Here is a 57,671-nt window from a genome sequence, read left to right as displayed (position 1 = left end):
GCCCTGCATCGCTCGTGTACAACTGGATGGCGGAATTCGAACGGTTCGCACCCGAGCTCCGGGTGTGCGCCGTTGCGGGAACGAAGCGGGAGCGGGCGCGCCTGAGAAACGATGCGAGCAGCTACGACGTACTCGTCACCTCCTACGATCTGCTCCGCATCGATTCGGACGATTACGAACGCTGCGAGTTCTTCTGCTGCGCGCTCGACGAAGCGCACTACATCAAAAACCACGCCACGCTCACGACGCGCAGCGTCAAGCGGATCAAAGCACGGAATCGCTTCGCACTGACGGGCACCCCCATGGAAAACAGGCTGAGCGAGCTGTGGAGCATCTTCGATTTCCTCATGCCGGGCCTCTTGGGTTCCTACATGCGCTTCCGCGAGAGGTTCGAGCTGTCCATCATGGGCGGCGACGAAGATGCCGCGCGCAGGCTGCAGGCACTCGTCGGTCCGTTCATGCTGCGCAGGCTCAAGGAAAACGTGCTTGCCGATTTGCCCGACAAGCTCGAATCGGTGGTGTATGCGCAACTCGAAGGCGAGCAACGGCGTCTCTACGTCGCAAGCGAACAGCATCTGCGCGATTCGCTGACCGAGCAGCGCAAGAACCGCAAGGATAAGAGCTTCAACGAGAAGAAGGTCGAGGTGCTCGCCGAACTGACGAAGCTGCGCCAACTGTGCTGCGACCCGCATCTGCTGTACGAGAACTACGAAGGCGGGGCCGCCAAGCTCGACACGCTTGCCGAACTCATCGATTCCGCGATCGATGCAGGCGAAAAGGTGCTCGTCTTCTCGCAGTTCACCAGTTTTCTCGCGCTCGTTGCGCAGCGGCTCGACAATCAGGGCGTCCCCTACTACACCCTCACGGGGGCAACTGCGAAGAAAAAGCGCCTCGAGCTCGTGAACGCATTCAACGAGGACGATACCCCGGCGTTCCTCATGTCGCTCAAAGCAGGGGGGACGGGCCTCAACCTCACAGGGGCATCCGTCGTCATCCATACCGATCCCTGGTGGAATTCGGCTGCGCAAACCCAAGCAACCGATCGCGCCCATCGAATCGGCCAGACAAAGATGGTCAGCGTGTACAAGATCATCGCAAAGGATACTATCGAAGAGCGCATAGTCAGGCTCCAGGAGGCGAAAAGCGAACTTGCCGATCAGATCATCAGAGCAGACGAAACCGTTTCGCTCGAGAACCTCTCCAGGGAAGACCTGATCGAGTTGCTGCAATCGAAGTGACAGGATCGGCGCAGCCCGCACGGCGCGCTCGCAAACCCCAAATCCGCTCGGCCCGCCCGCAAGCCGCTTCGTTCGCGCACCGCGGCTACGCCAGAAACCGCTTTTCGAAATCATCGGCCGTAACCGGCTTCGATACGAGAAACCCCTGAATGCAGTCGGCGCCGATGGTGCGCACGGTGTCGAGCTCGGGAGCCTCTTCGACGCCTTCAACCGTCACTTCGATGCCCACGCTGTGGCACAGATCGATGACGGCATCGATGAACGAGCGGTTGAACGCCTCCGCATCGATGTTCTTGATGAAGGCGCGATCGATCTTCACGATGTCTGCAGGAGATTGCGAAAGCATTCCAAGCGACGAATACCCCGTTCCGAAATCATCCATGGCAAGACGGATTCCAAGATCGCGCAACCGGCTGAAGACCGTCTTGAGCGCATCGAGATCCGTCACAAAGTAGCTTTCCGTCATCTCGAGAACAAGCTGGGACGGATCGACTCCCGTCCGAGCAAGCGCATCCTGAACGAAACCGATGAAATCGGGCTCGAAGAGCTGCAGATACGAGATGTTGACGTTCATGACGAAACCAGGATGAGAGCCACTCCATTCGGCGCATCGGACAAGCGCCTGATCAAGAACCCACCGGCCTACCTGGCTGATGAGCCCGTATGACTCCAAAACGGGAACGAACTCGTCGGGGCCCACCGGACCGAGATCCCCCGCATCCCACCGAAGCAGCGCCTCGGCGCCTCCGATGCGCATCGTATCCGCGTTGACGAGCGGCTGGTAATGAACCGAAAAGCCGCGCATGCCGTTGAGGACGGAAGCTTGCAGCCGATCGCTGAGTTCAAGCCGTCTCAGCTTAGACTCGGTCATGTCGGGAGAGAAGAACGTCATGGTGTTCTTTCCCCGATGCTTGCTTTCCTCAAGCGCGCTTTTGGCGTTTTTGGTCAGATCGGACCCGTTCGATGCGCCTTCGCCCGCCATCGCGATACCGCCCGAAACCGTGCAGAAGTAGACGATGCCGTCGATATTCTGCTGGCGGTTGGCAAAAGCGTGGATAGCGCGATACAGATCCTTCATATCAGATTTGTCGGCCCCATCTAAAACGATGGCGAACTCATCGCCGTCGAAGCGAAAGATCGAAGCGTCGTCGGGCAGCATGCGCTGGATGCTCTGCGCGAAAACGCGAAGGACAACGTTGCCGAAAGCATGATCGTTCAAAGAATTGACGCGCGAGAAGTCATCGAGGCCGAGCAGCAGAACACCGCCTTCCGCACGGTCGTTCAAAAGCATCCTATCGAGAACCTGCAAGCATTTATCGTGCATGAACAAACCCGTTGTCGGATCGATCTTGCCCTTGCGCTCAAGGTTCGTAACGACGCCGGCGAACATCTTCGGAAGACCGTCTTCGTCCCTGCGCATAAGCCCGCGGCACACGACCCAGACGTACTCCCCCTTGCGGTTTTTTACCTGGTATTCGATATCGTGGACATCGGTCACGCCGGCAAGCATGGCATCGATGGATTCATCGAAGCTCTGCCGATCCCGCTCGGCGATGAGCGGGCGCCACAACGGGATGAGGCCTTCGAACAAACAGTCGGGCAGATCGAAATCCGCATACATGTTATCCGAGATGAGCGCCCGATCGGTCTTCATGTCGATAACGTACAGGTAGTCGTCGGTGCTGAACGCCACGGCGTCGTAAAACAAGCGCGGATCAAGGTCGAACGACTGTAGCGCTTCTTTCGTGTTCACCCGGTTCGCACCCCGTCCGATGATCTTTTTAGTAATGTTTTGATAACTCTATTGTACCGAGCTCCAACCGTCAAGATTCCCTCAGGGGTAAGATCGGATAATGTTGCAGATTTGTATCCGAAAGGACGCAGGCAGCGCTGGGGGAAGCGGCTTTCGCGCAAATGCTATACGCGTTCGGCGAACTTGTATCCCACGCGCCATACGGTAAGCAGGTACTTGGGCTGCGAAGGGTTGTCCTCGATCTTCTCTCGGATCTTGCGGATGAACACCGTGATGCTGCTCTCATCGACATCGCTTTCCCCTCCCCAGATATGCTCGTATATCTGGGCGCGGGTAAACACCTGGCCGGGGCTTGCAGCCAGAAGCGCGAGGATTTCGAACTCCTTCGCAGTCAAATCGACCTTCTGGCCGCGCAGCCGCACCTCGTACTGATTGAAGCACACCTCGATGTCGCCGGTGGCATTGCTCCCTTCGCGCGTGATGGCCTTTGCGAAAGCGAGATCCGATTTGTGGCGCCGCAGATGCGCCTCCATGCGCAGCAGAAGCTCGTCGGAACTGAACGGCTTCACCACGTAGTCGTCGCCGCCCGCCTTGAAGCCGATGCTCTTGTCGACGATATCCCCTTTTGCGGAAAGGAAGATGATGGGGATGCGCCGACCGTCTTCGCGCATCTTCCGGCACACGTCGAACCCGTTCGTTCCCGGCATCATCACATCGAGCAAAAGAAGATCGGGCTTCTCCGTCGCAAGAACCTTGAGCCCCTCATCTCCCCCGTAGGCCGAGCAGAACGCATATCCTGCATCCTCGGCCAAACGCCTGACGAGCACATGAAGGCTCTCGTCGTCATCGATGAGCATCACCTTTGCCGGATCCATTATTCTCCATCTCCCTCATCATCGGAAGCACTGCGTTTCGCCGGTATGCGCACGGTGAAAACGCTGCCTTTGCCGAGCACGCTCTCCACCGATATGCTGCCGTTGTGCATTTCGGTGTACTCCTTGGCCAACGCCAGCCCGAGACCCGTGCCGCTGTACTTGCGCGAGGCCGAGGAGTCGACTTGCACGAATCGCTCGAACACGCGCTGCTGGTCTTTTTTCGCAATGCCGATGCCCGTGTCGGCAACCCTGAGCCACACTTCCCCGCATTCGGGATGATAGCTGATGGCCAACCGCACAGAGCCGCCTTCCGGCGTGAACTTCACCGCATTGCCCGCAAGGTTTTCGAGTACATGGCGAAGCTTCTCGAAATCCGCTTCCACAAGCGGCACGTCGGCATCGATTTCACACGTGAACTCGATGCCGTTTTGCTTGGCCAGCGGTTGCACGACCGACTGCACCAGCCCGGCGATATCCCCCAAATCAACCGTTTCCACATTCATCTCTATCCTGCCCGCATCCAAACGGCTCATTTCCAAAATGTCGTTGATCATGAACAAGAGCGCCCGGCTGTTAGCCTCGATCTCGCGGCGCGTTTCGGCTTCCTTCTCGTTTTTCGGATCGCTCTCTTTGTTCAGCATTTCCGCGAACGCGATGATGGAGGTGAGCGGGGTGCGCAGCTCATGGCTCATTATCGCCAAAAAATCCGATTTGTACCGATTCTCGTCGCGCAGGCGATCGTTAGCATCTTCGAGTTGCGCACGCTGACGCTCGAGAACGTCGTTTGCGCGAGCAAGCTGCGCTGTACGGTCTTCGACCTGCGTTTCGAGATTGCCGTAAATCGCCGAAAGCTCCTCTGCCATCTGGTTGAAATCAGCCGTCAGCGTGTTCATCTCGCGCGACGATTCGGTGTAGGCAAGTTCGACGTCAAGGTTTCCCGTTTGAATCTGTTCCACGCCGGCCTGGATTTTATTCAGCGGCCGCGTGACGAGATACCCGAGCGCAACATACACGACGACGAGGCAGAACGCGAGCATACCGCCGAAGAAGATGACATCTTGCACGATAGCGGATTGCTCGTTTTCCCGATACACGTCAAGCGGCATGATGATGCTGATGGCACCGCCGTTATCCCCGATCGACCAGCCTTCCTTCGGAAATCCGGTCACATCGATCTCGCCTTTGGGCTCACCATGGCAATCGAGGCAGTTCTCTTCGATCGTCATGGGAGCCAGATAGCGAAACACCTCTTCGCCTTCGTATTCGGTTACCTCGTAGTATTCGGCAAGGCCTTCTTCTTTGAACGCGTTGAGCGCGGCCGCCTCGAATTCGTCGGGCGCATCGGCGGCATTGCGCGGATCGAAGTTCACGAAACGCGTTTCGTACTCCGATTGCGACGTGAACAAAAGCCCAATGCTGCGACCCACGATCGCACAGTGGAGTCCCTGGTAAATTCCGTCTTCCGTGTAGGATATCTGCTCGAGGCGATCCTGGTTCGAGGCCATGAATTCCCACATGGCATCCATTTGCTGAGCGAGCACTTCGCCCTTTTCCCGCAGCTCGTTTTCCATCTGCGCACGCTTGTTCACCGACGTCCACGCAAGGTTTGCAAGCAGAGACGCCGCGATCAGCGCCGATATCAGCACGACGAACTTCGTTTTCAGCGTGACGTTGCCCATGATCCCCCACTACAGTTCGGCAAACAGCTCCCCGATAACCTCGGCATCGCGTTCGCACACCAGGGCGGCAAGCGACGCGAACGAGGGATAGAAAGAGCTTATACCATCAACCTCGTTCATGCGATCGGAAAATTCGCGAATCCAGACGAGCAGATGGCTTTGCAGGAAGTCGGCCTGAGACGAAAGAAGCTCCTTGCATCGATCGACGTCCCCTTCCTCGAAAGCCTGCACCGTACGCTCGGACAGGGCAGCCATGAAGCTCAACTCGGTTGCCAGATGATCATCCGGCTCATGCGGGTAACCAGCCGCACGAAATCCTTGGGAGCGGTACGCCTCGCGAACGGCAAGGGTGCTTTCCTGAAACAGGAGCCCCTCTTTTGAAACGAAAACCGACTCCCACGGAGGAACGGGAGGCGTGTTCGGACCGATGAACAATCGGGTGTATTCGCCGCACAGCTCATCGAGCGTCCCCCGAGCCCGGGCGGCATCGCTTATCAATCCCCAAAGCTCAACGCCGCAATCGCCATCCCCGTCAAGCAGCGAGCACGCCTCCTTTAAGACAACGTTATCCGAAACGGCATCGAGAAGGGTTCCGTCCGGCTCGAAAACGAACGCCCTCGATAGGCAATGGTATAGAAAAACCCTGTTTGCAAGCAGTATTCTTACATCGGAGTCAAGCGTTGAAACAGATTCTTCCGTGTCGGGCGCGCAGCATGACGATCCTTTATCGTTTGCCATTTTCCCTCCTCACGAAAGCCGCGGCTGCTTTCCCAGCCGCGGCTATGGTTGCTCGGCTACAGTATGACCGCCACCGGATCGGCCTCGAGTGCAGCGCCTTTCGGCATTATCGCCAAAGAGGGATGCGTCTTGTCCGAATCGGGAAGAACGGCGATTTCATCAACCGCATCGGGATGAGCGGCACGCAACTCGTCGATCGGCCCAAACTCAAGCGCGCGCATCGGGCATGCTGCAACGCAGGCGGGTTGCTCCCCATTGGATCGAAGCTCGATGCAGGCATTGCATTTATGGGTCAGCTGCACGTCCTCAAGATACTGAGGAACGCCATACGGACACGCGTTTACGCAGTATTGGCAGCCAATGCACTTGCTGTCATCATGCTGAACGGTTCCGTCCTCTTCATCAACGTACATAGCTTGATTCGGGCAAACCGCAACGCACTCAGGCGCCTCGCAATGGTTGCAGGTGGAGGCGTAGTGGTAGAGCATCGCATCCGGGTACGTTCCCACCTGATACGAGTCAACGCGGCGAAACAGAATGCCGACGGCAAGATCGTTTTTGTCTTTGCACGCAACTTGGCAGGTACGGCATCCGACGCATCTGCGATTGTCGAAATAGAAACCCTGACGAGTCATATGTTCCCCCTATTCCGCATCGATGATACGCTGAGGCCATAGGGCGTCGGGCTCAAGCGGATCACCGTCGTATTTCTCAAAATTCACGTTGTAATTGTTGTATCCGGAAACAAAGCTATCGCTCGAAATGCCGCCCGACAATACGTTTTCCGCACCGCCATGGTCTATCCCCGTCTCCTCGTCCACATCAACCCAGGATCCATGGGGCAGCGCTATAACCCCGGGCATTATCGTCTCCAAAACACTCGCTCTGCGCAAAACCTTGCCGAAATCATTCCAAATCAAAACCGTATCACCGGTCTCGATGCCTTTCTCGGCAGCGTCGGATGAGTTGATGAACACGGGGTTTTCGAATGCCTCGCGCAACCATGGCACATTGTTGAGGGTCGTGTGCGCACGGCGAAGGTAATGAGGAGTGAAAAACAGGTACGGGAGGTCGCCCTTAACCTGATTGTCCCAGTCGCTGAACGTGGTTTCGTACCCCTGCACGGGAACCCGATATGTCGGATAGGGCTTCGCATCAGTATTGCCCCGCGAAGCGGCAACGATGTTGGCAAGCTTCGACTGGCTGTATATCTCGAACTTCCCGCTTGCCGAAGGACGAGGATTGTTTTCGGGGTCATCGATGAAGTCCTTGTACGCGATGTAGTAGTGTTTGTCGTTTTCCGCGCGTTCAACCTGATAGATTCCCTTTTCCATCAACTCGCCGATACCGATTTTCCCCTCTTGGGGCTCTCCCTCGACACCCCACTCATCGATATCGTCTTGGGTGATGGTTGCAAGCTTGGAGCTGGTGATGCCGTCGTCCTCCGTTGTTACGGAAGTTGCGATCGCGTTGAAATACTGCTGCTTGTCGTCTAAGGGGATTACCTGCTTGGGATCGAGTCCCATTCTCTCCGCGATTCCGCATGCTATATCGTAATCGGTCCGAGATTCGAAAAGCGGTTCGGTAATTTGCGAAGGGTATATCTGGTACTCGCGACTCGATAGGTTCAGATAGCAGAACGCGGATGTCTTCTCCCACTGCGTGCAGGCAGGCAGAATAATGTCGCAGTATTTCGCCGACGTTGTCAGGGTATACGCTTGGCAGTATGCGAAATCGACCTTCCTGAACGCTTTGATTCCAGCCATGATGTCAAGGCTGCTCTGCAGGAAATTCGATACGTCATCGACCATGATCACATGGATATCGACCTCCCGCTCAACCGCCTCGGGAAACGGGGCAAAGTCGATGCCGGCGCCTATGTCGACGAACTTGCCATCCAGAACGGCCTTCCAGCGCTCAGGATCGGGGACCTGGTAGTTCAGCTCTCCAAAAGCGATATCGAGTCCCGATCCCCCAACCGTTACAAGGGAGGGCCCGCCAGCGCCGGCAGTCGAGTGAAAAGCCGATCCGCACGAATGACCTGATTTTCCCATATGACCGCCCATGGCGCCAATGGTCATGAGCATTTGAGGAAAGTCTTCCGCCCCCTTGTTTCTCGCTGCGGCAAAGCTATGCAGAATAGCTACCTTATTCTTCTTGCCGATGGTCTCGGCAAACCAGACGATGTCTTCAACCGGCGTACCGCAAATGGTTGTCGCCCACTCAGGAGTTTTGGGAACCCCATCGTAATTGCCCAAAACGTAGTCGTGAAAGTTCTCGTCCGTCGTAGCGTCGGCAGGCATGGTATCGCTGGTAAATCCAACCGTGTACTTCGAGAGAAAATCCCAGTCGATAAGCTCTTTTTGCTCATCTTCGGCGATCATCGTATAGGCAACCGACAACAGGAATGCTATATCGGTTCCCGGCCGCACGCGAATCCACTTCGCCTCGAACAGCGAAGCCGATGGGTTGTAGCTCGGGCCAACGTAAACGAAATCGGTTCCCGCTTCCTTAGCTCGCCAAAAATAGCTGCAATGATTGCCGGCAGAGGCCCATGCGGGATTGCATCCGTAGAAAACGATCGTGTCCGAATTGACGAGATCGAGGCGATCGTTTGCACTTTCGCACCAATAGGTGCCAGGCCCCACCCCTACGTACGGCAACCCGATGCTTCGGTAATAGAAGTTAAACGTGCCGTACGACGATGAGTTGACGCACCGCACGGCTCCCCCGAGTGCCGCAGCAATCCTCAGACCGTATCCCAACGGCCATCCGACGTAATAGACCCCCGTCGGGCCGTAGTTCTCGTATGCCTTCTTCAGTTCAGCAGCTACGTAATCAAGCGCTTCATCCCACGAAATGCGCTCCCACTCATCGCAACCGCGGAGCTCTTTTTGACCGCCGCCAGGCTCCCAATGCTTTCTCTTGAGAGGGTATTTGATACGATCGGCTCCAAAAACTTGCTGCCGCTGGCTTCTCCCTCTGAGGCACCCGCGTATCTGAGGATGCTCCAACGTGTCCTCGTGCGTATCATCCGTCTTCTGGCGCACGACAATGCCGTCTTTGACCAAAACCTTGTTGAGGCATCGGCCGCCGCAATTATGCCAGCAGGCTGCCGTCTTCCATTCTCCGGTCACGATGTCTCGCGCGACCGCCTCAGCTTCTTCAACGGGTTCGACTTTATTCGGAGAGCATCCCGCCAATCCCCCCGAAACAGCCAAAGCCGCCGTGGCCGCCGCGCTTGCCTTCAGGAAACTCCTTCGGCTCAACTCCGACGATTGCCGAACCTTTTCAAGATAGCTCGTCATTGGTCCTCCTTACCATGCGTGTCTTCCCCCTAGGAGCGGCGCATTCCTGCGCCTACAATGAGATTACGAGCTGCAAAGATTAATGGCTATTTTTTCGTCATTGAGAATTCCTTAATTATACCTTTCCAAATTCTTACCGATATAGATGCACGACAACCCACGCGATCGGGATGCGGGTCGTCATTTGCAAGCGACAGGGACATGCCGACGACGATTCAGCAGCGAAGCAAGGTTAGCGAAAAACCGATCAGCCCCTGATCTGCTCGCTTTTTGCCAGATTCATACATGAAAAAGGACCCGGGAGGCCTTTTCTGCACGCTTCTGCTCGCAAGCTGCGCCGTTTGCCCAGCTTGCAGATCGCGGGCTGGCTTCGCGGGGCATTCAAGGGGATTCGTTTGTATGAATCTGGCAAAAAGCGAGCAAATCCGGGGCGTTCGGGCGCCGAGGGTCGGCGCCAGCCCGTTCAGAGTCTCGAATCTCCAGAGCCTCGAATCGCCGCTTCGTCAGACGCTTTGCAAAAGAATCGCCAGCGACTGCCCAGTTGCAGGGCCTTGGCGGCAAAAAGGCCGGCGGCGCTATGCCGTCGGCCTTCTCGAAACAAGATCGAACTCGTGCTTTATGCAAGCAGAGCCAGCAGCGGAACCAGCAGAAGCGCCACGATGTTGAACACTTTGATCATGGAGTTCAGCGCGGGGCCCGCGGTATCCTTGTAAGGATCGCCGACGGTGTCGCCGGTAACGGCAGCCTGATGGGCGAACGAGCCCTTGCCGCCGTACTTGCCCTCTTCGATGAGCTTCTTGGCGTTATCCCACGCACCGCCGCCGCTCGTCATGGAAATGGCGACGAACAGGCCGGTGATGATGGTGCCCACGAGCGCACCGCCCAGAACAAGCGTGGTGAACTCGAACGCCTGGGGGTAGCCGATCGCGTTCAGGATGAAACCGACGACGATGATGAGGATCGGGGTGCCGATCGGGATCATAGCCGGAAGAACCATCTCGCGCAGAGCCGCCTTGGTCACGAGGTCGACGCACTTCGCGTAGTCGGGCTTGCCCGTACCCTCCATGATGCCGGGGATCTCCTTGAACTGACGACGTACCTCTTCGACGACGTCGCCTGCAGCCTTGCCAACGCTCGTCATCGCGCGCGAGGCGAACAGATACGGCAGAAGACCGCCGATGAACAGGCCGATAAGGACGAACGGGTTCGCCAAGTCGAACGAGAACACAGCGCCGGTCTCCTCGGTCACCGTGTGGGTGAAGTCGGCGAACAGCACGACGGCGGCGAGAGCCGCAGACGCGATTGCGTAACCCTTGGTGACGGCCTTCGTGGTGTTGCCGACCGCATCGAGCGCGTCGGTGTTCTCGCGCACGCTCTCAGGCAAACCGCTCATCTCGGCGATGCCGCCCGCGTTGTCGGTCACAGGGCCGAAGGAGTCGATGGCAACGACGATGCCGGCCATCGAGAGCATGGAAAGAGCAGCAACGGCGATGCCGAAGATGCCGCCCAGGAAGAAGCTCGCGAGCGTGGCGATGACGATCACGAGGATCGGGAGGCCGGTTGCCTCCATGCCCACGGCCAAGCCCTGGATAACGTTGGTGCCGTGGCCCGAAACGCTGGCCTCGGCGATGGATTCGACCGGTTTCTTCTCAGATGAGGTGTAGTGATCGGTGATGTAAACCATGGCCGCTGTCAGAACGACGCCGATCACGGCACAGATCCAGATGGACAGAGGCGTGATGCCGACCGGAGCGAGCGAGGTGTTCACCACGGTGACATCGCTGAGCATCCACTGGCAAATCGGGAAGAACGCGACAATCGCGATGATCGCCGAAATCCAGAGGCCCTTGTAAAGCGCGCCCATAATGGTGCCGCCCTGGCTCATCTTCACGAACAGCGTGCCGATGATCGACGCGATGATCGACGCGACGCCGATGATCACGGGGAACCCGAGGGAAACGGCAATGTTGCCATCGCCGAACGCAAGGTTGCCGATGAGCATGGCTGCCACGGTGGTCACAACATAGGTCTCGAACAGGTCGGCGGCCATGCCGGCGCAGTCGCCCACGTTGTCGCCCACGTTGTCGGCGATGACGGCGGGGTTGCGCGGATCGTCCTCGGGGATGCCCGCTTCAACCTTGCCGACAAGGTCGGCTCCAACGTCGGCCGCCTTCGTGAAAATGCCGCCGCCGAGACGGGCGAACACCGAAATGAGCGAACCGCCGAAGCCCAAGCCCACGAGCGCGGAGAACGGAGCGATGCCCGCGAACACGAGAAACGACATGACGGACACCGAAAGGATGCCCAATCCGATCACGAACATACCGGTGACGGTGCCCGATTGAAACGCCACGCGCAGGGCATGGCCCAGCCCGGTACGTGCCGCTTCAGCCGTGCGCACGTTCGCAGCAACCGAAATGCGCATGCCGATGAAGCCGGCGGCGGCCGATGCGACGCCTCCGACGATAAAGCCGATCGCCGTCCAGATTCCGAAGCCCGATACGCCCAAGAAACCGGGCACGAGCAGCACGACGGCCACGACGACGCCTACGATGGCGACGGTGCGGTACTGGCGTCCAAGATACGCCATGGCGCCTTCCTGGATAGCCGATGCGATGCCTTGCATCGTTTCGTTGCCTGCTGGCAACTTGTTGATCCGAGAGATCAAGACACCTGCGTAGATGGCTGCGATAACGCCCGCTACCAGGCCCAAGATCAGGGGTAGTTCTGCCATTGGGTCCCTCTTTCCTTCCTTGTTTGGTGCATGGTCATTTTACGTACGTGCATACTATACAAGAAAAGAGGCTTGATTATCGTCCAAGCCTCTTTTCCTTTGTACCCTCGCCCCAAGGCTTACGCCTCGGAGTAAACCTCCTTGAGCTTCAGAAGGTGTTCGTAGCGATCGAGCGCAGCCTGCTCGTTGCGCTCGAAGAGCTCGGTCGCGCGCTCGGGGAACTCGCGCGTCAAGCGGCTGTAGCGAGCCTCGTTCATCAGGAACTCCTGATAACCGCCCGCAGGTTCCTTGGAATCGAGCACGAACTTCTTGCCCGCCGGCGCTTCGGGATTGAAGCGGAAGAGGTTCCAGTAGCCGCAATCGACTGCCTTCTTCATCTCGTCCTGGCAGTTCGCCATGCCGCCCTTGATCGAATGCATCTCGCAGGGCGAGTACCCGATGATGAGCGACGGTCCGGGATAGGCCTCCGCTTCCGCGATGGCCTTGATGGTCTGCGCCGGCTTGGCGCCCATGGCAACCTGGGCCACGTACACGTAGCCGTACGCCATGGCGATCTCGGTGAGGCTCTTCTTCTTGATGTCCTTGCCGGAGGCGGCGAACTGGGCAACCTGGCCGATATTGGAAGCTTTCGATGCCTGTCCGCCCGTATTGGAGTAGACCTCGGTATCGAACACGAACACATTGACGTCCTTGCCCGAAGCGAGCACGTGGTCGAGTCCGCCGTAGCCGATGTCGTAGGCCCAACCGTCGCCGCCGAAGATCCAGACGGATTTCTTGGTCAGGTATTCCCTGTTCTCAAGCACGGCAGCTGCAATATCGCGCACCGCAGCGTCATCGGATGCGGCCAGTCTCTCGAGCTCGGCGATGTACGCCTGCGAAGCCTCTTTGCTCTCCTCCGCGGCGCCCATGGAATCGATCCAAGCCCGCGCGGCAGCTTTCGCCGCTTCGTCGGCACCCGATGCCAGAAGCTTCTCGCTATCGGCAACCAGCTTGTCGCGCACGGCCTCGTGTCCGAGCAGCATGCCCAAACCATGCTCGGCGTTATCCTCAAACAGCGAGTTCGACCACGCGGGACCATGGCCGTCTTTGTTGATCGCGTACGGCGACGTTGCCGCAGGACCACCCCAGATCGACGAGCAGCCCGTAGCGTTCGCCACATACATGCGATCGCCGAACAGCTGCGTGACGAGCTTGGCGTAAGCGGTTTCGGCGCAGCCGGCGCAGGCGCCCGAGAACTCGAGCAGCGGCTGCTTGAACTGGCTGCCCTTGACACTGACGTCTTCCAGCTCGGGCTTGTCGGAAACCTGCGTCACGCAGTACGCGAACACGTCTTGCTGGGCAAGCTCGTCTTCCTGCGCAACCATGGCAAGCGAATCGGTCGGGCACACGTTCACGCACACGCCGCAGCCCATGCAGTCAAGCGGCGAAATAGCCAGCGTGTACTGGAATCCGTCGTTGCCCTTGCCCTTCATCGGAACGAGCTTGATGGCAGAGGGTGCAGCCGCGGCTTCGCCCTCGGTCAATGCAAACGGGCGGATGGTGGCATGCGGACACACGAACGCGCACTGGTTGCACTGGATGCAGGTTGCTGCATCCCACTCGGGAACGCTCACGGCAACGCCGCGCTTCTCGTAAGCCGCGGCACCCTGCTCGAACTGGCCGTCGGCATGCGCGACGAACGCGGAGACGGGCAGGCGATCGCCGTCCATGCGGCCCACCGGCTCCATGATCTCGACGACCTGCTTGACAAGCTCGGGACGGCCCGCAAGCTCGGAGGCCTCGGCCCCGTCGGTCGCCTCGGCCCAGCTTGCCGGAACCTCGACCTGCACGAAGGCGGTAGCGCCGGCCTCGATGGCGCGATGGTTCATGTCGACGACTTCCTGACCCTTTTTGAGATAGGATTTGGTCGCAGCGTCTTTCATGTACTGCAGAGCCTCGGCCTGGGGAATCACGTTCGCAAGCGCGAAGAACGCCGATTGCAGGATGGTGTTCGTGCGCTTGCCCATGCCGATTTCCTGGGCGAGGTCGATGGCGTTGATGGTGTAGAGCTTGATGTCGTTTTCGGCAATGTAGCGCTTTGCCTCGGCGTTCAGATGATGCTCGAGCTCTTCGGGCGACCACTGGCAGTTGATCATGAACGTACCGCCCGGCTTGACGTCGTTGACCATGCGGAAGCCCTTGGTCACGTACGACGGGTTATGACAGGCGACGAAGTCCGCCTTGTTGATGTAGTAAGTGCTGCGAATGGGAGAATCCCCGAAGCGGAGGTGGCTGATCGTCACGCCGCCGGTCTTCTTCGAATCGTACTGGAAGTAGGCCTGCACGTATTTATCGGTATGATCGCCGATGATCTTGATCGAGTTCTTGTTCGCGCCCACGGTGCCGTCGCCGCCGAGGCCCCAGAACTTGCACTCGATGGTTCCCTCTGCAGCCGTATTGGGGCTCGCCGGATCTTCGGGAAGGGAGAGGTTCGTCACATCGTCCACGATGCCGACCGTGAACTCGCGCGCCGGAGCATCCTTCTCGAGCTCCGTGTAAACCGCGAACACCGACGAAGGAGGAGTGTCCTTCGAAGCAAGGCCGTAGCGCCCGCCGACCACGATGAGGTCGGTGCGTCCCTCGTGCACGAGGGCATTGACGACATCCATGTAGAGCGGCTCGCCCACAGCGCCCGGCTCCTTGGTGCGGTCCATGACCGCGATCTTCTTAACGGTCGCGGGAAGCGCGGCCATGAATTTCTCGGTCACGAACGGGCGGTACAGGCGAACCTTCACAAGACCGACCTTCTCGCCGTGAGCGTTCAGGTAATCGACGACCTCTTCGACGACGTCGCAGAACGAGCCCATGGCAACGATCACGCGATCGGCGTCGGGAGCGCCGTAGTAGTTGAACAGTTCGTAGTTGGTGCCGAGCTTCGCGTTCACCTGATGCATGTAGTCTTCGACAACCGCAGGCAACGCCGCATAGTGGCTGTTGCACGCTTCGCGATGCTGGAAGAACACATCGCCGTTCTCATGCGAGCCGCGCATGGCAGGACGCTCGGGATTGAGGGCATGCTCGCGGAATTCGCGCACCGCATCCATATCGCACATATCGGCAAGATCGTTGTAATCCCACACGGCGATCTTCTGCACCTCGTGAGAGGTACGGAAACCGTCGAAGAAGTTGATGAATGGAACGCGACCTTTGATGGCGGCAAGGTGCGCTACGGCAGACAGGTCCATGACCTCCTGCACGTTGCTTTCGGCGAGCATGGCGAAACCGGTCTGACGGCATGCCATGACGTCGGAATGATCGCCGAAGATGCTGAGCGCCTGCGTTGCAACCGTACGCGCACTCACATGGAACACGCTCGGCAGCATTTCGGCTGCCATCTTGTACATATTGGGGATCATAAGAAGCAGACCCTGGGAAGCAGTGTAGGTAGTCGTCAGCGCACCGGCAGCAAGCGAACCGTGAACTGCACCTGCGGCACCGCCCTCCGACTGCATCTCGCATACCTTTACCGTGGTGCCGAAGATGTTCTTCTGGCCGGCAGCGGCCCACTGATCCACCAGGTCGGCCATAGGGCTCGACGGAGTGATGGGGTAAATGCCCGCTACCTCGGTAAACGCATAGGAGACGTACGCCGCAGCATTATTGCCGTCCATGGATTTGAGTTCTCTCGTCATACACCTCTCCTTTTGAAGGGATTTCTCTCTGACCCGAAGCTCGAAGATGAGGCGCAACCGCACGATCGCACGCATTCGAACGGGTACCGGGCAACCCCGGCCTTTCCCTCCCGCTCGAAAATCTTCGTCTGGCCGAACTTCGTCTGGTCGGATACACGGCATTCATGATACCAGTCCGAATTCGCCGCTCTCCGCGTCGAGCTTGACGGGCAGCATGGCGCGGTCGCTCCAATCGGCAAGCGGCCAGAATTATGAAGGGAACGTGTGAGGCGACTGCAGCAACGAGCCGAAGCCCTCGCCTCGCCCAGCACCCAGCCGGCTAAACGCCGCTTGAGCGATCGGCATCGGTGCCTTCGCCCGAACACGCGCCCGCCGCATCGGCCATGCGATTCCCCGGATCGCCGCCGTCGCATGGCGCATCCGCATCCTCGCAGGCGCCGCCGAGCTTCTTCCCAAGCTCTTCGGCCAATACGGGCAGAAGCTCGGCGAAGGTCTCGTCGATCTTCTTTTTCTTGAGCTGGCACTCCCAGATGACATGCACGTGCCAACCCATATCCCGAAGCGCGGCGAGGTTTCTCTCGTCGCGCTCCACGTTCCGTTCGAACTTGATGTGCCAGTACTCGACGTTCGATTTCGGAAGCGACAAGTTGCAGTGCGGGCACCTGTGCCAAAAACATCCGTTGACGAACAAGGCGACGCGCTTTCCCGGCCAGGCGACATCGGGCCTGCCGGGCACCTTCCACTGGAGACGGTAGCCGGTCAGCCCCGCTTCGCGCAGCCGCTTGCGCACGAGCAATTCGGGTTTGGTGTTCTGGCGCTTGTTCGACTGCATCGACTTGTGGACGGCCTCGGACGATGCAGGAGGCGCTTGAGGGGTTTTGCGCTGCGTTTCCTTATCCATCGAACCTCTTGCCTACGTCCAGAACTGAGCCGTCTCTATCACGCTCTGATAAGCCCAGGGATACACGTCCGAATACCAACCCGTCTCGGGCACGAAGCACACGAGAAGGCTGTAGATCAGGCTTACGGAAACGAGAACGACGAGCACCTTCATCAAAAGATCGCGCGTCACCGACCCCTGATCGAGGTTCTCGTTCACGATAAACGCAAGAAGAACGGCAGCTGCAAGAAACATGAAGCTGAAATCGGCGAAGTACCGCTGCAGGATTCCCGCCATCTGCGCGTCGAGCAAGGCAACGAGCACACCCGCCGACAGCAAGACGATGATGACTCCCGCGATCGTGCGCGTGGACCGCTGGGCAACGCGCATCCGCAATATGCGCTTCGAAAACGGCAAGATCCACAGGATGGGCAGGCACGCAAGGATGCCTCCGAAGGTGACTTCCTTGATGGTCTGCCCCATGTAGGTCGTATCGAACGGAGCGGCTTGAACGAACGGGAACACGCCCGTTACGCACGGAGGCTGGAGGAAGTACGCGAAAAACGCAGGTGCAAGGCGCCCCGCGCTGAAACCTCGCTTGGTCATATCGTTAACCGTGAGGTTGTAGTTCGCCCCGAAATTCGTCGGAGACCCGAAACGGGCGCAGTTGTACCACATAAGCCCCGCCGCAACCACGAGATACGGCGCAACCAGACACGCGAATTCCCGGGCGCCCTTTGGTGTAAACAGGTGGCGCTTCGTAATAAACAGCCGCCAGAACAGCGGGAACGCAAGCAACGAGAACGCAAGCAGCTGAGGTCGGCATCCGGCGACGAGAGCCATGCACAACGAGCCCGCCAAGTACCACTTGCAGGGCGAAGCAGACGTTCTCCCCTTCATCCAGAAATACAGGCCCCACACCGAGAACGCCAGCCCGAGCATGATGGGCAGCGAATAGAACGTGGGGAACTTCAGCAAGTAGAGAACCCCGCAGCAGAAGACCAGGGGAATCTGCAACAGCAGGTACAGTCCGAGGCTCACTCGCTTAAAGTGGTAGCGCGCAAAACGATCGAGCAGCGCAGAACATCCGAGCACGAACGCGATGCACGCGATGAGCACGCCGATGGCGGTTGGAAAATTAGCTCCCGTTATCAGGAAAAAGGGAAGATAGAACAACAGGACCGGCACCACTCCGAAATACACGTAGTAATGGCCGTCGTAATACGCCACATCGAACAGGTAGGACTCCCCCGTCACCTTCTGGGCTTCGTCGCGTGCTCCCTTGTCGTAGGGGTCATCCATGTCCTGGAGCCACTGCGGGGGCTCCTCTTCCAGATAGAGCTGCCCCTTCGACATGGCCTTGGCAAGCTCGGCGTACTGCTGGGCGTTGTCTCCCCCCACCTCGAACGTGTTGACGATGCTCGTGCCATCCCATGCCCCGAAGTTGTACGAAGAGGTGGCCACACCCACAAGGTTCGAGCCGAAGAAGAGGAATGTCGCCATCAGATACACCTCGACGACAACCGTTGCGACGATAATGGCCTTCGAGCGGCGGGGCTGCTCGACGATGAAACAGCGGTAAATGCTCGATTTCGGCCTGAAAACGCAGATGAGAGCAAGAATGCCGAGAGCGATGAAATAGCGTGCCGTATTGAATTCAAACGGATGATGCGCGTTGACGGCGATGCCGTCGAGAAGGATCGGGTACTGCACGTTGTCGCCGACGATCTCGATGCGCAGGTTGTCCACAAGCCCTGCAGTGTTAAGGTTGATGTATTCGCTCTGGTCGACGAACGTGGATACGGTCGTCGTGGGAACGCCCACGGTGTATTCCGTCGAGTCGAAATACGTGTGATGTGCTTCGTCGGTAAACTGGATCTTGATCTGAAGCGCCTGGGCGGGCTGCTTGAAATCGAAATCGAGCCGCAGGTTGCGAACCTCGGTGTTGAGGTTCGAGAACTCTATGACGTGATCGACCTCGGTCAGCCGGTACTGGGTCTTATCCCCATCGTGCGTTTCCTGCAGATCGAGCTTGCTCGTCAAATCGATGGTGCTGTAGCCTGCCGAGGCGAAGTAGTTGATGTTGAAGACGAATACCTCGAGCAACGTCGCCACGAGGAATACAACGGCTACGCATTTCGCGATATGCACCAGGGCAGCCCTGTTCGCACGCGCATAGTCGCCGACGATCCTTCTGATCTTTTCCCATAAACTTGGCATAAGCGCTACAGATTATACGCGATTAGCCCTCCGCGGACTACGACAAACGCACGAACCGACAAGAGCGCAAAAGGGCCGGCAATACGCCGACCCCTACTTGGTTGTCCGAAACCGCTATTTCGCACGCAAAGCCCGTGCAGAGCCCCCGCAGCGAAATCTGCGCGGCTCTTTACAGGCCGAGGCTCTTCTTCACGTCGGCGTACACGACATCGGGATCGCGATCGCCGTCGATGGCGACGAGCAGATCGCAGCCGCGATAGTAGTCGATCAGCGGAGCGGTCGACTTCTCGTACACATCGAGGCGGTTGCGCACGGTCGCTTCGTTGTCATCGTCGCGCTGGTACATCTCGCCGCCGCATTTGGGGCAGGTGGCATCTGCGGCCGTACCGATGTAGCCGCAATCCTTGCACATGCGGCGCGAGGTAAGGCGGCCGACGATGACTTCGGAATCAACATCGATGAGCAGCGCCGCATCGAGCGGGCGCTCCAGCTTGGAAAGCTCGGCGTCGAGGGCAACGGCCTGCGCGGAAGTGCGGGGGAATCCGTCGAGGATGAAACCCTTTTCGGTGTCCTTGCTCTGCAGGCGCTCGGTCACGAGCCCGATGATGACATCGTCGGGAACGAGATCCCCGGCGTCCATGAAGGACTTCGCCTTCTTCCCCAGCGGGGTTCCCTCCTTGACGGCGGCGCGGAGCATGTCGCCCGTCGAGATATGCGGAAGTTCGTACTCCTCGACCAGCTTGGCAGCCTGCGTGCCCTTGCCGGCGCCGGGAGCCCCCAACAACACGATATTCATGTTCAAATCCTTTCGCTCACAACGATCACCGTATTGTAGCAAAGCAGCACGTGCATGACGGCTTTTTTAAAAGATTCGCAGCATAAGAGCTCATTATCACTCGCTGACGGCGCGTTGAGAACCGTCGTTTGAATTCCTTTCGCACACTCGAACGACATCCCGAAGCTGCGCGTCAACGCAGATGGCGGACGGCGGCATCGGATGCGGGCGGCTGCGGCCGTCGCCCGCTTGCCCACCGGACGTGGCGCAGAACACGTGGCAGACGACGCGAGGCTGCGGCAGAGCGCCGCGGATCGTACGGTAGGAGATGCCGGATTGCAACGGTGTCGCATCGGCCGAACTGCGCACAACGGCGCCTCAAGAGTGCTGTGTATCAAGAGTGCTGTGTAAGGAGTTCCCTTGCGAAAATCGCCCCGAAAATGGCGGTCAAGGCAAGCTTCTGTCAGAATTACGCCCTGTTAGTAACTTATTTCATTTCCGTGAACAGGAGAAACACCTGTCAACGCTATCAGATAGCACCACGAGTGACCGCCTACGACGCCAAATGACTACAGAAGCTTGCCTTGACCGCCATTTTCGGGGTCTTTTCATGATAGAAATCTCTTACATAACTGCCGCCTCCAAGGACTCTTCACCTGAGAAGCCTTTCCGGAGCCGCCGCTTGGGAATTTCGTGCGAAAAGATCTTCCGCGACTGCCGCTTTAGAACGCCTTCGCAAAGAAAAGCATCTCGGAATGCAAAAACGCCCCGATCAATGCTCTGAGCGGGGCATACGCAATAGCAAAACGCGTGAATTTGTGCGAATCTTGTACACGACGGGTCAAAACGGATGAAAAAGCCCTGGTCAGCATTTTGACCAGGGCCTTCCGTTTGCAATATGCTTTATTTGAAAAATCCGTCGTAGTTGTGCATCTTCAGCTGGGATTCGATCTTGCTCATGGTGTCGAGGGCAACGCCGATCATGATGAGGATCGAAGTGCCGCCGAACGCCTGGATGAGCTGGTTGCCCGTGAAGAAGAAGATGATGCTCGGCACAACCGCGATCAGCGCGATGAAGATGCCGCCTGGCAGCGTTACGCGGTTGATCACGTTCTTGATGTACTGCACCGTGGCCGATCCAGGACGCACTCCTGGCACGAACCCGCCCTGCTTGCGCAGGTTATCGGCCGTCTCTTCGGGATTGAACACCATCGAGGTGTAGAAGTACGCGAAGAAGACGATCAGAACGAGCGTGATGATCCAGTTGACCCAACCGGTCGAGATCGCATTGGCGAAACCCGTGAGCCATTCGACGTTGAACAGCGCGGCGATCTGAGCCGGGAAATAGATCAGGCAGCTTGCGAAGATGATCGGGATAACGCCCGCAGCGTTCACCTTGAGCGGGATGTAGGTGGACTGCCCACCCATCATCTTGCGGCCCTGGATGCGCTTGGCGTAGTTAACGGGAATGCGCCGCTGGGCACGCTCGACGAAGATGATGAGCGGTATGCAGACAAGCACGACGACCACGATGAGCGCGGTTATCGCAATGCCCATCCCCATATCGGCCTGCAGGTTGATCGACGAGAAGATGGCAGACGGGACGCGGCTTACGATGCTCACGAAGATGATGAGCGACATGCCGTTGCCGATGCCCCGCTGCGTGATGAGCTCGCCCATCCACATGATGAAGGCCGTGCCGGCAACCAGCGTGAACACCACGAGGATGTCGGTCAGGAGCTCGGGAACCTCGGTCGAGAACACGACGCCGTACTGCGGCGACTTGAACAGGAAGAGGTAGCCGATCGCGTTGATCAGACCAAGGCCAAGCGTCAGATAACGCGTGACCTGAGTGATCTTCTTACGGCCCGAATCGCCTTCCTTCGCCCAACGCCCGACGGCCGGGATAACGCCCTGCATCAGCTGCATGATGATCGATGCGGTGATGTAGGGCATGATGCCGAGCGAGAACACCGAGAAGTTCGAGAGAGCGCCGCCGGTGAACAGGTCGAGCATCGTCATCGAAACGCCGGCATCCTGAAAGGAGCTGGCGAACTCGTTGAACGGAATGCCCGGCACCGGAACGTACGCCCCGAAGCGATACAGGGCAAGGATGGCAAGCGTGAAGAGAATCTTCTTCCGCAGCTCCGGGACCTTGAATGCATCAACAATTGAGCTTAGCAAGGCTCTTCAACCTTTCCTCCGGCTGCCTCGATCTTTGCTTTCGCCGAAGCAGAAACCTTATCAACCTTCACGGTCAAAGACTTGGTGATCTCGCCGTCGCCGAGAACCTTGACGAGCGCATCGGAGTGCTTGATGATGCCCTTCGCCTTCAGGCTGTCGCCATCGACGGTCTCCCCTGCCTCGAAATACGCATCGAGACGGCTGACATTGACCGGCACGTACTCGACGCGGTTGATGTTGCGGAAACCGGGGAGCTTGGGAAGACGACGCGCCAAGGGGGTCTGGCCGCCCTCGAATCCTGTGCCCTTACCGCCGCCCGCGCGGGACTTCTGACCATTATATCCGCGGCCTGCGGTCTTGCCGGTGCCCGATGCGGGGCCGCGGCCAACGCGCTTGCGGGCCTTCTTGGATCCTTCTGCGGGTACGAGATCTTTCAGTTCCATTGGTAGTTCTCCTTTATATTCGCTGTATCGGGCCCATGCCCGATGCTGGCAGCTCGCCGCCAGCAAACTTCCGGGTAAGTATATACTATTCTCAATCGAGCAGTATATACGGAAAACGAAGAAGCCGTTTAGGCTTCTTCGACTTCTACGAGATGCTTAACCTTGAAGATCATGCCGCGCACGCAGGGGTTGTCCACCTGCTCGACCGTACGGCCGATCTTGCCGAGTCCGAGCGCCTTCAGGGTTTTACCCTGATCGGCCGGACACGCGATTGCGCTTTTGACCTGCTTAACGCGAAGAGTCTTCTCTGCCATGGTTACTTCTTCTCCTTCCAGCCATAAATCTGGCCGACCGAAATGCCACGGCGCTTGGCAACCTCTTCGGGACTCTCCATGTTCTTGAGACCCTCGGCGGCAGCCTTCACGATGTTCATAGCATTGTTGGTGCCGAGCGACTTGGTGAGCACGTCGGTCACGCCGGCGAGCTCCATGATGGCGCGGACCGGGCCGCCGGCGATAACGCCGGTACCGGGAGTCGCAGGCTTGATGAGCACGCGACCTGCGCCGTATTCGCCGAGAATATCATGCGGAAGCGTCTTCTCGGCGGTCAGAGGCACGGTGAACATGTTCTTCTTGGCGTCTTCGACACCCTTCTTGATGGCGATCGGCACTTCCTGGGACTTGCCCATGCCGACGCCCACGCGACCGTTGCCATCGCCGACGACCACGAGTGCAGTCAGGGCGAAACGACGGCCACCTTTGACAACCTTGGAAACGCGGTTGATGTAGACCACGCGTTCCTGAAGCTCAGGAACCGCTGCCTGGTTATCTTGCTGTTTACGAGCCATAAGCTTCTAACCCCTTCTAAAATTTCAGGCCGGCTTCACGGGCACCGTCGGCAACGGCCTTGATGCGCCCATGATACAGGTTTCCGCCACGGTCGAAAACAACTTCCGTGACCCCGGACTCTATCGCTTTCTTGCCGATCAGGCTTCCGAGAACAGAAGCTCCCTCGACGGTCGCGCCGCTTTTCTCGGTCGCCTTGAAGTCAGGGCCGAGCGTGGACACCGCGCAGATGGTCTTTCCTGCAACGTCGTCGATAACCTGAGCGTACATATTCGAATTGCTGCGCGTGATGCACAGGCGCGGACGGGCGGGCGTTCCGGAGATCTTCCCGCGGACGCGGGTGTGGCGGCGACGCAGCCCGGCTTGCTTTGCTTTAAGTTTCTTCATGATAGTTTCCCTTCAGTCCTTTTTCTCAGCTACGGTGATCGCGATTAATCGGACTTGGCAGCTTTGCCGAGCTTACGACGGACACGTTCGCCCTCGTAGCGAATACCCTTGCCCTTGTACGGCTCGGGCTTGCGCCACTTGCGAATGTTCGCCGCAACCTGGCCCACTGCTTCTTTGCTGGGACCGGAAACGATGATTTCGGTCTGGCTGGGAACTTCGAAGGTGATGCCCTCGGGAGCCTTGACCAGAACCGGGTGAGAATAACCGAGCTGCATTTCGAGATCGGTGCCCTTGAGCGCGGCGCGATAACCGACGCCGACAAGCTCGAGCTTCTTCTTGAAGCCGGTGGACACGCCCTCGACCATGTTGCTGACAAGCGTACGGGTGAGGCCGTGCAAGCTCTTGGCTTCGCGGCTGTCGTCCGGACGCTCGACGATGATTTCGTCGCCTTCTTGCTTGATGATCATCATTTCGGGAAGCGTGCGGGACAGCTCGCCCTTCGCACCCTTGACCGAAACGGTGGATCCGTCGATTTTGACCTCGACGCCAGCAGGAACGGCGATGGGTTGTTTGCCGATACGAGACATATCTAAATCCCTTCCTTTCCTACCAGATGTAGGCGATGACTTCGCCGCCCACGCCTGCTTTGCGGGCATCGCGGTCGGTCATGACGCCGTGGCTCGTCGAGATGATAGCCGTACCGAGGCCTCCGAGAACGCGGGGCAGCTCGTCTTTGCCGGCGTAGATGCGCAGACCGGGCTTCGAGATGCGCTTCAAGCCGCGGATCGTCTTGCTTTTCTTATCGCCGTACTTCAACGTGATCTCGAGAGTATCGCGGGGTTCGCCCTTCTCGATCTCGTAGCCCACGATGTAGCCCTCTTCCTGCATGATGCGGGCGATCTCGATAAGCTTCTTGCTCGACGGCATGGAAACCGTCGGCTTGCTTGCAGAGTTTGCGTTACGCACGCGCGTAAGCATATCTGCAATGGGGTCGTTCATGCTCATTGTTTCTCCTTTGGTTCGTGATGAGCCGGGGGTCCGGTTCGTCGGCGCCCGTAGCGCCTCCGCCTATACCGACGGCACACCCGTTGCGTACCGAATAAAGTCTCGAGGTCCTACCAAGAAGACTTGGTCACGCCGGGAAGTTCGCCCTTGTTCGCAAGCTCGCGAAGGCAGACGCGGCACAGACCGAACTTGCGGTAGTACGCACGCGGGCGACCACAGCGAGTGCAGCGATTGTGCTGGCGCGTCGAAAACTTCGGCTCGCGCTTAGCTTTGGCGATCATCGATTTCTTAGCCATGCAATTCCTTCTTTCCTATAACCAACTCGATGGCATTCGAGTTCTGGTTCCTAATTCTTGAACGGGAAGCCAAGCGCTTTGAACAGCGCGAAGGCACTCTCGTTATCCTCGGCGGTGGTCACGAACGTGATGTCCATGCCGCGCGTACGATCGACTTTGTCGTATTCGATCTCCGAGAAGATCAGCTGCTCGGTGATGCCGAGCGTGTAGTTGCCGCGGCCGTCGAAGCTCGTCGTCGGAATGCCGCGGAAGTCGCGGACGCGAGGAAGCGCCGTCGCCAGAAGGCGATCCAAAAACTCCCACATGCGGTCGCCGCGCAGCGTGACCTTGCAGCCGATGGGCTGACCTTCGCGCACATGGAAACCCGCGATGGACTTCTTGGCGCGCGTGATGGCGGGCTGCTGACCCGTGATGGTGCGCAGGTCGGCCATAGCCGCATCAAGCAATTTCGAATCGTTGGAAGCGGCACCGACGCCCATGTTCACGACGATCTTCTCGAGACGCGGAACCTTGTTGACGTTATCGACGCCGAGCTCTTTTTCGAGCGCCGGCACGATCTCGGTGTTGTACTGCTCCTTCAAACGAGGAATAGCCATGTTGTGTAACCTCTCTTCGATGAATTAAACACAGGATTTCCGACCCTGCGTCCCCCGCTGGCGGGGGTCATGCTTGCGTGTACCTAAACCGAAAGCCCGAATGCCCGGGCTTCTGGTCGATTCCTTACTTGTCGATGGCTTTGCCGCACTTCTTGCAGTAACGGACCTTCTTGCCATCTTCGCGCTTGATCGCGATACGGGTGGCCTGCTTGCACTCGGGGCACACGATCGCAACGTTGGAAACGTGGATCGGAGCCTCGACGCTCGAGATGCCGCCCTGAGGATTCTGCTGAGTCGGGCGAAGCGCCTTCTTGACGACGTTGACCTTCTCGACGACCACGCGCTCCTTCTCGGGCAGCGCGCGCAGGACGACGGACTCCTTGCCCTTATCCTTGCCGGTCAGGACCTTGACCTTATCGCCCTTCTTGATGTTCATCTTTGCCATTTGCGTATACCCCCTTACAGCGTTTCCGGTGCCAGGGACACGATCTTCATGTACTTCTTGTCACGCAGCTCGCGGGCGACAGGCCCGAAAATACGGGTGCCCTTCGGTGCGCCGTTGTTGTCGATAAGCACGGCAGCGTTCTGATCGAACTTGATGTAGCTGCCGTCCGAGCGACGGACTTCCTTCTTCACGCGCACGACCACGCAGCGGACGACTTCGCCCTTCTTCACGTTGCCGTTAGGCGCCGCTTCCTTAACGCTGCAGATGATGACATCGCCGAGCCCTGCATAGCGGCGCTTCGAGCCGCCGAGGACCTTGATGCACTGCACCTTGCGAGCGCCGGAGTTATCGGCCACTGCGAGCATGGTTTGCATCTGAATCATTGCTGTAACCTAACTTTCATCTCGTATAGTCTGAATGCGGACAAGCAGACTATTTGGCCTTTTCCACGATCTTGAGCAGGCGCCAGCGCTTCAGCTTGGACAGCGGCCTGGTCTCCATGATCATGACGGTGTCGCCAACGCCTGCGGCGTTTTCCTCGTCATGGGCATGAAACTTCTTCGTGCTTGTCATCATCTTGCCGTACACAGGGTGCGGCTTGCGTTCCTTCACCTGAACAACGCAGGTTTTATCGCCTGCGGCGCTTACGACGACGCCCTGGCGAACCTTGCGAGAATTACGTTCTTCACTCATTTATTCTCTACCTAACCTTTCAGTTCGCTTAAGCGCTCAGCTCGCGGGCGCGCATCTCGGTTTGGATGCGGGCGATGTCCTTCTTGACCTGACTCACGCGAGCGGTATTGTCAAGCTGGCTCGTGGCCATCTGGAAACGCAGATTGAAAAGCTCTGCGCGTGCTTCTTTAAGCTTCGCCTGCAAATCTTCAGCCGAAAGCTCGCGAATCTCTGCTGCCTTCATTTATGCCTGCCCTTCCGTTTCGCGAGAAACAATCTTGCACTTGATGGGCAATTTGTTGATGGCAAGACGAAGCGCCTCTTTGGCGGTCTCCTCATCAACACCGTCGATCTCGAACATGATGCGGCCGGGTTTGACAACCGCTACCCAAGCCTCGGGATTACCCTTACCGGAACCCATGCGGGTTTCTGCGGGCTTCTGCGTAATGGGCTTGTCGGGGAAGATCGTGATCCACACTTTACCGCCACGCTTCATGTGACGGGTCATGGCGATACGGGCAGCCTCAATCTGGCGGTTCGTGATCCAGGCAGCCTCTTGGGCCTGGATGCCGTAGGAACCGTGGTTCAAACGGGTGCCGCCCTTGGCCTTGCCCTTCATCGAACCACGCTGCACCTTGCGGTGCTTGACACGCTTAGGTACGAGCATTTACTTTGCCCCCCTCTCGTTGCGACGGGAACGGTTGGGGCGAGAGCTTCCCTCGAGCGCGGGCTGGGGAGCCTTCTGGCCGGGGAGCACTTCGCCGTGGTAAACCCACACCTGCACACCGATGGAACCCATGGTGGTGGCAGCGGTGGCGAAACCGTAATCGATCTTGGCGCGCAGCGTATGCAGCGGCACGCGGCCTTCGCGATACCACTCGCGGCGGCTCATCTCGGCACCGCCGAGACGGCCTGCGCACTGGATACGGATGCCCTGGGCACCGCTCTTGCGGGCGGATTGAACGGCCTTGCGCATCGCGCGGCGGAACGCCACACGGCCTTCGAGCTGCTCGGCAACGCTCTGAGCGATGAGAACGGCGTCGAGTTCGGGGCGCTTGACCTCGATGACCTCGACCGAAACGGGGCCGTTGGCGATCTTGTCGAGCTTCTTGCGCAGAGTGTCGATCTCGGCACCCTTCTTGCCGATCACAACGCCCGGGCGAGCCGTGGTGATGATGACCTTGATCTTATCACCGGCGCGTTCGATTTCCACTTTGGAGACGGCGGCGCGGGAAAGATACTTGTTCAAGAACTTGCGAATAGCCAGGTCGTTTTCCAGGTTCTTCGCGTAATCCTTATCCGAATACCAGCGGCTGCGCCACTCCTCGGTAATGCCGAGACGGAATCCGGTGGGGCTGACTTTCTGACCCATGTGCTTTATGCCTCCTCTCGTGTTGCGACGATGATGGTGATATGGCTCGTGCGCTTGCGGATGCGCGAAGCGGAGCCCTTTGCACGCGGACGAATGCGCTTGAGCGTCGGGCCTTCGTCGGCGAATGCGGTCTTGACTACCAGCGACTCGGCACGCACGTGATGGTTGTGCTCGGCGTTGGCAACGGCAGAGTTGAGGGTCTTCTCGACCGTCTCGGCAATGCCGCGGTTGGTGAACTTGAGAATCTCGCGGGCTGCCGGAACGGACTTGCCGCGGATCTGATCGATGACGATGCGGGCCTTGCGAGGCGAGACGCGCACGAAACGCGATACTGCTTTAGCTTCCATGCTCGCGTCCTCCTATCGCTTGCCTTTGTCGGCCGAGTGGCCGCGGAACGTACGCGAAGGCGCGAATTCCCCGAGCTTATGACCAACCATGGATTCGGTTACGTATACGGGCACGTGCTTGCGGCCATCGTGCACGGCGATGGTGTGGCCCACCATTTCCGGGAAGATGGTGCTGGCACGAGACCAGGTCTTGATGACGTTCTTCTCGCCTGCCGCGTTCATCGCCTCAATGCGATCGAGAAGGCGCGGTTCGACGAAAGGACCTTTTTTCAAACTTCTACTCACATCTACTCCTTATGCGCTCGCGCTACTTCTTGCGCCGACGGATGATCAAGCGGCTCGAAGCCTTCTTGGGATTGCGGGTGCGATGGCCCTTGGTAGGAACGCCCCACGGGGTGACCGGATGACGACCAGCGGACTTGTTCTTGCCTTCGCCGCCGCCGTGCGGATGGTCGACCGGGTTCATAACGGTACCGCGAACGCTCGGGCGGATGCCCTTCCAGCGGTTGCGGCCGGCCTTGCCGATCTTGATGTTGCCGTGCTCGGCGTTTCCAACCTCGCCGACAGTGGCGCGGCAGGTCACGAGAACGCGACGCATTTCGGAGGAGGGCATGCGGAGGATGGCGTAATCGCCTTCCTTGCCCATGAGCTGGATGCTCGTGCCGGCGGAACGCGCGATTGCGGCGCCGCGGCCGGGCTGAAGCTCAACTGCGTGGACAAGCGTGCCCACGGGGATCGCCGACAAGGGCAGAGCGTTGCCGGGCTTGATATCGGCATCGACACCGCTCATGACGGTATCGCCGACGCGCAGACCCTTCGGATGAAGGATGTAGCGCTTCTCGCCGTCAGCGTAATGGAGCAAGGCGATGCGCGCTGAGCGGTTCGGGTCGTATTCGATGGTCGCAACCTTGGCGGGCACCCCGTCCTTGTTGCGCTTGAAATCGATGATACGGTAACGGCGCTTCACGCCGCCGCCCTGATGGCGGGTGGTGATGCGACCGTTGTTGTTGCGGCCTGCCTTCTTGGGCAGAGGCGTCAACAGCGACTTTTCCGGCGTGGTGCAGGTGATCTCGGCGAAATCCGAGACCGTCTGGAAGCGCCTGCCGGGACTGGTCGGCTTGTATTGCTTGACTCCCATCTCAATCCTTTCTTAGCGGTCTCCTGCTCGCACGCACACTCCCTGCGTACCCCAAAAGACCTTATCAACCAATGTGGTGCCGCTTGCCGCCTAACGCCCGTTTCGGAGTGAGGCGTTTACGACTCCGGCTTTCCACGCGTCCGGGTGTATCCATCCACGACCAGACGCAAACGAAAATTATATACGCCCGGTGGCGTGTACGCAAGAATTTTTTCCTGATTGGGATTTGCGAACCCGATTGCACAACCTGCACACAAATAAGCCCGGGAATGCGCGACCGCTGCCGCCGCACTTCCCCGCTATATGCGATACAATTGGTCATCGTTATACTGATACGATCGAAACGGAAGACCTGTGACATGGAATTTCACGGCGGAATGCATCGCGTTCATCATCGCATGCATCATCCTTGCCTACTCTCGCAAAAGCTACCTGACCCCCAGCCTTAAAAACAGGATCTTCCAGGCTTGCCTCGCCATCACGGTTTCCGCCATTGCCCTCAACATCGCCTCGACGCTGCTCATCCAGAACGAAACGGCGGAGCTGATCGGCATCACGTGGCTCGTCACTATGCTTTACTTCGTAGCAACTCCGCTTATCAGCACCGCTTACTTTTATTATACCTATGCGACGATCGCCGAGGCGCGAAATCGCAGTCGCATGACCGCGGTGCTCGGCGCCATCCCCTATGCGCTTTACCTTCTCTGCGTAGTCGCAAACACCTGGACGGGCTGCCTGTTCTATCTCGACGCTCAGGGCGAATACCACCAAGGCTCGCTGATCATCGTCACCTACATCGTATTCTATCTGTACTGCATCATGTGCTTTGCGCTTGCCTTCGCATCGCGCAAAGACCTCGATCCCGCCATCACGAGGATACTGACGCTCTTTCCCGTGCTGGCCGTCGTGGTCATCGTTATCCAGCAGATGTTCCCCACCTACATCTTATCGGGGTCGGCAGCCGTATGCTCGCTGCTCATCGTGTACCTGTACCTCCAAAACAAGCAGATATCGATCGATTTTCTCACCCGAATCCCCAATCGGCAGGAATTCTCGAAGATGGTCGCCCTCGAATTGAAGCGGCAGCGCCCGTTCACCGCCGTGATCGTTTCGGTGAACAATTTCAAATTTCTGAACGACAAATTCGGATCGGAAAACGGAGATGCGTTCCTCGGTTCGTTTTCATCGTATCTGCACGAAGCCGTCGACACCCCCTGGCTCTACCGCTACGGCGGCGACCAGTTCGTCGCGCTCTATGAGGGAGACCGGCGCGCCAAAGTCGACTCCTTCCTCGACACGCTGCAGGACCGCATGGCCGATCCCTGGCAGGTCGAGGAGAACCACTTCGTCATATCGTGCTCGATCGGCGTCGTCACGTACCCCGACGTCGCATCGAGCAGCAGCACCATCGTCAACGCGCTCGAATATTGCGCAAGCGAATCGAAGCGGCTCGGACCGAACGTCGTCTGCCGGTGCACCGGCGATATGGTGCGCGCCATAAGCCGCAAACACCATATCGCCGATATTCTGAGAACCACGCTTGCAAACGACGGATTCGATACCCACTACCAACCCATATGGTCTATCCCCAAGCGCCGGTTCGTCTCAGCCGAGGCGCTCTGCCGCCTCGACGGCACCGAATTCGGCAGCATCTCCCCCGCCGAATTCATTCCCATCGCCGAAGAAACGGGGCTGATCGTCGATATGACCTATCTGACGCTCGGCAAAGTCTGCTCGTTCGTCAAAAACGTGCGCGACGAGCACCCGGACGCGCCCCTTGAGTGCGTGTCGGTTAACTTCTCGACCATCCTGTTCATGCAAAACGATCTGGCCGAGAGAACGCTCGGAATCATCGAAGACAGCGGGATCGACCCCGCTTCGATCAAGATCGAGATCACCGAAAGCACCCTTGTCTCGAACCTCGACACGGCGAGATCGTTCATTCTGACCATGCACGAAGCAGGCGTTCAGTTCTGCCTCGACGATTTCGGCACCGGATTCTCGAACATCTCGACCATCCTCGAACTCCCGCTCGACATCATCAAGCTCGACAAAAGCATCGTTTGGCACGCCTCGGAGAGAGAGCGAGATGGAGACGACTTTCTCAAGCATCTCATTTCGGCATTCAAGGCCATGGGAAGCGAGGTGCTCGCCGAAGGAGTCGAAACCGAATCCCAGCGCGCGTTCGTCGAGCGGAGCGGCTGCAGTCTCATCCAAGGATTCCTGTTCGCCAAGCCCCTGCCCGCGAAAAAAGCCCTGGAGGTCATCGGGGAAACAGGCAGGCGCGTAAGGCCGTAGGCCCATACGCCGAGAGTTCCCCCATGCACCTCTTCTAGCGCGACGATATTCGGTTCTGCGTTCGAAGCGGGAGGCCGACAGCCCATCTTGCAGCTTCGCAGCGTGTTGTTCGATATATACGTGATGCGGCCCGAAAGCAACCGGAACCGTACTTAAAACCACAACCGTCACGCAGATACGACTTATTGTCGATGCCAGAGAGAAAGATAAGCGACAAGGGGGATGCGACGGTAAACGCAGTCTAGCAAACTTGTACGACATCGTCATCGCACACTCGTATCAAGGAGCAGAGATCGGACGGCTAGGGGACAACCAACGCTTCAGATTCTCGCAAACAAATGGGCAGCGAGGCTTTTTCGCCAACGTCTCCATGGCATGCATCGGCTTTTCACTTTGCAATGCCTACATTGCCACCATCGTATGGAGTCCGCTGTTCGGAGCGGCAAGCGAACAGCCCGATTCATTCATGCATCTGCTGAGAATGGTATTTTTCCTCACCGATGCGGTTTCCGCCCTGGTGCTCAAACTCATATCGGATACGCTGGCGCCACGTAGGATTCAGTTCGTCCTCATTCCCCTCGGTCTAGCCTGCTCTCTTCCGCTAGCCCTATTTCTCTTTCTCGACAACAGTTCGTTTCTTCAGAGTCAATGGCTGGCTATCGCCGCTTGGGGATTCGGGGGAACGGCCGTCGCCGCGATTTGCGCAAGCTGGTCCTATTTTCTCAAACCTTCTTCATACCATGCGAATTTGTGTAACTCAGCTACGCCCTTCATAATCAGCGGCGTAATTTTCACCGCCATGCAGTTTCTTGATCCTGCAGCAGCATCCGTTGTCACAGCAGCGCTCCCCTTCGCCTCCGCAACCCTCTGGTGCACCTGCCATTTCCATAGAAAGCGACAGGCGCACTGCGCCAATGATGCCGAATTCATCCACGAATCGTTTGAGAACAGCGTAAAAGACGTCCTCGGTCTCCCTCAGTCGAATTTCGCATTGTTCACCATCGCAACAGGAACTATCATTGGGTTTACCGGAGCCCTGGGCACGCTGAAAGCCTACGACGATTGGGTTTTTCTCTTCATCGGCCTGTCTCATCTCACCGCTGGCCTCGCAACGTATGCGCTCCTCGGCACAAACCCCGTTTACCCACCAAGATGGTTTTTCGTTGTGCTCCTACCCCTCGCAACGACTTGCTTGTACGCCGCCTCGATAGCCCCTTCCAAACCAGTTGTGATCATCTGTCTTTTAGTATTGTTCACCCTCTCCGCCATCTACCATATTATCGAGCAAGTATTCACAAGCAAGTTCGACATCGATCGAAGCAAACTTGCGTACAGCTATTTCAGCCGCGATCGCATCATCAACACCTGCGGCATGCTTATAGGCTGGTTTATCTTCTACGTCGACGCTTTCGGGCCGCTTTCACATAGAGTCGATTCGTTCTTCTTGGTTTCGGTTTTGCTGTTCGCAGCGTTTTTCTTCATAACGGCTCCGCTGATCAGTGCGAAAAACTCCGATTCGCCCCCCGATTCTGCAAAGCGGCCCGAGCTATACGCTTTCGCCCTCTCTTCGATCTTTGCCGAGTACGAAATCAGCAAGCGGGAGCAGGAGGTATACATGCTTTTGCTCCAGGGCAAGAGACGCCAGGACATCCACGAAGAGCTTCACATCTCGACAAACACGGCAAGATCGCACATCTATAATATCTACCAAAAAATGGGCGTGCACACCCAGCAGGAACTTATCGAACTCACCGAACGTGCGATCGAGGCGAAAGCATGAAACGCCTTCTTCAAGGTATCTCGCTCGACGCCAAATTCTCTCATACCGGAGTACTAAATCGACATTCAGGACACTTTGGCAGTTGCGCAGGCCCGAAAGACTGCCGAAGATATCGATACGCATCGGGACGAGAGTCGACGCCGCAACCGCATCTGTTCGAGCTTTTTGAAATCGATGCACGAAACGATGAATCACGCTGTCCGAAGCATAGGGGGAACGATGGCAGCAACCGCAACACCCATGAAGAACAAGAACCTCGTCAAGGCATCGCTGATCCTCAGCAGCATAGACGGGCAGGTTCAGGCTGCCCTTTACATGCCCATACTCGCACTCATCACACAGACGTTCCAAGATTCAAACGCCGTCAATTTTTCCTTTTCCATTACGTCAGGCGTCATGGTAGTCGTCATATTCATCGCCGGGCATCTGGCCCGCATCGTCGACAAAAGAAACCTCATGATCGTCGGCACCTTGATTTTCATAGCGGGAGGATTCCTCGGGTCGTTCTCCCCTAACGTCGAAGTTCTTATTGCAACCCGTGCGATCGAAGGCGTTGGTGCCGGACTCGTCTACCCGATGGTGCCCGCCATTACCGCGCAGCTCTTCGAGGGGAGAGAAAGAACGCAGGTCATGGGGCTTCTCAACGGGGGAGCCTGTATAATCGCATTCTTTTTGAACTTCGGTGCAGGCACTGTCGGAGCCCTGTTCGGATGGAGGGTCTGTCTCTACATTTACGCTATCCTCGCCATAGCGGTTTTCATGCAACTGAAGTTCATACCTAAGCTTGGACCCGAAAAAAACCTGCTCGGAGCGAAAGATTCCCAGGGAAGAAAGATATCCGTACCCGTAGCAGTGTACCTGCTCGCCGCCGCAAACTGCGTTTTCTCATGCTGCGGGATGATATTCAACATGACGCTTTCCGGCTTCGTCATCGATTCGGGGATCGGCTCATCGGCAGTTGCCGGCACGGCAGGTTCCGTGCAAACGTTTGTTGGATTCCTCGTCGGATTGGCTTTCGCCCGCATCATCAAACGGTTGGGTAGATTCGTACCGGCATTTGCCCTTGCCATGCTCGCTATATGTTACTTCGGGCTCTCTGTTGCAACAACGCCGTTCACGGTGTACTGCAGCATCGCGTTCATCGGCTTGTGCTGCGGCATCCTCTACCCTTATCTGAACGAATGCGTAGCCCGTGTAACCCATGTTTCGAAAGTGACGCTTGGCATGTCCTATGTTTCGATAGGCATGCTGGTCGGCAACTTCCTGTGCAGCTTCTTCGTCGCCTTCCTCGCCTCGGCCACAAACGGATCCTATACGGCGATGTTCGCGATCATCGCAACCGCTGCTACCATCGCTTCAGCGGCGTTCTTCGCTGCAGCGATCCTCAGGGGCGCCGCAGCCCGCAAAAACGCTGCGGCGCACGAAGACGACGCAGCGTAAACGGCAGTCTCTGAAAGAACGCACCAAACAGAATGAGATCACGAAGATCCGAGCTGCTCAACGACGCTTTGCGCGAGCTGCGAAACCGTATCGTTTTTCATAGGATCGAAAACTACACCGAGCTGCTTTTGCAGCGTCATGATGAGAAGAGCTTTCTTCATCGTTTCCGAACTGACTCCGGCGCAGTTGTTCGAAAGGTCTTGCAGCATCCCCCGCTTGTTCACTTCGAGAAGCTTCTCGATGCTCAATTTTGACAACTCGGCTATTCCATCGGTATCCGGGTTGTCTTCAACGAGAAAAAAACGATGGAGCACGAAAGCCTTGATGTTCTTCGATACGGCGATGAAATCATCGGGGTTTTCCCGTATATCGCGAAGGTAGTCGAGCGATTTTTCGTTCATTGCGCGAATCTGCTCCTTTATGGAGCTTGGCACCCCTTCGTCCATACGTCTCTCCTTCCGTAAAAAGGTTGGGACGAGCATCGCCCTCGATCGCCCCAACCCTAGATGGCCTTACTTCATTAAACCGTAATGACCTCGATGCCGAGCGAACGGCCGAGCGCTTCCATTTCCTTGGTGTAATCGCCGTAGACCGTAGCAAGGTGGTTTCCGACCTGCATCTGCTTCTGGAACAAATCGGCCTGATCGTCAACCGAAAACACGATAGCCGTGTTGCAGCTGTGCTGATGGAACCCGTTGCCGCACACGATGACCCCTTTCGTGACGAGCAGCTTGCTTCCGTCGGGAGAAAACCGCGCAACCGTGATGACCTTGCCTTTGTCGCGATTGAAATCATAGCGATACACCGCCCCGAAGCCCTTCTCCTCGGCAAAGTGGCGAAGCGAATACGGAGCGTCTTTTTCCGGATCGTTCATGCGCGGATTGGGCACGGAATGCACCATCATGTAGAGATGCCCCTCGTGCTCGTCGAGCAGCGGCATATCCTCTTCCTCGATGCCGCCGAGACCGAACGTCGCCCATTGCCCGTCGGATTCTTTCACGATCGGCATGGTGTTTCCCATGAAGCAGCGCTTCCCCGATACCGCAATGAGCGCCTGCTGGGTAATGACGGAGCAGGCATCGTATTCGCACGCGGAAGGAAGCCCTGCGCGCATGTTGAGCGAGTGGGCAAGGCAGAAGGTGAACTGCTCCTCGTTCAGCCTGCGCGTCGAGCAGCTATCGGGGCACGGCGCCGTGAACCCGTTGCAATCGAGCCTGTCCATGTGCTTGCGCACCGTCTTGAAGAACTTGAGCGAATTGACGACGTACTGCCGATCGACCTCGACCTCTTCCGCTCGCTCGATCAAATCATCGGCCATGGCCTCTATCTCTTTCATATCCTCATCGTCGATATCCCACGTGTCGCGGCCGGGCGTCGTGTGGTTTCCTCCCGGAAGCGCAGGCGAGGTCTGGTCGAGCAACTCGTGTATGCTGATATAGCGGAATCGGCAACCAAGGTTGTGGGTGAGCTCTTCGACATCGTATGCGCCGTCAACGCCGCTGAACGAAAGCGCTGCGCCGTTGCGCGGAGCCATGAGGATGCGCGAGGTTCTGACCACCTTGCGGGCGCGAAGGATGCGCAGCTGCCAGACCAGCTCGTCCCATGTCCTGAACCCGTAAAACTCGTATCCGCGGTTGCGGGCGTTGAGAGCGGCCGCCACCGAAGTGGTCGAGCAGGGATTCTCGTATTCGGGTTCGAGGCTGAAAGGCTTGTTGAAGCGCTCGCCGAACTCAACGGCTATGTCGTCGAGCCCCAGAAACGAATGGATGATGTAGAAATCGGTATCCCCCGTCGTCTGGGCAAGGCGATCCCACCATTCCTCTTCCTGATCCCAGTTGTCAGTCCGCTTGATACGGATGATATCGCGCACATCCGCCACTTCGTCCGGGATGTTGTCGGCGAGCTTTTTTTGGAACCGCTTGTACCATTCGGCATTCCTGATGGCGTCGAACCCGACCTCGAGAGCCTCCCCTTGACCGACACGGCACGGTCCCTCGTATTTATAGAGATGCTCCATCTCCAGAAAGATGGGCTGCACGTTGAGCCTGACGTCATCTGCTTTCGTAATCATAATCACTCCTCACTGCAGCGCGTATCCGCGCTTGACTTCTCGATATCTTGTCTGTTGTAAGGCCAATAGGGAAGCAGCCGAATCGGGATGACCCCGATTCGGCTGCTTCGATGCCTTTGCTGAAACGGGGCGTATGCGAGCGCTACGCCTACTGATGGTCTTCCTCGAGCTGGCGCGCTGCGATAGCGTCTTTACCCCAGACCTTCTTGTTAACCGTATTCATAACGGCAAACAGAATGCCGGCAACGGCCATAAGAACGCCGCAGACGACAACCGGGAAGTTCGTGGCGGCATCGGCACCGCCAACGCCCTGCAAGATGCCCATCCAGAACGATGAGCAAAAGTTGCCGAGATTGGTCGCGAACATAATAAGAGAAGCCGCCCATGCGAGTCCCGCAGCTTTCGTTACGAGACCGATCTCGAAGTTAACAAGGAAGTTAACCGTGCAGCCGAGGCCGACGAACACCATGCCGAGCGCGAACATCCATGCCGACGTGCCAAAGGCTATGCAGAACAAGCCGGCTGCCGTAATGAGGAAGAACACGCATGTTGTGTATTTGCCGAACAGTTTGATGTACTTGTCTCCGAAAATGCACGCTATCGCGGTAACGAGCACGAAAATGGTAAGCAGATTGCCTGCCATAGCGGCATCGCCCGCATTGTTTTCGGCCATAAGAACGGAAAGCTGCATGAGACCGGGTGACATGAAAAGCTGAAAGCAGAAATAGAAGATGACGATGAACCACGAAGTAGCCCCGAGCTTGACGCGCTTCGCCTGAGAAAACTCCTCGGCAGCAGAGGCGCCTTCTTCTTTGATTATTTCATCAACGGTCTTGGGTTCGCGGAAGCAGATGAGCATGATGACGAAGCCAACAAACACGAACAGATACGCGAGGAAGGTATACTTCCAGTTGACAGCGCACAGCCAACCGCCGAGCAGGGTCATGACAACCGAACCGCCCGATCCGAACGCCTGATTCCAGCTCAGATAACGCCCACGTTCCTGACGATTACGGATCATGCGCATGAACCAGGTCGACCCGAGCGGCATAATGAAGCCGATGCCAAATCCGGTCAATGCACGGATGGCGAGCACCGCAGCCAGAGAGTCGTTAATCCAGCACGGCAAAATGCCAAAAATGCCATATATCAACATACCGACGATGGCAACGGTCTTGAACTTGATTTTACTGTTCGCAATTGCACCGAACAGCAGGCAGCCAACCAGCGTGGTCAATGACGGCAGCGTGTTGATGAGGGATACAAGCCACTGCGGCTGGTCGGCGAACGCCTGAAACAACGAGTTCATGGCCGGTGTCGTTGCACTCGATCCGAACACAACCATCGTTACCGCCCATGTGCCTAGTGCGGCTTTTGTGGCTACCGGTGATTTAGTTTGCGCACTCATTCAATCCTCCTTGATGCGATTCTTTGGATTTCGTCTTACGTTTCCCAACAGATAGATGATGCCCAAATGCCCCCTTTCGCTTGAGCCGATGCGGAAATCGAGTTTCGTCCGATCTGAATCAAAACGGTACGACTCTCGAAGCTTCCGCGATTCCTGAAAACGGTACGAAAGGGCGCACGCAACATCGCTAATGAGTCGTAGTCGCCTCTATCGGCGAAAACATGCGCCCAAGTCCGCTTTAGTCAGACAGAACCCCTAGTTCTTCGATATCCCGCTTTTGCTCATTACGCCGCCGTCTTCATCGGGAGCCTGAGACATGACCGACATCGCCGCAGTCACATCGCCGACTTCGACAACCTCGACATCGGGTTCGCCGACGGGCGCCTCGACATCCAACTCCACAGCCGGCTTCTCCTTGTCAACGACTTCATTGCCCGCGACGCGGCGCAGCGGAATATCCCCGATGTTCAGGCTTTTTTCGAGCTTCACTTCCCGTGTCTCAACCTCATACCCCTCGGCTTCGACAGTTACCGTGTAGTCGCCCTCATCAATGCGCCTGAACCAGAAATCACCGAACTCATCAGATTCGGTGGCCATGTCGACGTCGCCGGAAAGCGTCACGCGCGCGCCTTCGATCACCTCGTCGATTGCGGGATCCCATACCTCCCCGCCGATGAACAGATGCGGCATGTTGAGGTAGTACACGCGCGGACCGTGCTCCCCGGAGGCCAAAACCTCGGCATGGTCCAATTCTTCGGCGAACTCGGATTCTTCGCCGAAGCGCAGGGCGCCCGTGGCGCAAACGTCAACGCAGTGCGGAAGTTCGCCCTCGTCAACAAGATGCGCGCATCCCGTGCACTTCTGCGGCACTTCGAGTTCCTCGTTCCAATAGATGGCCCCGTAAGGGCACGCATCGACCAGAGCCTTGTTTCCCTTCGCTTTGATCGGATCGACGATGACGAGCCCGTCTTCGCGCTTGTACACCGCTTCAGGGGCAGCCGCCATGCAGGGTGCGTTGTCGCAGTGGTTGCAGAAATGCGGCGTGTATTCAACGCGGACCTTCGGTACCTGGCCATGATCGGTCTGCGTCATCTTGCACCAGAAGTGGCCGGTATCGGGTTGGGGCAGCGCATAGGGCAGCCACTCGTTGTTCCAGTGCTCGTCTTTGCAGGCAAGCTGGCAACCGTAGCAGCCGTTGCACTTGAACGAATCGAATACAAATACCTTCATGGTTTTCTCCTCTTCCTAAACCAGCCAATTGTCGATTTTCACGCCCGTTGCGTTGAAGTCTCGCCCGAACGCCTCGGGATACCGCTCGGCAAGCTCGAACACATCGACCTTCTCGAAATCGACCAGATAGCCGCTCGTCACTTCCGCATTCGTGTTCTTCATAGCCACTTCGGAGGGCGCTATGAGGTTGTTGGCTCCCCCGCGATCGGCCTCCCCCACCTTGATGGGATCGAGTCGCGCGCCGTGATCCTGGTATATGACGCCGGGCTTGATGCGCTCGGTCACGTATGCGCCCCCGAGCACCCAGCCGCGATCGTTGAATATCTTGACGACGTCGCCTGTTGCGATGCCGTGGGGCTCGGCATCAACCGGATTGATCCACACGGGTTCGTACAGGTATCCGTCAGGGCCTTTCACCTTGCAGGTCTCGATCTCGCGGAACCAGGTGATATCGTCCATGTTCGCATGCACGCGCCAACGCGGATGGTTCGACACGATGAGGTACGGATACTGCTTGCCGCGCTCGGTGAGCAGCGATTCGGACAAACGGTCGTCGGCGGCGATGAACTTCGGAAACGGCGGGCGCGATTCGTCATCGGGGAAATGATGCGCGAGCGCCGTCGAATAGAACTCGAGCTTGCCTGAAGGCGTGCCGAGGGGATTGGCCTCGGGGTCTTCGCAAAACGGCGCGAACCCGCGGGGGTTTTCCTCCCAGCCCTCGGAGGTCGGAGCCGCGTAATAGCCCTTCTCTTTGAATTCCTCCCAACTCACACGCTCTTGGCAACCCGAATTCTCGAAGCCCTCGCGAATCCACTCCTCTTCGGTTTTACCGCCGGTGAACTCGTCGTAGACGCCCATCTTCTTCGCCACCTCGCCGACCGCTTCGTAATCCGATTTCGATTCGCCGCGCGGCTCGATGCACCGAGGCTCGATCATCATGACGTTGGTGTACCCGTTGGACGAATCAACCGCGATGTCCCGTTCTTCGAACTTCGTGTTGATGGGCAGCAGGATATCGGCATAGATGCAATCGTTTTCCATCCACGGATGCTGGATGAGCACGAACTCGATTTCCTCCGATTGGACCGCCTTCGCAAGCGTGTAGCCCCCGTTCCAACACGTCGACCAGCACGGCGTGTCGGACCAGATCATATGGATGCGCGTGCCGGCCGTTTCGCTCGGGTATTTGTACTGGACGAACTGATCTTCCTTCGGCCAACCCGCGATGCCCGTGCCGTACCAGGTAAGCGGGTTGTCAACCGTGTAGTCGCCGAGGATCGCCTTCGGAACCATGGTTTTGGGGATGAACGACTGGCGAATATCCCACACTTCAGGGTTGTTGTAGTCGAGCGAGCGATACGCCGCGGCGGGCATCATGTAGAGATCGCTGCGCGGGTTCGGGCACTGCGACGGCAGCCCGTAGAGGCCCCATTCGATCAGCTTGATCACGTTGCGGCCGGGTTTGCCGAGTCCCTGCATGCCCATGAGCACCACTTCCATGCGCCCGGGCTCCGCCGAGAACTGCGAGCGGATGAGGGAGCCGCCGTTGACGTGCGATATCGACGTCGCCCGCTTGTACCAGGCTTTGGCAAGGGCCTTTATCTGCCGCGAGGGAACGCCGCAGATCGGAGAAGCCCACTCGGGCGTCTTGGCAACGCCGTCTTCGCCACCCATGACGTAGTATTTGATCCAGTCGAATCCGACCGCGTGCGTATCGAGGTATTCCTGGTCGTACCAGCCGTTTGCGATCCAGGTGTAGGCGATGGCCATATGGAGGGCCACATCGGTATTCGGGTTGACGGGAATCCACTTGTCGGCATGCACGGCAGCGCCGTAGTTCACATCGGGGCACACGTAGATCTGCTTGACGCCCACCTCGGTGAGCCAGAAAGCCCACCTTGAGGGAAGTTGGCCGCACCAGCCCCACGGCGTCGTCTCCTCGTCGCAACCCCAATGGAGCAGATACTTCGAGTTCTCGGCGATATCGAGCAAAAGGTTGCCGATGTCGCCCTCGCCCACCGGATCGCATCCCCACACGTGCTTCGCGCCCCAGTACCAACCTTCCCAGCTATCGGGGTTGCGCGCCTGAAACGTGAATCCGCCGAGTATCGACATGAGCCGCATCTGGCAGCCGTGCGTCGCGTGCACGGTCTTGGTTTCCCCGTGCCCGTCGCCCTGGCAGAATACGGCGAACAAACCGTACTCCTTTTCGATGCGGCGGAGTTCCTTCGCAATGATATCGGTTGCCTCGTCCCAGCTGATGCGTTCGAACTTCGACTTACCGCGATTCTGCGGGTTCCGCTCGCCCTCCGGATCCCAATCGACGCGCTTCATGGGGTACAGGATGCGGTTATCGGAATACGCGCGCTTCTTGTACACCAGGGCGAACGGCGGAATATCGTTTTTCAGCAGCCCCTCGAGCTTTTTGCCTTTCACCTCGAGCGTCCAGGGTTTGAGATAATCGGCGCCGTAAGAACGATCGAAATGCATGCCTCTCGTGCGAACGATCTTGCCGTCCTTGACGTCGATTTCCGCCGACAGCGCGCTCATGCCGAAGCTGCCGAGACCAAGCGTCTTGTAGTATGTTTTCGTATCCTTCACCTGCACTCCTCCTACACGATCCAGTTGTCGATCAGCACGCCGCCATCGTCGCGTTGGCGTCCGAATTCTTCGGGGTGCTCCTCGGCCAACTTGAATACATCGACCTTCTCGATACCGACGAGAAAACCGCTCGTCACTTCTCCGACGGCGTTCTTCGACGTCGTCGCGGTCGGGGCGATGAGGTTGTTGGCACCGCCACGATCGCTTTTCCCCGCCACAATTGCATCGACGCGCGCTCCATGATCTTGCAACACCGAGCCAGGCATGATGCGCTCGGTCACGTAGACGCCGCCGAGCACCCAGCCGCGCTCATTGAATATCTTCACCACGTCACCGGTCCGCACGCCCTCGCGCTCGGCGTCGACGGGGTTGAGCCAAACCGGTTCGTAAAGGTAGCCGTCGGGGCCTTCGACCTTGCAGGTTTCTATCTCGCGCAGCCACGTGATGTCATCGAGCTGGGCATGGCAGCGCCAGCGAGGGTGGTTCGACACGATGAGGTACGGGTATCGTTCCGCGCGCGGAGTGCCAAGGCGCTCGGACGGATGATTGATGCCGGCTTCAACCCACTGAGGGTAAGGCGGTCGTTCTTTGTCATCAGGGAAATGCGCAGCCAGCTCTTCGGAATAAAAGTTGATAAGCCCGTTTTTCGTCTGCATTGGATGGGCTTGAGGGTCTTCCGCAAAAGGCGCATGGCCGCGAGGATCGTCCTCCCAATCCTTGGCCGTGGGAATGATGAAGTACTCCTTCTCCCTAAACTCATCGTAATCGAGATATTCCTGGCATCCAGACGTCTCGAAGCCGGCCCTGATGGAGTCCTCGATCGATTCCCCATGGGTGAACTGCTCGTAGATGATGGGGCCAAACCGCTTTGCGACTTCGCAGGCGATCTCGTAATCGCTTTTGGATTCACCGATGGGATCGATGCAGCGACCCTCGTAGACAATGTAGTTGAAATCGCCGCTCGACGTATCGCAGTTGATATCCTCTTCTTCGAACTTGGTGTTCACGGGCAAGAGCAAATCGGCAAACTGGCAATCATTTTCGAACCAGATATGCTCGGTGCAGATGAACTCGATGCTCGGATGACGGTACGCCTCGATAGCCGCATTGCCACCGTTCCAGCACGTCGTCCAACATGGCGCATCGGACCAGATCATATGGATGGGCTCAGCTCCGGGCAAGGGGTACTGGTAATGATAGAACTGCTGGTCAGCCGGAAAACTCGCATCGGGGAACGAATACCACGTCAGCGGGTTCTCAGCGGTCCACCCACCCGTTACCGCCTCGGGAAACATGGTTTTGGGAATGAACGACTTCTTGAAACCCATAAGCCATCCCTTGTAAGCTCCGCCAGGATACGGAATGAGCTCGCTGCGAGGTCCGGGCATGGCGCTCTTCTGACCCATCATCTGCCATTCGATAAACTTCATGACGTTGCGACCCGGCTTGCCAATGGCCTGCATACACATCGCAAGCACTTCGAGTCGGGCGGGTTCGTGCGAATAAATCGACCGGATATAGGACCCACCGTTGCCGTGGCCGATAGCCGTACGGTTCTTATGCCAAGCACGTGCCAGCGCCTTGATCTGACGGGAGGGAACGCCGCATTTCCCCTCAGCCCACTTGGGGGTCTTCGGCACACCGTCTTCCTTTCCGAGCACGTAATCGAAGAAGATGTCGTAGCCGTAGGCGTGGGTTTCAACGTACTCCCTATCCCACAGCCCCTCATCAAGCCAGGTATATATGACAGCAAGCTGCAAAGCGGCGTCGGTGTTGGGCTTTACGGGAATCCACTTGTCGGCGTGCACGGCTGCTCCATAGTTCACATCAGGGCATACATACACCTGCTTGATACCGAGATCGGTGAACCAGTAGCACAGCTTGCTCGACTGCTGCCCCTCCCACGACCACGTAGTCGTTTCCATGTCGCACCCCCACAGGAGAAGCATCTCAGTGTTTTGAGCCACGTCCATCCATAGGTTGTACTGGTCGGCTTGACCGAGCGGCGCCTGACCCCAAACATGCTTGGCACCCCAGTGCCACCCCTCCCAGCTATCGGGCTGGCGACCTTGGTAGGTGTACCCGCCGAACAGATCGAGCAGGTTGGTTTGGCATCCGTGGGCGGCATGAACCGTTTTGGTCTCGCCGTGTCCGTCGATTTGGCAATAGATGGAGTACGGACCGTACAGTTTATGGATTCTGCGGATTTCGGATACGAGGATATCGAGTGCTTCGTCCCATGAAATGCGCTCGAATTTCGACTTGCCGCGGTTTTGGGGGTTACGCTCGCCATTGGGATCCCAATCGATGCGTTTGAGCGGATACAGGATACGATTAGTGGAATATGCACGCTTCTTGTACACGAGCGAAAACGGCGGGATAAGGCTTTTCATGGAGGCCTTGTATTCCGTTCCTTTCGCATGTATCGTCCATGCATTCATCTGCTCAGGCGTGTAGTGCTTGTCGTAGCGAAACGGGCGGGTGCGGACAATCCTTCCATCCCTAACGTCCACTTCGCATGTGTTCGAGTTAACCCCTCCCCCACAGAAGCCAAGCCCCTTGTAATATGTCTTGATTTCTTCGTTACCCATAGTGCACCTTTCAGTCGGCGGCTTCCGGCGCGCCTACGCTTCCTCTTCGTAGTCGTTGTGAACGCCCCACATGGATTTGGGAATCGCTTTTCCGGCAAACCAGCCGAGGTCGACATCTCCCTCGCCTTCTTCAACGTCGAGAAGCTTGTTAATGGGGTTGTACCCTTCGACGTTGACGATCGATACGACATACGACCCAGGCGGCACATCGTCGAAATAGAATGCTCCGTTTTCAAGCAACGCCGTAGACATCTCAGCATCGCCCGATATGAGCACGTCTCCTCCAGTCGTGACGTACTGCATGGTGATCTCGTCTGCCATGTATCCGGATACTCGTGGCATATAACCTCCTTAAATCCCCGTCTTGTTTTTCAAGTACACGGTGATTGTCGGCAGATCGACGCATGCACATAAGGGCAACGAGGTACGAAAACGGCTGAAAAGGCATCGACATTTAGTATTAGAATTCAAAAAAGACATCATTACGCCTGGTTAAAGACGTGTTATGTATGAACAGGTAATCAGAGCCGCACTACGGAGTCGGCGTAACTGCGCTGAGCAAAAGGCGGTTTACCCAATGGGAGATTTTGTTCCTTGAAAAAAGACCCGGGCTCTCGCAGCGAAAACCCCAAGATGAGCCATTGGATTATCCGCAATCTGTTCGCATGCATCCCTCGGCGCCCAAGGCTTCGGTATCAATTCCAAGCTCTCGCCCACCACCAACATCGCGAAGAGCACGAAGGGCAACGAGGAGCGAGCCAACAAACTCATCGGTCTTCGCACCCCAGCATTCGAAGCCGGCATGAGTTGCGCAACACGAATGTTTTTGGCCGTTTGAAGCGCTCTATGCAGCGAAAAGTCGCTTCCAAGCTGAAGGAACCCTTTTCACGAACAGATGCGCAACAGCCAATCGCATCAAAACCCAAGAGAACGAAAGCATGGGAATGGGATTCCGCGTCATCCGTTTTTCTGGAGACCGCCAAGGTCGGCCAACCCCAGAGAAGATCCTTGCCCGTCAACTTGCAGGAAATCTTCGAAACCGCATATCAATGCGACTTCTTTTACTTCTTGAGGAATTCCGCCTCGACGATGTCGATGAGCTGTTGTTGGCTGTGAATGCCCATTTTTTGGTAAAGATTATATGTATGCGTCCGCACCGTGCTGGGAGCAATGTAGAGAACCGCATGAATGTACTGCCGATCACGCCCGCGGGACAGCAGCAGGAATATCTCGCTCTCACGCGCCGAAAGGCCATATCGTTCGGAGAGGCGATCGCACACCTCTTCCCATTCCCCCATGACCGACCTAAACGCATCGTAGTTCTTTCCCGGCTCCGCATCCTGGAGCAACTCGGTTTCGGTACGAAAGAACGACAGGATGCTGATGCTGACCAAAAGAACGGCAATCAGAAAAAAACAGTATGGACCCAATCGAGGATCGATGACGAACTGCACCACCGAACCAACAAGCCACCCGAGAGCGCTTCCCACCATATCAGCGGTACGCGATTCGCAGCTGAACAGATCATACGTCCTGTTGAATTCGTGGTCGCCTTTTCCGGAATCGGCATAGGCGGTATTCATTACGTTATAGCTGTTAACAACAAAGAAGATCACGAAAAGAAGCGCTATCTTCCCGCCATCGTTCACGATCGAGAACAGAAACAAGCAGAGCACGGCAAAAGGAAGAAAACCCATGAACATGCTTCTTCCAACCCGAAGGCGCCCCGACTTCAACAGCGCATACATACCGACTCCTGCCGTAATCGACGACACGCCAACGAATATGTAGGAGTATTGCATGATGGAAAACTGCGTACCGATCGAACCCGCCACGCCCATAATGAACCCGTAAGAAAAGATAAACACAGTCGAACCCTTGCCCAACACTTTACGCATATTGGTTAGAGCCGTAGGATTCTTGACCTGCTCGGGCTCCTCGACGGCCAATCCGTCTTTCCGACCCAAGCACATTACCCATACCGTAAGCATCACCAAAGGAAGCACCATAATGAGAACCGCTGCCGCTGGGCGTTGCATAAAAGCAAACAGCACATACATTGCTCCCGAAAAAATACAGCTTGCAGCTATGTTCACAACGCCCTGCTGGGAATTCGATTTCGTTGACATATCGTATCCCCAGATCAACATCATAACGGCAGTCGAAAAGCCAGCTCCCGCCCAAAACGCGTAATACAACACGGGAAACGCGTTGCAAAACTCGGCGAAGGCAGGAACAACATTTCCGAGCATCGGCAGTGGGGATACGGCTGTGCCGATAGACACTGCAACGATTTTGAGCGTTCTTTTATGAACGATATAGGGAAAGAACTGGACGACGAGATATACCGCGCAAAGAGCAAGCAGGAAAAGCAACCTGAGCACATGAACCTGCAAATCCATGCCGTTCTCGAGAAAGTACGTGGGAGCCGCGCTCGGACTCCACAGGAGCGCACCGAACCACGTTATCGCCAGTGCAATTCCAATGCTTTCGAGATTGAGATTTTTGAAGCCGGCGCCCACAGCCCCATCAGGCGCAGCAGCCTTTTCGTTGCCAGACATAGTCCCCCTTTACGTCAAGCCCCAATGCGAACGATCGACGAAAGTTCGCCATGCAGCATCAGCTCCGGGAGTCGGCTGTCCCTGAATCGCATTGCATAGCCGATGCCGTGCACGATTGTATCAATTCGAGGGTAAAAAACCATCGCTGTTTAGTCGTAGAGAGACAAACGGCCCAGTCTCGGAGATGATTAATCGAGGGAGACAAGAGACGCTGCGAAGCAATCAGGTTGGCCGACCGCACGTCCGATCATTCGTCTTCTCGAGAATCATCGCCTCCCTTGCCCGCAGACTCGAACGCCACATGCCCGCAATCTGCGCACACGCCGGTCTTTCCGTCGACGACGCCGCCGCACTTCAGGCAGGGGATATCGGGCGGCGGCGTGTACAGGGGGCTATCCTCGTTGAACTTTCCGCAGCGACCGCATTGGGTACAGGGGTAGCACATCGCTGCATCCCTCAGACAAGATCAACGAGTTCGACCCAATACTCGAGCGTCTTCCCAGCAAACGGATGGTTCATGTCTATCTTCACGCCATCCTTCGTCACATCGGTAACGCGAGCCGGACGCTGAGACTGGTTCTCGGGGTTTGTCCATACGAGAATCGATCCCCGCTCAAGAGAATACCCGTCCTCGAGAGCCGTCCTGAGATACCACTGCGCGGCCTTATCGTCATACACGCCGTAACCGAGCTCGCTGGGAATCACCAGATTCCGCTTTTCGCCTATCTTCATATCGAAAAGCGCATCCTCGATACCCTTCGGTATGCGATGATCGCCGATGACCACGGCAAGGGGCTCTCCTTTTGAGCGATCGTCGATCAATTCGGGTTCTCCCTGCGCGCCTCCGCGATACCGTATATAAGCTATCTTTCCAAGCCGTTCGTTATCCATACAACCCCGCTTTCCCTATGCAGTGCCTTCCAAGCCCAAAGCGAGAACGGCAAAGCGAACTCAATCGACGACGCTTACCCGCCTGATCGATACGGACCCCGCACAGCCGTCCGGCACAACCTGCAGACGCCCGCCACGCACAACCACGTGCATGGCGGGCACGCCTTTACTATCTAGAGGTCTTCTTCAACCTCAAACTCGCCCACTTTCGCATCATGACGATGTGCGCCGAATGCCGCTTCACCGGTACCGTCAACCTCGACATGGGCCGCATGATGCCCGTCGGTTTTGTTTTCCTTATGCACAAACTCGCCGCGAGCCTCACGCGGTTTGTACTGGGGAACAATCAAGAGCTGCTTCGGTTTATCCTCAAGCTTCTTCGAGAGCTCCTCGACTGTGCCGTAATAGATGATGCCCGACAAGCAATGGTGAGCGCATATGGGCTCCTTGCCCTTGCCCGTGCGCTCCGCGCATAGATCGCACAAGTCGGTCGGCATCGGAAACGTATTCCAGTTCCAGTTGTCGTTATCGTCCATCTTCCAAGGCCCGTCGGCCAAAAGCGTGATGCCGCTTTTGCCAACCGGATAATCGTGCTCCTCCTTGCAGGAGACCACGCACGATCCGCAGTTCGTGCAGTACTCGTAATCGATCAGAAGTCCGTACGTTGTCATGTCTACACCAGCTTTCCGAATTTTTCCCAGATCAGGTTCATATCGGTGTCATAGCTCTCGACGATAGGCTCGCAAGCGCAGATCAGACACTTGTTGGGAGCGCCGAAGCCGAGCTTGCCCATATGGCCGTTGGGAAGGAGGTTGTTAATGTTCGAGCGGAAGTTTCCGTAGAGGTTGGGCTCGCTTCCATCCTCCTCGGGGAACCACCATGCATGCTGCGCATGAATGGTCTTCTCGTCGACGATTTCGGATACCTTCGCCTTCATGAGGCACTCGCCGAACTGGTTCCAGAGACGCACCCATTGCCCGTCCGCGACGCCGAGGCTCCTCGCAGTCGCCGGATTGATCTCGCAGATCGGATCGGGATTGAGTTCGCGCAGGTAGGCAATCTGGCGATGCTCGGAGTGGAAGAACGCCGTCGTGCGTGCGCCCGTGGTGAGGATGAAGGGGTACTCCTCCATAAGGTCGGGCGAGTTGACCGGGCCGAACTCGGGCTCAATGTAGTATGGCAGCGGATCGTCACCGAACTGATGGAACGCCGTCGACCACAGCTCGACGCGACCAGTCGGAGTCGCGAACCCAGGCTGCCCATCGGCGCGCAAGAGCCCTTTTTCGTACTTGTAGTAATCAATCGGAACCTGAGCGACCACGCATTGCGACACCTTATCGAAGTACTCGCCATGCTCCTGAACGCCGAGACGGAAGTGCTCGACGAGCTCGTGAGCATTCGCCCACTTCTCGAAGCGCTCGGGATGCAAGTGCTTGCCGAGCTCGTAAGCAAGCTCCATATCGGAAGGCAGCCCGCCGCAATCGACTGCCTTATGCATGAATCCCGCAGTTACAGTGCACGGCGCATAGTGCGTGAACACCGTTCCCTCGCGCTCGGCGACGGTCGCAATAGGCAGGAACAGGTCGCAGCTCGACTCGATCGAAGCGTTCATGAACGTGTCGATGCCGATGCAGAACTCGAGCGACTTGACGATGGCGTCATGCCACCGTTTGGGCTCCATCGAGGTACAGGTCATAAGGTTGTTGCCCATGTAGAAACCCATGCGGATCGGATAGGGCTCGTCTGTTTCGAGCGTTTCGAGCATGAGATCCGCCTGCGCGTTAAGGATCATGTTGCAGTATGCAGGGTACTGATCCAGCCCGATCATCTTACTCATAAGCTCGTCACCGATGCTTTCCGCATAGCCGAACCCGAGCTCATTGTGCCCGGCATCGGCACCGGGAAGGAGCTGTCCACCCGGACGGTCAAGGTTGCCGGTAATCGCTTGCAGCGCGATGATGCACTGACCGTTTTGCATGCCGTCCGTCTTCTGGTCGACGGCGAGCCCCCACATGATTGCAGCGGGCTTGGCGTTAGCGTACATGCGCGCCGCCGCATAGATCTTCTCGATAGGAAGCTCGCAGATCTCGGCAGCCTTCTCGGGCGGCATCTCCTTTACGCGCTCAGCGAGTTCGTCGAAGCCGTAGCACCAATACTCGACGAAGTCGTGATCATAGAGATCTTCGGATATGATGATGTTGAGCATAGCCATACCGAGCGCCGTGTCGGTGCCGGCACGCAGTTGCAGATGGATGTCAGCGCGCGTGGAAAGCCAGTTCACGCGCGGATCGATGTTGATGATACGGGTGCCACGGCGCATCGCGTCGATGACCGCATGCCCAAAGAAGCCGTCGGGGTTGCTCTCGAGCGGAGCCTTGCCCCAGAGCATAATGACCTCGGTTTGCACATAGCGCTCGTCATCCCAACGGCCAGGAAGCGCGCCCGCATAATCCCACTCGGGGTACGTGCAACCGGTAATATAGGCTACGGCAGCCAGGCGCGGCGTGTAGCACGCGTATCCCGACTGGGTGTAGCAGTAGTTCGGCGTCCCGAACACCATCGTGGGATACAGGCTCATCGTGCCGCCTTCACGGCCCGTGCCGGAAAAGCCCACGACGCTCTCGTAGCCGTACTGCGAAGTGATGCGCTCGTAGTTCTCCTTGACGATGTCGAACGCCTCTTCCCACGATATCTCTTCCCACTTATCCGCTTTGCCACGATCTTCTCGGGCGCGCTTCATGGGATGGATGATGCGTGCAGGATTGTACACGTAATCTTTCAGCGCGATGCACCGGGGACACAGGCGCCCCTGCGTAACCGGGTGGTTCTCGTCGCCTTCAACCTTCACCAACCGACCTTCGTCGTTGACGTAGAGCTTAAGACCGCATCCCACAGGATGGCACCCCGGAGGCGACCAGGGGCAAGTGCGGGTAACGGTGAGTCCCTCGTCCTCGTAGCGCCATGGCTTACCGATGTCGTTGACATCTGAAAGCGAATCCAGTTTTACAACGGCAGCAGCCTTGTAATCCTCTTCTCGCATGTTATCGCTCCTTCTCGTATTGCATTTTCGTTTTACCTACCAGCGACCGCATCCGAATCAGCGCACAAAGCGCGCTTGCCCGGAAATGGCCGCATCATCGAGCACGCGAACCCTGAACTCCGCAATACCCGAATAGGTATTCGGTTCGATGACCACGTGCCAGCGATCTTCTTTTGGCAGGGGGAACCGATACGGCGAGGCGTGCAGACGTCCCTGAAATGCCATCGGCTCCTCCCCTGCCTTGTAGCGACGATAATTCTCATCGTCGAGCACGCGCACCATGACCGATCGGGTAATCTCGATCACGATGCTCTTGCCGGGCCCCGCTTCGCCGAGATCGTACTCGACGGCTTTCGGGTCCCAGCCGCGCCCGTCAGGTCCAAGCCCGCTCATCGTCTCCTCCTGCCTTCGCTGCTCCGCCGAGCTCCTGCACTTCCATTTCCAACCAACCGCGCGTCATGCGAACGAGTCCCGGATAGAAATCGGTCTCGGCAAAGCTCATGACCGCCGATTCGAAGGCCCCGATCCACGCAAGCGGATGCGATTCGATGAACTCGAGCTCGCGTTTACGCAGATCGAGTACCGTAGCTTCCTCTTTCGCCTCAAGGGCTGAAAGCTCTTTGCCAACGAGGTGCTGCAGGTACTCGAGCTCGCAGGCGATATGGTCGTCAGCGACGATTCTTTCGCGCATCGGCATAAAGCCCGAGCAGCGGTACTCGGCGGCAACGCTCGCCGAAGCGCCCCCGGCAAGCGTCTTGCTCCCCGAAACGTATACCGACTCGTACGGATACGCCGCAAGCATGCCGGTGCTCTCGTCATCGCGCTCTGGATTCGATCCATAGCCCAGAAAAGCAAGACAGTAATCGATGGCAAGCACTGATCTATTCCGATCGACGTCGTCGACTCCGTCGAGAAACCCCCTGATAAGTTGGTATCCCTCGTTGAAATGGGCGTTTTCCATCGGCTCGATAACCGGGCTTTCGACAAGGACCCTCAGTAAGGAGGCATCGAGTTCGGATCGGAACAAACGTGAAAGCATCGCATAGTTTTCGAAGCGGTCTTCGGCAGCCCCAATGCGGGCGGCTCCCGTTGTTTCGAATTCGCTCATCGCGCCTCCTTCGGCTCACCTGCCGAGGTCGGCTTGCGTCGACCTCGGCCCAAACGTCGCTCAATCAAACCGTTCAGTATTGATACGGCTTAGGCACGAACAACACCTGGTTCGGCTTCTCGTCGAGCTCCTTCGCAAGGCTCTCGACCGTTCCGTACTGCATGACGCCCGCAAGGCAGTGGTGTACGCAGCTCGGTTGTTTCCCTTTCGCCGTGCGCTCGGCGCACAGATCGCACAAACGGGTTGGCGTAGGAATTTTGTTCCAATTGAACTTGCCGTCCGAGCATTCCCACGGGCCGTCGTCAAGCAGATGGATGCCCCATTGTCCAACGGGTATTCCATGCTCTTCTTTGCACGCTACTTCGCAGGATTGGCAGCCTGTGCAGTACTCGTAGTCGATGAGCAAGCCATACGCCGTCATTTAAACCACCAACTTTCCGAATCGATCCCAAACTTCCATCATGTCGGTGTCATAGCTCTCGCTTACCGGCTTCACGCTGCACAGAAGGCACTTGAACGGAGAACCGAACCCGAGCTTGCCGATGTATTTATGCGGTACAAGCTCGTTGATGTTCGAGCGCCACACTTCATACAAGCTCGGCTCTTCGGCATCTTTTTCCGGAAACCAGAACCCATGCTGGGCATGAACGACGCCCGGCTTTACAATCTGAGACACCTTCGCCTTAAGAACGACCTTGCCAAAGGGATTTTCGACTTCGACCCATTGCCCGTCAGTAACCCCGTACTTCAAGGCGTCGGATGGATTGATCTCAATCAGCGGATCGGGATTCATCTCGCGCAGATACGGAATCTGCTTTCCCTCCGAATGGAAGTAGCAATAGGTACGCGCGCCGGTCGTAAGCACAAGCGGGAACCGCTCGGCAAGATCAGGCGTCGAAACAGGACTCAGCTGCGGTTCCTCGTAATACGGCAATGGGTCTTCGCCGAACTGGCGAAACATTGTCGAATACAGCTCGACGCGTCCCGTCGGAGTGTTGAAGCCGGGCTGACCGTCGGGACGGAGATTCCCCGTCTCGTATTTCCGATACGACAACGTTTCAATCTTCTGATGCACGACCTCTTCGCGAAGCTCTTCGAACGTCTGCTTGTACCCCAAACGGTAATCAGCCAAGAAGTCATAGTAATCGGCGTACTTTTCAAAATTAACGGGCATGCAGCGCTTGCCGAGTTCGTACATGATCTCGCAATCGCCCTTACAGTCGCCTACCGTAATCGATTTGTTCACTGCGCCCGCCATGATCGGGGAAGCGCCGTAGTGCGTGTAAACCACCGTATCGTGCTCCACGGTAGAAGAAAGCGGCAGAAAGACCTCGCAACACGCTTGAATCGTCGGAGTCATCCACACGTCAATGCCAAAACACCATTCGAGGTTCTCGACCATTGCATCGTGCCAACGCTTCGGCTGCGCCGCACATGTGCCCGCCAAGAAATTCGTATCCTCGAACCCGCCCATCTTGAACGCGTAGGGCTCGCCCGTCTCAAGGGCGTCGAGCACCATGTCGCACTGGGCGTTGAGCACAAGCCCCACATACGCCGGATACTCCTTGATGCCCATGATTTTACTCTGCAGCTCAGGACCTAGGTTGTTCCATCCGAAACCAAGCTCGAGGCCGTCGTTCACATCGCCGATAAGCTGCCCGCCAGGGATATCGATGTTACCGGTTATCGCTTCGAGCGCGAGTACGCAATGGCCCGCTTGCACGCCGTTTGACTTCTGGTCGATAGCAAGGCCCCACGCTATCTGCGCAGGCTTTGCCTTCGCGTACACACGCGCCGCCTCGCGAATGAGGTCAGGATCGAGATCGCATATCTCGGCAGCTTTCTCGACTGGCATATCCTGCACACGCTCGGCAAGCTGTTCGAATCCGTAGCACCACTTCGAAACGAAATCATGGTCGTAGAGATCTTCGGAGATGATCACGTTTAGCATCGCCATGCCAAGAGCGGTATCGGTACCTGGGCGCAAACGCAGGTGCCAATCGGCACGCGTCGACACCCAATTAACACGCGGATCGATGCTCATAAGCTTCGCTCCGCGGCGCATCATATCGATGGCCGCATGCCCGAACAAACCATCGCCATTAGACGGAAGCGGCTCTTTACCCCAGAACACGATGAGTTCAGGCAGCTCGAACGCCGGATCGTCATAGCGCCCGTGCAGACCGCCTGCGTAGTCCATCTCAGGATACGTGGCGCCGAGCACGTAGGTGGTTCCGGCGACACGCGGAATGTAGCATGAATATCCCGACTGCGTATAGCAAGCGTTCGGCGTGCCGATACATGCATGGGCGTACGCGGGAAGCATCGGACCGCCCTCCCGGCCCGTTCCGCCCATAAGCAGTATCGATTCGGCTCCGTAGGTCTCCTTGTAATACTTTACCTTCTCGGCGATTAGGTCATACGCCTCGTCCCAAGTGATGCGTTCCCACTTGTTTTTGCCGCGATCCTCGCGGGCACGCTTCATGGGATAACGGATGCGGTCGGGATTGTACACGTAGTCGCGTATGGTTAGACAGCGTACGCACAGCCGCCCGTTTGTGATGGGATGGTTTTCGTCGCCCTCGATTTTCACCAGTTCGCCCGAATCGTTGACGTACGTTTTAATGCCGCATCCTGTTGGATGACACCCTGGAGGCGACCACGCGCATCCACGGGTCACCGTAAGCCCGTCCTCTTCGAATCGCCACGGCTTACCAAGGTCGGCGGTTCCTTGCCCTTTGAATATCTTCATAAGCTCTCCTCCCTGCTCGTCTTCTCTGCTTCTTTCCCGCCGCACGGGCCAAGGCCCTTCTGCAGCGACAAAGCCTGCACGCCGTCATATTGAAACAAGCGGCGCTCTGTTCGGTCGAAAGCCCAGGGGCCGCAGCACGAACACGCTGCGAACGAAACGGCACTCAGGGCAGCAGCCGTTTGTCCCCGAAGGCAACGACCCGGCGATCGTTTGCATCAGCTCCTTTCAAAACGTTGTTTTCGCACCGCCCGGCTAAGCCCGCGCTGCGGACGCACCTGTGCGATGGGCTGTGCGGTTGCCCCGCATAGCTCTTTGCGGAGCTTGCGTTGCCGTGCAATAACCGGGAAGCATAACCTTGATGGCAATCTAGTCCGCAAAGAGACGACTGGGTATCGTACGCAAATAGCGAAATCAACAAATCGGCAGTCGAGAACCTCATACTTCGTGTTCGAATAACGTATTTACGAGAGCGTTTTACCTGTTCAGCTACTTATGGGCTCATTGATTTGCTCGGTTTTCCATGAAGGCGGACAACCGGAAAAGAAAAGGCGGCCCCGAAGAGCCGCCTTTCGAACCCGAAAGCATCTCAGCACGTTTAGCGCAGCTTGCGCAGTCCAATGAAGAAGATCACGATGCAGATTACATAACAAGGAACGAGGACGGCAAACGAAGCCGTCGACCAGCCGAAGGCTGCAATAGCGTTGCCCATGAATATGGCACCCACGAACATACCGAGGTTCTGAGTGGTGGCCACCAGACCATTCGCCACGGGAACATCGTCGGGCTCCACCGTATCGGGAGTCGCCGCCCAGATGATCGAGGGAACGAATCCTCCCGCTATACCAGCGAGGATCATGATTCCCCAGTACAGATTCGGATCCTGGGTTGTGAACACAACAGCGGTATACGCCGTACCACCGACGAGAGCGAACAGCAAAACCCATTTACGAGTTTTCAACCAGTCGGAAATCTTTCCGCATAGAGGGGCGCAAATTGCACCCGCAACACCGAAGGCTGAGGCGATCCCCGTCGCGAAAACAAGCGTAGTTGAAAGCTCTTCGGTCAAATACGTAGTCAGGAAGCCGTTGATCGCCATAAACGCCGCCTCATCGAAGAAGAAAATCAAGCCGAGCGCCCACAGCATCGGATTCTTCAGTGCTCTTTTGAAGCTTGCCTTGCCAGCTCCCGCTGCCTTTTCCTCGTCGGATACAAACGGCCGTTCAGGCTCGCGGTAGAAGACGACGAAGATAACCCCCACAATGATGTCGAACACAAACGTTCCCCACCATACCGTCTGCCACGGCATAGCAAGCGCGTCGACCACCCAGCCGTACAGGATCGGACAGATGCACATGGCAAGAGCAACCCACATCGCCCAAATGCCAAGCGGAAACCCGCGTTTTTCAGGAGCGAACCACGGAGCAATGGCGGAAGCGCCCGCCACCCCCATAACGCCCATACCCGCACCTTCAAAGAAACGGCTGATCATAAAAACGGTCACGTCGGTCGTCATGGCACCGATAACAGACCCGACTGCAGCGCAGCCGATTGCAATCAGAACGACGTTGCGGATGCCCAGTCGGTTGATAAGTCCCGCTGTTGGAAACGCCATAATGAAACCGAGCACGTAGAACAGCGCGATGACCCAGCCGAGCGTGTCGGGACCGAACCCGAACGTCGCCATGACGACCGGCGCGAGCGCGGTAACTTTCGCCATATTGGCCGGCGCGGTGAAGCCTGCAAGAAACGTAACGGCTAGAATGACCCACCCATAGCTAGAAGCCGTACTCTTGGTTTTTACTGCCATAAGAGTCCTCCTTAACGAATGATCGCTATGCTTCCCCTCGCGTTATGGCCCCGCATAACGAGGTTTCGCGCATCGAACCGCACAATCCGAAGCGCAAAACGATTATTCCGCGGCGAAGGACACATCGGGAATTGGTCGCAAATGAGGAAAAACTACTTCGAAGATAGGATGAGATGCTTTTTCGCTTCCTCATCCTTCGCGTACGAGGACGAAAACATCTTTAATCTGAATCCGCCGCATCTCCCTCTTCGTTGCAGCCGAAGCCTTCGGGAAGCTCCATGCCCTCGATGAAATCGAGCAGTTCCTGCCTCGAGTGGATTCCGAATTTACGGTATATATTGTATATATGGGTCTTGGCCGTCGACTGCGATATGTAGAAGGTGTCCATGATGTACTTGGCATCCCTGCCTTTGAGCAGTATCTGCAGTATCTCTCGTTCTCTTGGAGATAAACCATATCGCTCACAGGCAAGCTGGCGCTTCTGCTGCCATA

The 57,671-nt window shown here is 57.3% G+C and carries 51 protein-coding genes (2 of these 51 cut by a window edge); 4 read left to right on the top strand and 47 right to left on the bottom strand.

The features are described from left to right. Nucleotides 1–1,238, top strand: the final stretch of a protein-coding gene (locus C1719_RS06115) for a DEAD/DEAH box helicase (protein WP_102374314.1). Its footprint begins 2,014 nt before the window's first position; only the last 1,238 of its 3,252 coding nucleotides appear in the window; its start codon lies beyond the left edge, outside the window; the stop codon is at nt 1,236–1,238. Between the two features lie 85 nt (nt 1,239–1,323). Here C1719_RS06115 and C1719_RS06110 read toward each other — a convergent pair whose 3' ends face one another. The 29 genes from C1719_RS06110 to rplB form a co-directional block, all read right to left on the bottom strand. After that, nucleotides 1,324–2,991 carry a putative bifunctional diguanylate cyclase/phosphodiesterase gene (locus tag C1719_RS06110; protein WP_102374313.1) on the bottom strand — a complete coding sequence of 556 codons (1,668 nt, stop codon included), beginning with the start codon at nt 2,989–2,991 and terminating at the stop codon, nt 1,324–1,326. Nucleotides 2,992–3,155: 164 nt separating this feature from the next. Continuing rightward, entirely contained in the window at nt 3,156–3,866 is a 711-nt protein-coding gene (locus C1719_RS06105; RefSeq protein ID WP_245874385.1) for a response regulator transcription factor, read from the bottom strand. After that, complete coding sequence (locus C1719_RS06100) at nt 3,866–5,545, bottom strand: ATP-binding protein (protein ID WP_102374312.1); 1,680 nt, start codon at nt 5,543–5,545, stop codon at nt 3,866–3,868. Before C1719_RS06100 ends, C1719_RS06105 begins: the two co-directional genes overlap by 1 nt. Before the next feature lie 9 nt (nt 5,546–5,554). After that, complete coding sequence (locus tag C1719_RS06095; RefSeq protein ID WP_102374311.1) at nt 5,555–6,283, bottom strand: TorD/DmsD family molecular chaperone; 729 nt, start codon at nt 6,281–6,283, stop codon at nt 5,555–5,557. A 56-nt stretch (nt 6,284–6,339) separates the two neighbouring features. Then, nucleotides 6,340–6,918, bottom strand: coding sequence for a 4Fe-4S dicluster domain-containing protein (locus C1719_RS06090; protein ID WP_102374310.1), 579 nt, complete (start codon nt 6,916–6,918; stop codon nt 6,340–6,342). Nucleotides 6,919–6,927: 9 nt separating this feature from the next. After that, entirely contained in the window at nt 6,928–9,591 is a 2,664-nt protein-coding gene (locus C1719_RS06085; RefSeq protein ID WP_102374309.1) for a molybdopterin-dependent oxidoreductase, read from the bottom strand. 616 nt (nt 9,592–10,207) lie between these two features. Then, the gene (locus tag C1719_RS06080; RefSeq protein WP_102374308.1) at nt 10,208–12,325 is read right to left on the bottom strand and encodes a sodium-translocating pyrophosphatase; all 2,118 of its coding nucleotides are present in this window, start codon (nt 12,323–12,325) and stop codon (nt 10,208–10,210) included. A 119-nt stretch (nt 12,326–12,444) separates the two neighbouring features. Next, nucleotides 12,445–15,996: a pyruvate:ferredoxin (flavodoxin) oxidoreductase gene (gene nifJ, locus C1719_RS06075; protein WP_102375942.1), complete on the bottom strand. Its 3,552-nt coding sequence runs from the start codon at nt 15,994–15,996 to the stop codon at nt 12,445–12,447. 319 nt (nt 15,997–16,315) lie between these two features. Continuing rightward, entirely contained in the window at nt 16,316–16,897 is a 582-nt protein-coding gene (locus C1719_RS06070; RefSeq protein WP_102374307.1) for a very short patch repair endonuclease, read from the bottom strand. Nucleotides 16,898–16,909: 12 nt separating this feature from the next. Further along, nucleotides 16,910–19,096 carry a cytochrome C oxidase Cbb3 gene (locus C1719_RS06065; protein WP_102374306.1) on the bottom strand — a complete coding sequence of 729 codons (2,187 nt, stop codon included), beginning with the start codon at nt 19,094–19,096 and terminating at the stop codon, nt 16,910–16,912. Between the two features lie 169 nt (nt 19,097–19,265). Beyond that, the gene (locus C1719_RS06060) at nt 19,266–19,892 is read right to left on the bottom strand and encodes an adenylate kinase (protein WP_102374305.1); all 627 of its coding nucleotides are present in this window, start codon (nt 19,890–19,892) and stop codon (nt 19,266–19,268) included. Between the two features lie 882 nt (nt 19,893–20,774). After that, on the bottom strand, nt 20,775–22,055 hold the full coding sequence (gene secY / locus C1719_RS06055; RefSeq protein ID WP_102374304.1) for a preprotein translocase subunit SecY: 1,281 nt from the start codon (nt 22,053–22,055) through the stop codon (nt 20,775–20,777). Beyond that, entirely contained in the window at nt 22,049–22,498 is a 450-nt protein-coding gene (gene rplO, locus C1719_RS06050; protein WP_102374303.1) for a 50S ribosomal protein L15, read from the bottom strand. Before rplO ends, secY begins: the two co-directional genes overlap by 7 nt. A gap of 128 nt (nt 22,499–22,626) precedes the next feature. After that, nucleotides 22,627–22,812, bottom strand: coding sequence for a 50S ribosomal protein L30 (gene rpmD / locus C1719_RS06045; RefSeq protein WP_102374302.1), 186 nt, complete (start codon nt 22,810–22,812; stop codon nt 22,627–22,629). 2 nt (nt 22,813–22,814) lie between these two features. Continuing rightward, a complete protein-coding gene (rpsE, locus tag C1719_RS06040) occupies nt 22,815–23,345 on the bottom strand; it encodes a 30S ribosomal protein S5 (protein ID WP_102374301.1) in 531 nt (176 codons plus the stop codon). A gap of 16 nt (nt 23,346–23,361) precedes the next feature. After that, nucleotides 23,362–23,730, bottom strand: a complete 369-nt coding sequence (rplR, locus tag C1719_RS06035) for a 50S ribosomal protein L18 (RefSeq protein ID WP_102374300.1) — start codon at nt 23,728–23,730, stop codon at nt 23,362–23,364. A gap of 44 nt (nt 23,731–23,774) precedes the next feature. Further along, nucleotides 23,775–24,317 carry a 50S ribosomal protein L6 gene (gene rplF, locus C1719_RS06030; protein WP_102374299.1) on the bottom strand — a complete coding sequence of 181 codons (543 nt, stop codon included), beginning with the start codon at nt 24,315–24,317 and terminating at the stop codon, nt 23,775–23,777. 19 nt (nt 24,318–24,336) lie between these two features. Further along, the gene (rpsH, locus tag C1719_RS06025; RefSeq protein ID WP_102374298.1) at nt 24,337–24,735 is read right to left on the bottom strand and encodes a 30S ribosomal protein S8; all 399 of its coding nucleotides are present in this window, start codon (nt 24,733–24,735) and stop codon (nt 24,337–24,339) included. 110 nt (nt 24,736–24,845) lie between these two features. Beyond that, entirely contained in the window at nt 24,846–25,031 is a 186-nt protein-coding gene (locus C1719_RS06020) for a type Z 30S ribosomal protein S14 (protein WP_041239446.1), read from the bottom strand. A gap of 50 nt (nt 25,032–25,081) precedes the next feature. Continuing rightward, nucleotides 25,082–25,627, bottom strand: coding sequence for a 50S ribosomal protein L5 (rplE, locus tag C1719_RS06015; protein WP_102374297.1), 546 nt, complete (start codon nt 25,625–25,627; stop codon nt 25,082–25,084). Between the two features lie 124 nt (nt 25,628–25,751). After that, nucleotides 25,752–26,072 carry a 50S ribosomal protein L24 gene (gene rplX / locus C1719_RS06010; protein ID WP_102374296.1) on the bottom strand — a complete coding sequence of 107 codons (321 nt, stop codon included), beginning with the start codon at nt 26,070–26,072 and terminating at the stop codon, nt 25,752–25,754. 14 nt (nt 26,073–26,086) lie between these two features. Then, entirely contained in the window at nt 26,087–26,455 is a 369-nt protein-coding gene (rplN, locus tag C1719_RS06005) for a 50S ribosomal protein L14 (protein WP_102374295.1), read from the bottom strand. 49 nt (nt 26,456–26,504) lie between these two features. Continuing rightward, nucleotides 26,505–26,765 carry a 30S ribosomal protein S17 gene (rpsQ, locus tag C1719_RS06000; protein WP_102374294.1) on the bottom strand — a complete coding sequence of 87 codons (261 nt, stop codon included), beginning with the start codon at nt 26,763–26,765 and terminating at the stop codon, nt 26,505–26,507. Between the two features lie 28 nt (nt 26,766–26,793). Next, the gene (rpmC, locus tag C1719_RS05995) at nt 26,794–26,988 is read right to left on the bottom strand and encodes a 50S ribosomal protein L29 (protein ID WP_102374293.1); all 195 of its coding nucleotides are present in this window, start codon (nt 26,986–26,988) and stop codon (nt 26,794–26,796) included. Then, nucleotides 26,989–27,411: a 50S ribosomal protein L16 gene (rplP, locus tag C1719_RS05990; RefSeq protein WP_102374292.1), complete on the bottom strand. Its 423-nt coding sequence runs from the start codon at nt 27,409–27,411 to the stop codon at nt 26,989–26,991. Beyond that, the gene (gene rpsC, locus C1719_RS05985; protein ID WP_102374291.1) at nt 27,412–28,116 is read right to left on the bottom strand and encodes a 30S ribosomal protein S3; all 705 of its coding nucleotides are present in this window, start codon (nt 28,114–28,116) and stop codon (nt 27,412–27,414) included. It lies immediately after the preceding gene. Nucleotides 28,117–28,121: 5 nt separating this feature from the next. Continuing rightward, the gene (gene rplV / locus C1719_RS05980) at nt 28,122–28,463 is read right to left on the bottom strand and encodes a 50S ribosomal protein L22 (protein WP_102374290.1); all 342 of its coding nucleotides are present in this window, start codon (nt 28,461–28,463) and stop codon (nt 28,122–28,124) included. Nucleotides 28,464–28,475: 12 nt separating this feature from the next. After that, nucleotides 28,476–28,748, bottom strand: coding sequence for a 30S ribosomal protein S19 (gene rpsS, locus C1719_RS05975; RefSeq protein ID WP_102374289.1), 273 nt, complete (start codon nt 28,746–28,748; stop codon nt 28,476–28,478). A 22-nt stretch (nt 28,749–28,770) separates the two neighbouring features. Further along, nucleotides 28,771–29,601 (bottom strand): 50S ribosomal protein L2, encoded by an 831-nt coding sequence (gene rplB / locus C1719_RS05970; protein ID WP_102374288.1) that lies wholly within the window; start codon nt 29,599–29,601, stop codon nt 28,771–28,773. 354 nt (nt 29,602–29,955) lie between these two features. On the opposite strand from rplB, the gene C1719_RS05965 reads away from it, so the two are divergent. From C1719_RS05965 to C1719_RS05955, 3 genes are all read left to right on the top strand, one after another. Next, nucleotides 29,956–31,899: a putative bifunctional diguanylate cyclase/phosphodiesterase gene (locus tag C1719_RS05965; protein WP_102374287.1), complete on the top strand. Its 1,944-nt coding sequence runs from the start codon at nt 29,956–29,958 to the stop codon at nt 31,897–31,899. Between the two features lie 370 nt (nt 31,900–32,269). Beyond that, entirely contained in the window at nt 32,270–33,679 is a 1,410-nt protein-coding gene (locus C1719_RS16025) for a helix-turn-helix transcriptional regulator (RefSeq protein ID WP_102374286.1), read from the top strand. Between the two features lie 219 nt (nt 33,680–33,898). Continuing rightward, on the top strand, nt 33,899–35,119 hold the full coding sequence (locus tag C1719_RS05955) for an MFS transporter (protein ID WP_180963495.1): 1,221 nt from the start codon (nt 33,899–33,901) through the stop codon (nt 35,117–35,119). Nucleotides 35,120–35,157: 38 nt separating this feature from the next. On the opposite strand, the gene C1719_RS05950 is transcribed toward C1719_RS05955, so the two are convergent. The 18 genes from C1719_RS05950 to C1719_RS05860 form a co-directional block, all read right to left on the bottom strand. After that, nucleotides 35,158–35,565 (bottom strand): hypothetical protein, encoded by a 408-nt coding sequence (locus tag C1719_RS05950; RefSeq protein WP_102374284.1) that lies wholly within the window; start codon nt 35,563–35,565, stop codon nt 35,158–35,160. 74 nt (nt 35,566–35,639) lie between these two features. Continuing rightward, complete coding sequence (locus C1719_RS05945) at nt 35,640–37,190, bottom strand: fucose isomerase (RefSeq protein WP_102374283.1); 1,551 nt, start codon at nt 37,188–37,190, stop codon at nt 35,640–35,642. 148 nt (nt 37,191–37,338) lie between these two features. Next, the gene (locus C1719_RS05940) at nt 37,339–38,598 is read right to left on the bottom strand and encodes an MFS transporter (RefSeq protein ID WP_102374282.1); all 1,260 of its coding nucleotides are present in this window, start codon (nt 38,596–38,598) and stop codon (nt 37,339–37,341) included. Nucleotides 38,599–38,853: 255 nt separating this feature from the next. Then, nucleotides 38,854–39,828 carry a 4Fe-4S dicluster domain-containing protein gene (locus C1719_RS05935; RefSeq protein ID WP_102374281.1) on the bottom strand — a complete coding sequence of 325 codons (975 nt, stop codon included), beginning with the start codon at nt 39,826–39,828 and terminating at the stop codon, nt 38,854–38,856. Between the two features lie 15 nt (nt 39,829–39,843). Continuing rightward, nucleotides 39,844–42,429: a molybdopterin-dependent oxidoreductase gene (locus tag C1719_RS05930; protein ID WP_245874383.1), complete on the bottom strand. Its 2,586-nt coding sequence runs from the start codon at nt 42,427–42,429 to the stop codon at nt 39,844–39,846. Nucleotides 42,430–42,440: 11 nt separating this feature from the next. Further along, nucleotides 42,441–45,020: a molybdopterin-dependent oxidoreductase gene (locus tag C1719_RS05925; protein WP_102374280.1), complete on the bottom strand. Its 2,580-nt coding sequence runs from the start codon at nt 45,018–45,020 to the stop codon at nt 42,441–42,443. Nucleotides 45,021–45,053: 33 nt separating this feature from the next. After that, nucleotides 45,054–45,362: a hypothetical protein gene (locus tag C1719_RS05920; RefSeq protein ID WP_102374279.1), complete on the bottom strand. Its 309-nt coding sequence runs from the start codon at nt 45,360–45,362 to the stop codon at nt 45,054–45,056. A 719-nt stretch (nt 45,363–46,081) separates the two neighbouring features. After that, nucleotides 46,082–47,581: a helix-turn-helix transcriptional regulator gene (locus C1719_RS05910; protein WP_102374277.1), complete on the bottom strand. Its 1,500-nt coding sequence runs from the start codon at nt 47,579–47,581 to the stop codon at nt 46,082–46,084. A 247-nt stretch (nt 47,582–47,828) separates the two neighbouring features. Continuing rightward, on the bottom strand, nt 47,829–48,026 hold the full coding sequence (locus tag C1719_RS05905; protein ID WP_102374276.1) for a hypothetical protein: 198 nt from the start codon (nt 48,024–48,026) through the stop codon (nt 47,829–47,831). A gap of 11 nt (nt 48,027–48,037) precedes the next feature. After that, nucleotides 48,038–48,472, bottom strand: a complete 435-nt coding sequence (locus C1719_RS05900) for an FKBP-type peptidyl-prolyl cis-trans isomerase (protein ID WP_102374275.1) — start codon at nt 48,470–48,472, stop codon at nt 48,038–48,040. A gap of 173 nt (nt 48,473–48,645) precedes the next feature. After that, nucleotides 48,646–49,143 carry an oxidoreductase gene (locus C1719_RS05895; RefSeq protein WP_102374274.1) on the bottom strand — a complete coding sequence of 166 codons (498 nt, stop codon included), beginning with the start codon at nt 49,141–49,143 and terminating at the stop codon, nt 48,646–48,648. 2 nt (nt 49,144–49,145) lie between these two features. Next, nucleotides 49,146–51,512, bottom strand: coding sequence for a molybdopterin-dependent oxidoreductase (locus C1719_RS05890; RefSeq protein ID WP_102374273.1), 2,367 nt, complete (start codon nt 51,510–51,512; stop codon nt 49,146–49,148). Between the two features lie 57 nt (nt 51,513–51,569). After that, nucleotides 51,570–51,905, bottom strand: a complete 336-nt coding sequence (locus tag C1719_RS05885; RefSeq protein WP_102374272.1) for a DUF1883 domain-containing protein — start codon at nt 51,903–51,905, stop codon at nt 51,570–51,572. Then, the gene (locus C1719_RS05880) at nt 51,886–52,620 is read right to left on the bottom strand and encodes a TorD/DmsD family molecular chaperone (protein WP_102374271.1); all 735 of its coding nucleotides are present in this window, start codon (nt 52,618–52,620) and stop codon (nt 51,886–51,888) included. Before C1719_RS05880 ends, C1719_RS05885 begins: the two co-directional genes overlap by 20 nt. A gap of 73 nt (nt 52,621–52,693) precedes the next feature. Next, nucleotides 52,694–53,041 carry a 4Fe-4S dicluster domain-containing protein gene (locus C1719_RS05875; RefSeq protein ID WP_102374270.1) on the bottom strand — a complete coding sequence of 116 codons (348 nt, stop codon included), beginning with the start codon at nt 53,039–53,041 and terminating at the stop codon, nt 52,694–52,696. After that, complete coding sequence (locus C1719_RS05870; protein ID WP_102374269.1) at nt 53,042–55,372, bottom strand: molybdopterin-dependent oxidoreductase; 2,331 nt, start codon at nt 55,370–55,372, stop codon at nt 53,042–53,044. Between the two features lie 595 nt (nt 55,373–55,967). Beyond that, on the bottom strand, nt 55,968–57,179 hold the full coding sequence (locus C1719_RS05865) for an MFS transporter (protein ID WP_102374268.1): 1,212 nt from the start codon (nt 57,177–57,179) through the stop codon (nt 55,968–55,970). 220 nt (nt 57,180–57,399) lie between these two features. Next, nucleotides 57,400–57,671: the 3' portion of a response regulator transcription factor gene (locus C1719_RS05860; protein WP_102374267.1), read on the bottom strand. It continues 1,237 nt past the right edge of the window; the window shows 272 of its 1,509 coding nt (coding positions 1,238–1,509); its start codon lies off the right edge, out of view; the stop codon is at nt 57,400–57,402.

Origin of the sequence: Raoultibacter massiliensis (genome assembly GCF_900199545.1) — a bacterium.
Classification (GTDB): Bacteria; Actinomycetota; Coriobacteriia; order Coriobacteriales; family Eggerthellaceae; genus Raoultibacter; species Raoultibacter massiliensis.
This window is presented reverse-complemented; position numbering and strand designations above follow the sequence as displayed.

Coding starts and splice junctions, on each gene's coding strand:
- C1719_RS06105 (WP_245874385.1), bottom strand. CDS start 3,866: ATGGATCCGGCAAAGGTGATGCTCATCGATGACGACGAGAGCCTTCAT.
- C1719_RS06100 (WP_102374312.1), bottom strand. CDS start 5,545: ATGGGCAACGTCACGCTGAAAACGAAGTTCGTCGTGCTGATATCGGCG.
- C1719_RS06095 (WP_102374311.1), bottom strand. CDS start 6,283: ATGGCAAACGATAAAGGATCGTCATGCTGCGCGCCCGACACGGAAGAA.
- C1719_RS06090 (WP_102374310.1), bottom strand. CDS start 6,918: ATGACTCGTCAGGGTTTCTATTTCGACAATCGCAGATGCGTCGGATGC.
- C1719_RS06085 (WP_102374309.1), bottom strand. CDS start 9,591: ATGACGAGCTATCTTGAAAAGGTTCGGCAATCGTCGGAGTTGAGCCGA.
- C1719_RS06080 (WP_102374308.1), bottom strand. CDS start 12,325: ATGGCAGAACTACCCCTGATCTTGGGCCTGGTAGCGGGCGTTATCGCA.
- nifJ (WP_102375942.1), bottom strand. CDS start 15,996: ATGACGAGAGAACTCAAATCCATGGACGGCAATAATGCTGCGGCGTAC.
- C1719_RS06070 (WP_102374307.1), bottom strand. CDS start 16,897: ATGGATAAGGAAACGCAGCGCAAAACCCCTCAAGCGCCTCCTGCATCG.
- C1719_RS06065 (WP_102374306.1), bottom strand. CDS start 19,096: ATGCCAAGTTTATGGGAAAAGATCAGAAGGATCGTCGGCGACTATGCG.
- C1719_RS06060 (WP_102374305.1), bottom strand. CDS start 19,892: ATGAATATCGTGTTGTTGGGGGCTCCCGGCGCCGGCAAGGGCACGCAG.
- rplO (WP_102374303.1), bottom strand. CDS start 22,498: ATGGAACTGAAAGATCTCGTACCCGCAGAAGGATCCAAGAAGGCCCGC.
- rpmD (WP_102374302.1), bottom strand. CDS start 22,812: ATGGCAGAGAAGACTCTTCGCGTTAAGCAGGTCAAAAGCGCAATCGCG.
- rpsE (WP_102374301.1), bottom strand. CDS start 23,345: ATGGCTCGTAAACAGCAAGATAACCAGGCAGCGGTTCCTGAGCTTCAG.
- rplR (WP_102374300.1), bottom strand. CDS start 23,730: ATGAAGAAACTTAAAGCAAAGCAAGCCGGGCTGCGTCGCCGCCACACC.
- rplF (WP_102374299.1), bottom strand. CDS start 24,317: ATGTCTCGTATCGGCAAACAACCCATCGCCGTTCCTGCTGGCGTCGAG.
- rpsH (WP_102374298.1), bottom strand. CDS start 24,735: ATGAGCATGAACGACCCCATTGCAGATATGCTTACGCGCGTGCGTAAC.
- C1719_RS06020 (WP_041239446.1), bottom strand. CDS start 25,031: ATGGCTAAGAAATCGATGATCGCCAAAGCTAAGCGCGAGCCGAAGTTT.
- rplE (WP_102374297.1), bottom strand. CDS start 25,627: ATGGCTATTCCTCGTTTGAAGGAGCAGTACAACACCGAGATCGTGCCG.
- rplX (WP_102374296.1), bottom strand. CDS start 26,072: ATGGCAAAGATGAACATCAAGAAGGGCGATAAGGTCAAGGTCCTGACC.
- rplN (WP_102374295.1), bottom strand. CDS start 26,455: ATGATTCAGATGCAAACCATGCTCGCAGTGGCCGATAACTCCGGCGCT.
- rpsQ (WP_102374294.1), bottom strand. CDS start 26,765: ATGAGTGAAGAACGTAATTCTCGCAAGGTTCGCCAGGGCGTCGTCGTA.
- rpmC (WP_102374293.1), bottom strand. CDS start 26,988: ATGAAGGCAGCAGAGATTCGCGAGCTTTCGGCTGAAGATTTGCAGGCG.
- rplP (WP_102374292.1), bottom strand. CDS start 27,411: ATGCTCGTACCTAAGCGTGTCAAGCACCGCAAGGTGCAGCGTGGTTCG.
- rpsC (WP_102374291.1), bottom strand. CDS start 28,116: ATGGGTCAGAAAGTCAGCCCCACCGGATTCCGTCTCGGCATTACCGAG.
- rplV (WP_102374290.1), bottom strand. CDS start 28,463: ATGGAAGCTAAAGCAGTATCGCGTTTCGTGCGCGTCTCGCCTCGCAAG.
- rplB (WP_102374288.1), bottom strand. CDS start 29,601: ATGGGAGTCAAGCAATACAAGCCGACCAGTCCCGGCAGGCGCTTCCAG.
- C1719_RS16025 (WP_102374286.1), top strand. CDS start 32,270: ATGGCATGCATCGGCTTTTCACTTTGCAATGCCTACATTGCCACCATC.
- C1719_RS05955 (WP_180963495.1), top strand. CDS start 33,899: ATGGCAGCAACCGCAACACCCATGAAGAACAAGAACCTCGTCAAGGCA.
- C1719_RS05950 (WP_102374284.1), bottom strand. CDS start 35,565: ATGGACGAAGGGGTGCCAAGCTCCATAAAGGAGCAGATTCGCGCAATG.
- C1719_RS05945 (WP_102374283.1), bottom strand. CDS start 37,190: ATGATTACGAAAGCAGATGACGTCAGGCTCAACGTGCAGCCCATCTTT.
- C1719_RS05940 (WP_102374282.1), bottom strand. CDS start 38,598: ATGAGTGCGCAAACTAAATCACCGGTAGCCACAAAAGCCGCACTAGGC.
- C1719_RS05935 (WP_102374281.1), bottom strand. CDS start 39,828: ATGAAGGTATTTGTATTCGATTCGTTCAAGTGCAACGGCTGCTACGGT.
- C1719_RS05925 (WP_102374280.1), bottom strand. CDS start 45,020: ATGGGTAACGAAGAAATCAAGACATATTACAAGGGGCTTGGCTTCTGT.
- C1719_RS05920 (WP_102374279.1), bottom strand. CDS start 45,362: ATGCCACGAGTATCCGGATACATGGCAGACGAGATCACCATGCAGTAC.
- C1719_RS05910 (WP_102374277.1), bottom strand. CDS start 47,581: ATGTCTGGCAACGAAAAGGCTGCTGCGCCTGATGGGGCTGTGGGCGCC.
- C1719_RS05905 (WP_102374276.1), bottom strand. CDS start 48,026: ATGTGCTACCCCTGTACCCAATGCGGTCGCTGCGGAAAGTTCAACGAG.
- C1719_RS05900 (WP_102374275.1), bottom strand. CDS start 48,472: ATGGATAACGAACGGCTTGGAAAGATAGCTTATATACGGTATCGCGGA.
- C1719_RS05895 (WP_102374274.1), bottom strand. CDS start 49,143: ATGACAACGTACGGACTTCTGATCGATTACGAGTACTGCACGAACTGC.
- C1719_RS05890 (WP_102374273.1), bottom strand. CDS start 51,512: ATGCGAGAAGAGGATTACAAGGCTGCTGCCGTTGTAAAACTGGATTCG.
- C1719_RS05885 (WP_102374272.1), bottom strand. CDS start 51,905: ATGAGCGGGCTTGGACCTGACGGGCGCGGCTGGGACCCGAAAGCCGTC.
- C1719_RS05880 (WP_102374271.1), bottom strand. CDS start 52,620: ATGAGCGAATTCGAAACAACGGGAGCCGCCCGCATTGGGGCTGCCGAA.
- C1719_RS05875 (WP_102374270.1), bottom strand. CDS start 53,041: ATGACGGCGTATGGCTTGCTCATCGACTACGAGTACTGCACAGGCTGC.
- C1719_RS05870 (WP_102374269.1), bottom strand. CDS start 55,372: ATGAAGATATTCAAAGGGCAAGGAACCGCCGACCTTGGTAAGCCGTGG.
- C1719_RS05865 (WP_102374268.1), bottom strand. CDS start 57,179: ATGGCAGTAAAAACCAAGAGTACGGCTTCTAGCTATGGGTGGGTCATT.